The sequence below is a fragment of the Micromonospora sp. LOL_023 genome (genome assembly GCF_048060115.1).
Classification (GTDB): domain Bacteria; phylum Actinomycetota; class Actinomycetes; order Mycobacteriales; family Micromonosporaceae; genus Micromonospora_E.
Map to the genome: position 1 here is coordinate 1 of NZ_JBHMIM010000032.1, position 57671 is coordinate 57671.

Below are 57671 nucleotides of genomic sequence, written 5' to 3' on the forward strand. Positions count from 1 at the left end.
CCCGACTCGGTGTTGATCTCGGTGATCCGGTACTTGTTCGTCACCGGCACCGCCGCCGACACGTTGTGATCAGTGCGGTTCGCATACCGGTTACCACCGAACGTCACCTGCGGCAACGCCGCCTGGCCACCGGCGAGACCCGTCCGCTGGATCCCCGACAGCCACAACGACGGCGGGTTCAACGCGGTCGACTCGTTCGTCGACGGGAAACTGTGGCTCAGGTTCCACCGGTCCACGTCCTGATACACCCCGCCGACCCGCACCTGCGTCGTCACCGACGTCAACCGCTTCCCGGTGAAGTACGACGGCCCGATGTTGTTGTTGCACGGCGCCGCGTCACACTGCATGTCCCACGGCGTGTCCGGCCAACTCGCCGTGTTCGGCGAACTCCCACTCCAACACGACGACAGACACCGGTCGCCCACCGCGAACAACACCCGCATCGGCGGGTTCACCGCGTCGGCCTCACCACCGGCCACCGTGCCGTACTCCACCCGCCGCAACACACTGCCCCGGTCGTACTGCACCTGATACGTGCCCGTCCCGGTGATCCCCGCCCGGCTCAACTCCCGGTCGTACCAGTACGACATCGAGTTCCCGTGAACATCCACGACATAATCCAGATTCCACCGGTACGCCATGAAACACCGCGAAGACAAGAAACCGGTCGACTGGTAGCACGGCTCCCAGGTGTGGTTGGAGAACACCGCCTGCCCCATCACCGAATCCGTCTCACGGTCCCCCGTGTTCCACCCCGGCAACCGCTGCCGGCCGAAGTAGAACTGCGTACCGTCGGTTGTGGTCAGCCGCCACGCCTCCCCACCCTCGGTGTAGCCGTGCCGATTCGGCAGCAGCTCGATCCGCGACCCGTCATCGTTGGCCAGCCGCCACTTGCCGTCCCCGTCACCCAGGACGATCTCCGTCGACTGGCCCTGCCACACCAGCTTCGCGTTCGGCTCCCGCCAACACGGATCCGGCGTCGCGTTCGGGTAGTGCGCCGGGAAACCCTCCAGGTCGTCGCGGCACGTCCGGTAGGCCCGCTCGATGAACCCCGGATGGAAGTCCCAGCCCTCACCGATCCACGACGGCTGCGAATTCTCCCCGTTGGTCCGACCATCCACCGCCGCCGACGAATACCCGAACGACACCTCCGGCGCCAACCCACCCGGCGACGGCGGCACCTCCAACGGATACGACCACGAGAACCCACCCCCCGACTGCCCCGCCTGCCACGACGCCGACTGCGCCAACGATGTCCGGTTGAACGACCCCGTCTCACTCCCCCCGGCCGCCATCAACGCCACCATCACCCCACCACCGCCGCTGCTCGCGGCCCGACCAGCCTCCGCCTGCACCGACGGCAACTCCACCTCAGCCGCGATCCGACCCGCCACCGGATCGTTACGCGACCCCAACGGCACCGGGCCCGGACACGCCGGATCCTGGACGTCGACCAACGCGCAGTCCACCACCCGCACCAACCGCAACCGCGACGCCCACCCCGCACCGAACGCACCAGCGAACCCCGAATAATCCAACTCCAACCGCACCCCGGCGTCACCCGGCGCAGCCGCCTCCTCCTCCGCCGCCACCCGCACCACCAACGCCAAACCGGCCGCCGCCGCCTCACCCGGATCCACCACCTCCACCCGCACCCGACCCGGAACCCGCGACGTGTCCGCCAACGCCGCCCGCACCCGACCCGACAACACATCACCCACCGGCACCGGCGCCGACAACACCACCGGCAGACCACCCACCTCCACCGCCGCCGACCCACCCGACAGATCCGCCACCACCGAACCCGCACGTGGCCACACCGGAGGCTCCGGCGCGAAATCCGCCAGCGACGCCTCATCGACCTCCATCGGCGTGTGCTCCGCCACCGGCACCGACCGCTGGGCCACCTCCGGCTCCACCGCCGACCCCACCGGCGCCGCCACCGCCTGCGGAGCCACCAACGCCGACGCCACCACCACGACCGCCGTCACCCCAGCGACCCGGCACCGCACACCCGACAACCACACCCGCCCAGCCCGACGACCCGACACAGCCACCCCCCGAAGATCAACACAGGTAGCCAGCACCCTACGGCGACCCCACCGTCACCGAAAGACGTCAGAGCGTAAATCTGGGAGGATTCTGAGTACGAACTGGATCAAGCACCAACGGCAGCGGCGAACCCTGCCAATCGCCATCCAAAGGGGACCTGGTGGACACCGACGAGCAGGGCGGCGCGTACCCGGGTCAGATGCCGCGACCCCGGCGGTGCAGGGTGCGCAGCACGATGTCCGGACGGACCGCCCGGCTGGCCACGGCGATCGCCAGGTATGCGCGGGGCTCCTTCGGGTTGCGGGCCAAGGTGTGCCGGGCCCAGCGCAGCGCGCCGCGCCGGTGCCCGGCGGCGGCCTGGGCGAACGCGATCTGCCCGGCCACCCGGGCCTCGCCAGCGGGTTCGGTGGCGAACTCGGGGTAGCGATCCAGCAGCCACTGCAACGCGGTGGAGATGGTGTCCCAGCGTTGCGCGAAGTAGGACCGCTTGTGCCAGCGGACCAGCACGTACGGGGTCCGCAGGTTGCGTAGCGGGGCGCTGCGCGCGGCCCGCAGCAGGAACTCGTAGTCCTCGGCGTAGCTGCCGGGGATTTCCTCGTCGACGAGGCCGAAGCCGTCGACCAGCGCGGCCCGGCGGATCAGGAACGTCGACGGGTGCAGCTCGGTCATCCGGTCGCGCAGCAGCGCGGCGAGCGGGACGGTGTCCCGGTCGAGCACCCGGTCGGTGGTGGTGCCGTCGTAGCTGACCTGGATGCCGCAGCTGACGAACTCCGCCTCCGGGTGCGCGGCCAGCTCGGCGACCTGGGCGGCGAGCTTGCCGGGCAGCCACCGGTCGTCGTCGTCGCAGAACGCGACCAGCTCACCGGTGGTGGCCAGGATGCCACAGTTGCGGGCCCCGGACAGGCCGGCGGAGCGATCGTTGGCCAGCACCCGGACCGGCCGGCGCGGATCCTCGTCGGCCAGCGTGGGGTCAGGTGTGGACTGGTCGTACACCACGACGACCTCGATGACGCCCGGATAGTCCTGGGCCCGGATCGCGGTGACCGCTTCGCGGAGCAGCTCCGGGCGGTCCCGGGTGGGGACCACCACGCTGACCGTCGGCACGGCGCCCGCGGTCACCGGGCCCGCCGAGCGAGCGTCCGACGTGGGTTCGCGGCCGAGATCAGCCCTTCGATGATCTCGCCGACCCGGGCGACCGCAGCCTGCCGGGCGGTGTCGGTGCCGTTGTCCGCACCGATGCCGAACGTCGCGGGCTCGCGCAGGCCGGCTTCCAGTGCGTCCACCAGGGATGCCTGCGACTCGCAGAGCCGGACCAGGCCGGCGCCGGCCAGCCGGCGGGCGAACAGCAGCTGGTGATCGTCGACGTGCTCGCCGAGCGCCGGGTCACGCGGGACGACGATGGGCAGGTGCCGGTGCCGACGGGCCTCCAGAATGGTGGCCGGACCGCCGTGGCACACGACCAGGCCGACCCGGGACATGGCACGTTGCAGCGCGTCGTGGTCGAGGAAGGCGGTGGCGCCGGCGATGTCGGGTGCCCGGCTGTGTCCGTACTGGACGACGAGGTCGACCCGGTCGGCGGCGGGCGGGTACCAGTCCTCCAGCCAGCCGATCAGCCGGTCGAACCGGTGCCGGTCGGTGCCGACCGCCACCAGGATCGTGCCGGTGAGCGGCGTACTCCGCTGTCGGGGAATCCGGGCGGCGTAATTCGAAAGCTCGGGTCTTGACAGCGCGGATTCCACCACGACCAACTCCTCGAACTGGTCACCATTTCGGTTGTTTCATCAAGATGTCATTGTTGTTCGTAAATTGACTTCTAGAGCAGATTTCCGACAACGGTTGCCTCCGGGTACTGGCGCCGCTGCTCCTCCCACTGCACGAGCATGGCCGACAGAAACGGCCGGCACAGCCGCGCGGTGAGCGTCGGGGTGTCGATGCGGTCGTAGACCTCGATGTAGACCGCCGGCACGCGGCGCAGCCAGGACAGCACTACGAAGGGCACCGCCACCGCCGCCCCCGTGGTGACCACGGCGGCGACCTGCCGACGCCGGAAGATCCGCACCGCGAGCCAGGTGTTGCGGATCAGGTTGCGGGCGTTCCTCGTGGTGGGATGGTGCGCCCAGACGACATCTTCGCCGCGCAGCAACGAAGTGGCGTCGGGAGTGTCGAAGGTGACCCAGCACCGATCGCGGCCCGCGTACCACGGCTCCAGTGCCATCAACTGGGCAAGATGCCCGCCGCTTGAGCCAACGAGCAGGACAACTGGGGCGCCGTCACCGCCGTCCATGTTGTTGGCCATAGATGCCCCCAGAGTTCACTAGCCGGCCAACCGCTGTTTGACCAAAGAATATATAGGACGGTACCCGGGAAAAAAGTTGGCGACGATCGCTGTCCGGGGTCCGCCGATGCACCCGACCCTCGCCTCATCTCGACACCCCTACCGGGCGCTACCGTCTCGACACACCCACACCCCAGCCACCCGCTCACTTTCCGCACTCGCAAACACGAGAGATCTTCTATCCAGCCAGTCGGATTTGTGGGACAACCGTCACCGTAGCCAATCCCTGTGGCCAGGCAGTCTCATCGGTGACCTTCTTCCGGTCGGGCACCCGACAGGGCCTCTCCTAGCAAGTAGGACACGACCATGTTGCACCTCAGTCGACGCTGCGTCGCTCGATGACGTCGAGCAACGCGGGATGCAGCGCCCGGTTCCAACCGGCACCCCCAGCAGCCAACCGCCACGTCCGCAACCACATCTCAATCAGATAACTCTGGACGATCATACGACGTTGGTCGGAGTCGATGCACAGCTCGGCGGCGAGCCCGCCAAGCGCAGTGTCCACTGCCGCAGCTGCCACCTCAGCCGGCTCGCCACGTAGGACCAGCGAGCACTGGAAGGCCTCATGAGCAAGATCGAACCCCACGGGCACGTCCGGACCACTGTGCTCCCAGTCCCAGGTGACGAGCGTACCGGCGTGCCGACCCAGGTTCCATGGCACCCAGTCACCGTGCCAGTGGCCGAACTCGACCCGCACCGACCCGTACCGGTCCGCCAGCCGGTTCACCGCCGCCAACGCCCGCCTACCGGCCGGCGCGTCCACTGTCGCGTCCGCCTGGGTAGCGGCGGCGATGCCGCGCAGCCGGTCGAGGAAGGCCGAGCCGGCCAACGGCTGCGGCGGCACCGGGCCACCACCCCGGCGGGCGAGCGCCAACACCGCCGCGACCTGCGGCGGGCCGCCCGATCCGACCGCCCGGATCCGGGCCGGCAACGGCTCCACGACTGTCACCGCCTGCCCCGACCAGTCACCGGCGGTCAACAGCTTCGGCACCACCGGATGCCCACCCACTCCGGAGACCTCCGCGACCTGCGACAACGCGGCGGCTTCGGCCCGGACCAGCGACCGGGTCGCGCCGTTCCAGCCGAGCTTGGCGTACCCGCGCGGCCGACCGTCCTGATCGAACAGCTGCACCGTCGGCTTGTGGTTCGGATCCGGCGGCCGGACCCCGATCGCCGCGTACCAACGCTGGCCACCCAGTCGGGCGGCCAGGTGGTCGACCAGCATCAACTCGTCGACCGGCCCGGCGTCGGCCGGCGCCGACACCGTCAACACCACCGGGCGGGTCGCCGCCAACGCCCCGGTCCGGGCCGCCAGACCGAGCACCGCACGGGGCAGCCGGACCCGGGGCGGTCGCAGCGCGTTGTACGCCCACACCGACGCGGCGGTGACCCGCCGGCTGCCCAGCGGCAGCAGGAACCGGGCCCCGGCGACCGACGGGACGACCGCGTACCGCGCCAGGGGCCGGTCGCCGGCCGACCGGGCCGACGCCACCGGGCCCGCCGCGTCGGCCGGCCGGTCCCCCGCGTCGGCCGGCGACAGGGTCAACCGCAGCCGCTCGTCCGGGAACACCGCCCGGGTGACCCAGCCCAGTCCGTCGTCGCGCAGCCGGGGATCCGCGCCGGTCACCGCGACGACCCGGCCCAGTCCAGACGCAGATCGAGCCGGCGGGCCAGAGCGTCGTTGTACGGCTGGAAGTAGTCGGTCAGCTCGGCCCGCAACTGCTCGTCCATCGGCGCCGACCGGCGGTCGTTGTAAACCTTGAACGCCGCCGGCTCGTGACCGGGCAGTTCGAGGAACTCCAACGTACGCCGGTACGCGTCCCGGGTGTCGCCGTAGAACTCCTCGCTGGTCAGGAAGAGGAACTGGGACCGGTCGAACCGCGCCAACCATGGTTCGAGATGCTCCAGGTAGCGCCCCCGCGCCCGGTAGGTGTACCAGTCGTACGGTTCGGAGAAGTACCCCGGATCGGCGATCAGCCGTTCCCGTTCACCGGCAGAGCGCTCCGGCTCGGCGGCCAGCGCCTGGGCGAAGTCCAACGGCTCCTTGCCCTCGGTCCGTCGCTCCTTCCAATGCGAGTACGCCCGTTCCACCGGGTCGCGCAGCAACGCGATCAGCCGGACCTGTGGCATCAGCGCCTGCACCCGCTCGGCCGCCGTCGGGTGGAACATGTACAGCGGGGCGGCCTCGCCGACCCGCACCAGGCCGCCGTGTCGGGCGCTCAGCGCGTCCCGCTGCCGCTGGGTCGGGAAATGCGACCGGTACCACGCCTCACCCCGCGACCAGTGCTCCTCGAAGTAGTGGCTGGCCTTGGTGTTCCAGGCCGGGAAGAGCCGGGGCACCAGCGGATGCTGGATCAGGTAGTTCCACAGCGACGTGGTGCCGCCGCGCTTCGTACCGATGATCAGGAAGTCCGGCAACGGACGCCGGTCGCTGGTCCGCACCCCGTAGTGCACCATCGACTCACGCACCCGGTCGGTCACCTGACCTGGCACCAACTGCTTGATGCGGTCCCTCATCGAGGCCATCACCGACTCACCCACCTCTCTGTCTGACGCTGCGCCACACCTGACGCCGCACCCGGGGCAGCGCCAGCAGTCCCATCACCACCACCGCGCACAGGGCCACCGCGCTCACCAGGCCAGGCACGCCCCGGCCGGCCAGCGCAACCGCCGCACCGGCGGCCACGCCGACCCCGGTCAGCACCGCCGCCGCCGCGACCAGCATCGACCGGTCCACCAGTGGCTGCCCGATCACGATCGCGGCCGCGGTCGCCGCGATCAGGTTCTCCAGCACGATGCCGCAGGACCAGGCGATCGCCACGCCGAGCACCCCGTGCCGGGGTGCCAGCAGGAACGACAGCGACACCGTCACCGTCAGGTTCACCAGTACGGCCAGCAGGTGCAGCCCGCTGCGGCCGCTCATCAGCAGCAGGGTCTGCACGTTGCCGACCGCGATGTTCACCAGCATCGCCACCGCGAGCAGGGTCATCGCGGTGGCACCGGCGGCGAACTCCGGGCCGAAGACGGCCAGGAAGCCGGGCGCGAACAGCGCCAACAGCAGGTAGACCGGCCAGGACAGCACCACCGCCCAGGTCGTCGTCTGTCGGTGCACCGCGGCGGCCTCGGCCGGCCGGCCCTCGCCGAGCAGCCGGGACAGCTGTGGGGCGACCGCCACCCGCAGCCCCTGCAGCGCGAGCTGCCCGGCCAGGATGTAGCGGCCGACCGCGCCGAAGATCCCGGCCTCGGTCTGGCCGGCCAGCGCCACCGCCAGCAGCACCCCGATCCACATGCTACCGGCGTCGATCGCGGCCGAGCCGGCACGCGGCAACGCGAAGCGCCAGAAGTCCCGCCAGTCCGTCCGCGTCGGACGCAACCGCACGCCGCGCCCGACGCCGAGCGGCCCGACCACCAGCCAGGCGCACGCCGCCACCGCGACCAGGGCCGGAACCAGCCAGCCGACGAGCCCGAACAGCACCGTGGCGCTGGCCGCCGCCGCGAGGCCGACCAGTACCGGTCGGCCGATCGGCAGCAGGAAGAACTGCACCGCGACGTAGGCGCCGATCGGGCGTACCCCGCGCACCGCGGCGAGCAGCAGCCCGGCGGTCACCAGGATCGGCAGCCCGACCGCGCAGAGCTGGACCAGCCGTACGGTGCCCGCCGTCGCCTCGTCGAACAGGACGTCGGCGAGCCGCGGTGCGGCCAGCACGCCGACCACGGCGGTCCCGCCGGCGAGCAGCAGGGGCGGCAGCAACGCGACCGGCAGCATCCGGGCCGCGTCGCCGGTCGGCCCGGTCCGCCGCCGCGGCAACGCCCAGAGCAGTCCGGTCTCGGCACCGAGCGTGCAGATCGCGGTGACGACGGTGAGCAGTCCGACGGCGGCGAAGAAGGCACCCGCGCCGGCCGGCCCGTAGCCCCGGGTGATGACCACGGCCAGCACGAAGCCGAACAGTCCGCTGACGGCGGCACCGGCCAGGCCGATGACGCCGCTGCGGGCGCTGCGCCGGGTTTCCCGTTGGTCGGTGCTCGTGGTCATCGGCCGGCTCCGAGAAGTGCCTGGGCCGCCGGTGATCGGGCCGCCAGCGGGATGGTCGGTGCGGACCCGCGGCGTTCCCGTTCGACCAGCGCCAACGCGACCGCTGCCACGTAGAAGGCGGCAGTGAGATTCTGGTTGACCAGTCCATAGAACGGCAGCTGCACCAGGCCGATCAGTGGCACGACCGACAACCACTGGGCGGCCGCCGACCGGGCCGGCCAGCAGGCGGCCCCCACCAGCAGGAACCAACCGATGAAGCAGACCAGGGCCGGGATGCCGTGGCTGAACAGCACCGTCCACAGCTGCCCCTGGGTGCCGATGGGCGCATTCGCCGAGACGGTGTCGACCTGGACCGGGGTGCCGTACCCGAGCAGCGGGGAACGCTGGACCCAGCGCAGTACCTCCAGATACAGCGACAGCCGGTCGGTGTTGGTGTCACTGGCACTGACCCGTTGGTCGATCAGCTCACCGATCGGGATGACCAGGGCGGCCAACCCGCCGACCGCTAGTACGCCGAACATGGAGGCCAGCACTCGCAGGTTGCCCCGGATGGCGGCCCGTGCCCCGAGGATGGCCAGCCCGATCCCGAGGCTGAGGAACATGCCACGGTTGAGGGTGAGGAAGGCCGGCGGCAGCGACAGCGGCAACGCGACCAGCAGTACGGTACGGGCCGGGCCGCGCACTCCGAGCAGCAGGCAGGCCACCACCGCTGGCAACGTCAGGGCGTACGTGCTGCCAAACGTGTTCGTGTAGGCGAACGGCGCCGCCGGCCGGAAGATCGGGTTGAGTGACCGGACGCTGTACTCGGTGGCTTCGGCGTGCACCATGTCGCGGATGAACGGGTTGCCGGACAACTCACCGGGCAGCAGCACCTCGAACGGTGTGGTCAGCTCGAATCGGGGGATCAGCACCCCCAGCCAGCCGAGGATGACCAGCCCGACGAAGAAGGCGCACAGCGGTCCGAGCAGTACGGTCAGCGCGGTCCGCTCCCGGGCCAGGGTGTAGACGTAGCAGCAGACGATCAACGCGGTGAGGTAGAAGACCAGCCGCAGGCCGAAGGTGAGCAGCGCGGTGAAGGCGGTGAGCTGGGTGCCGCTGACGACGACCAGCGCCAGGAAACCCAACCAGATTCCGCTGCCTACCGGCAGCGGGATCCGGCCCCGGACGGTCATGATGAGCAGCAGCAGGGCCCCGAAGATCGGCCAGCCGAAGTAGAACAGGCCGGTGATCCACCAGAGCGGCACCAGGCCGAACATCAGCCAGAGCGGCCAGAGCGGCAGCGCCGGTGGGTGTCGGCCCAGCTCAGCCACGGCCGCTGCCGGTCAGCACGAAGCCGAGCGGCTCGGCGCCCGAGCTGCGCAGCCGGTCGGTGAGCCGACGCAGGTCGGCCAGCCGGGTACGGTCCCGTTCGACCACCACGATCGCGGTGCCGGCCCGCGCCTCCCGTACGCCGCGCTCGTCGGACTCCGCCGGTGGGGCGTTGAACAGCACGATGCTGCCGTCGCGTGGCGCCTGCGCGTACAGCCCGATGCGGACCATCCCGTCGCCGACGGTGAGCGCATCCGCAGGCAGGGTACGGACCGGGATAGTGGCCATCACCGAACCACTGGTCGACGGGCGTCCGGCTGACCCGCGCTCGGCCCCGGGCGGCCCGCCACCGGCCGGACGGGCCACGGTGGGATCGGACTGGCCTGCGGACGGCGTCGGCGATGGCCGGGGCGACGGGCGGCGCTGCGCACCGACCGCCGGCTCGACCGATTCCGTCATCCGGGGCAGGATGACGGTCCGGTCGTTGTCCGCGCCGGGCAGCGAGAAGACGATGGTGCTGTCGGAATCCGTACTGTCGCCGGGTCTGCGCTCCGGCGGCGCGACGGCACCGACCGGCTGGGTGAGGTCACCGGCCGCCGTCTGCGGCTGGGGTTCGGCCTCGGCCTGCGCAGCCACGAACGGGCCCGACGGCACCCGTCGCCGGTCCGACAGCAGCGCCTCGCGCAGCGCGGCGACCCGATGACTGTCGTCGGCGACGTAGACGTCTTGGCCGTCCGCAGCGAGAGCGACGGCGAGGCTGGCCGTCATCGGGGTGGTGTCCTCCCGGTTACGCGACGAGATCACCACGACCGGGGTACGCACCTCCTTGCGGAGCTGCTCGGCGATGGCCATGCCGACGTACCGGACGTCCGCGTCGACGGTACGGCCGTCGATGCGCAGCCCACGCCGACGGACCGTGCCGAGCAACGGCAGCCCGCTGGCGTCGACGGCGTCCGACTCGCTGCGTACCCGACGGTCCGCCGACTCACGCAGATAGCACAGCATCATCCCCAGGACCAGCCCGGCAAGCAGGCCGGCAGCCAGGTACACGGCACGGGGTTGCCCGGCGTCGGTGAGTTGCTGCTGCGCGGTCTGGGTGATCCAGCCGGGGGTGACGTCGATCGCCGCGATCTCGGTACGCGCGGCGTTGAGCTGGGTCAGCTGGTTGCTCAGCGACCCGAACTCGGCCAACGCCGCGTCGGCCGCCGTGTCGCTGGACGCGTTCGCGGCCCGCCGTTGCGCCGCCGACTGCTGCTCGGCGACCGTCGCGATGCTCTCGTCGTAGGAGGCGAGCATGTCGGCTCGCTGCTGCTCGTACATCTCCTCGCGGACCTGCAGATAGGTGGCGGCGGCGAGGTTGACCGACTCGACGGCGGTGTCGACGGTGCCAGCGGCGTAGGTGAACCGCAGGATCTGGCCGCCCGCGGGCACCTCGATCTGCAGCGCCTGGCGGACGGCCACCACCTCTTCGGTGCGCGCGTCGGCGATCCGGGCCAGCACCTCGGTGCTGGTGGCGATTCCACTCTCCACGTTCATGTTGATCGAACGGTCCGAGCCGGCGCCCGGGTAGGTGAACGCATCGGTGACCACCGGTCGGACCGCGACGACCGCCGCCGCCGAGGCGGACGGCGGCGCCACCACCAGGTACCCGATCGCGAGCAGTAGCCCGACGACCGCGCCGCCGGTGACGATCGGCCACCGAAGCAGCGGCACCCGGAGCAGGTCGCTGAGGGTCACGGTGCGCTGCGGCTGCTCACTCATCGAATGTCTTCACAATCTGTTGCGGGTTTCCGACCACCACGACGCCGTCTGGCACATCGGTCCGGACGATGGTCCCGGCACCGACGACACTGTCGCGTCCGATCCGGACGCCCTTCATGACCAGGGCATGGGCGCCGATCCAGACGTTTGCGCCGACGGAGATGGGCGCTCGGGTGAGCGCGGTCGCTGGCTCGTGCCGCAGCTGCGGCGGGAGGTTGTGGAAGTCGTTGTCCATCAGCTCACAGTCCGACAGCAGACAGCGATCGCCGACCTCGACCGTGGTCCAGCTCCCGATCCAGGTGGCGTTCAGCAGGCAATCCGCACCAATCTTGACCTCGCCGGGCCCGGCGAACCGGACGAGCTTGTTGAGCCTGGTACGGTCGCCGATCGTCACCCGTACCCCACGTCGGAGGCGGACCCGGCCCCGGATCTCGACGTCGTCGCCGAGTTGGAGGCGGGGGTAGCGCAGCCGGTAGTAGCCACGCTTGACCGCGAATACGGTCCGCAGCAGCAGCCCGTGACGGCGTGTGGTCGACCCCACCGACCCGCCCTCTCTATCGATAGATGTAACACCCTACAAATGCCCGGTGGGCCGGCAGCATGGAAGCTGATGCCGACCCACCGGGATTACCGGTCAGTTGTTTCCGATCGACTACTCCGCTGCGAAGAACATCGATCGATTGTTCCAGCCGGCCGACGGGCCAGGCGCCGTGATCACCACACTCGCCGTGCCGGCCACCGCGACGTCGGCCGTCGGGTCGAACGGCACACTACGCAGTCCACCGTCAGTGGATCCGTACACGATGTTGCCACCGACCCAGGCCATGCCCCGCACTGACGTCCACGGCACACCACTCGTCGCGACGGTGAACTCGGTGGCCCCGAGATAGTTCCCGTCCAGCTCGAAGTACCGGTAGAACAGCTGATTGTTGCCGCTGCCGGTACGGGTGTAGTACAGGCGCCCATCGAGGTAGAAGGCTGCGTTCAGGGAGAGTGCGTCGAACCAGGCGTTGTACCCCGAGGACTCCCAGGGCCCGCCGACCGTGTTGCCGTTGAACATTGAGATGTCCAGCCGGCTGCCGGTGGTCGTACCGGCGACCGGACGGGCCCAGAAGATCCGGTCGTGCACCCGCCACACCGCCCCCGCGTTGGCCAGATTGGGCTGGCTGGTGACCGACGTGACGCCGAGCGAGGTACCGTCGAAAGGCACCTTGGCCAAGTCACCTGTCACCGAGGGCAGGTACAGGTAGCCGGTGGTGGCCGTCGGTGGGTTCCGGGGGGTAATCGTACGCCCGCCCGCATTCGGGAACATGCCGAGCCGACCGTGGTATTCGTTGCCCATCCCATCCGAGTTGTGACCGAAGTAGAGCCCGTCGGAGCCGAACCAGAGCACCGGCACGGCCGAACCCCAGCTGGTCGCGCCGGCCGGCAGCGCCGACCCGCCGCTGCGCCGAGGATTCCAGTTGACCGGCATCCCGGTGGCGACGGTGACCGCACCGATGCCGAGCCGGTCGACGGCGCCGTTGCCGGCGTTGTCGCTGCGGTTCGGGTTGTTCAGCCAACGAAAGTGGCCGCCGAGGTAGGCGACCCCGTCGCGGACCACCACCGAGGTGATGGTGTCGTTGCCGGTGAAGTTGAGCCAGGTGCCGTTGATGTTGCCGCCCCGGGTGGCGGTCTCGTAGCGCACCAACGCGTCGCAGTACGCCGTCGGCCATCCGGCCCCGCCGTTGGTGCCGACGACGAAGTAGCTGCTGTCCTCGCCGAAGCTCAGATCCTGCACGTAGTGGGTGAAGGTCTGCCAGGAGCAGTTGGGCGCGAAGCGGTGGTTGCTGTTCCAGTCGGTCAGGGTCGGGGTACCGACCAGGTCGACCATCGCGAGCTGCTCGCGCGCCAGGCCGTCGACCTCCCGGAAGTTGCCGCCGAAGACCAGGGTGTCCCCGTCGGGCGAGACGTCCAACGTCCACACGTACGGCGAGACCTCGTGCCGGCCAACCGCGATGTCGATGTCGAACGTCGGGTCGATCGCACCGGTGGTGACGTCGAGTCGGGCGACCCCGGCGTGTGCCGTGCCGTTGACCCAGTTGAAGGCCCCGCCGATGTAGAGCCAGCCGTCGCTGACGTCCATGTCGCGAACCACGCCGCCGTCGGAGCGGCCCTCCCAGGTCGACACCGTGGCCCCGGTGGCCGGATCGAGGGCGACCAGGTTGCGGCGCTCCTCGCCGTTGACGTTGCGAAAGACTCCACCGACGATGAGCTCACCAGCGGGGGTGACCGCCAGGGTGTTCACCGCACCATCGAGGTCCGGTTGGAACCCGGCGACAAGCGCCCCGGTCGACCGTTGGTAGGCGAAGAGATACCGGCGGTCCTCCCAGTCCGCTGTGCCGGCCGGCCGGACTTCGGTGAACGTGCCGCCGACGAAGATCACCCCGCCGATCTCGGCGAAGCCTCGGGCCTCGCCGTTGCGGGCATGTGGGGTGTGGTCGGCCGGATTGGTGGAGACCAGGGTGGCCGAGCCCGGAACGGGCACGACCGCGGCCGATGCGGCGGTGGCACCGAGCACCAGGGCCGCCGAAGAAGCGGCGGCGACCATGGACGTGGTCCACAGTCGACGCCGGCTGGGCAAACGCCAGCCAGGCTGGGATTGGTTCACGCTTCCCTCCAGATGGGAAATTATCTCAGACAGCGTGCGCCAACCCCAGCCGGGTCGGACATCCACCGATCGGACGGCTGGGTATCAGGTTCCCAGCAGGCATCCGTCGGATGTGCTCAGTGTCGGGTCAGCGGTTGACCACCAGCGGCTGGTTGAAGTAGGGGTCCTTCCCTGCCTTGGTGAAGCCGGCCAGTGCGGACGGTGTGTGATTCATCGTCATGTTGCAGGTCGCCGAGGTGGTGGTGGACCCAGCCGAGTTGAAGTAGATCACCGCCTTGATCTTCGGATGCGCCTTGATCGCGGCGGGGAACTGCTCGAACCAGCGCTGTTTGGCCGCCGGGTCGTCCGGATTGAAGTTCGTGCCGAACTCGGCCAGCATCCGCGGCTTGCCGACCCCGATCCGGTTGTCGTCCAGCCACCGGTAGAAGCCGTTCACCGTGGTGTATGGGTCCTTCCAGGTCTTGCCACCGTTGCAGGCGTAGAAGTTGTACGGGTCGTAGGCGACCCAGTCGACGTAGGCATCCCCCGGATAGAGTCCGGCGTACCGGTCGTAGTGGCCGGACCAGCCCATCATCGTCCACACCCAGACGGCGTTGTCCGCGCCGATCTTGGCGAACCGCTCGTACACGTAGCGCCACGCGCGCACGAACTCGGCGTCGCTGCCCTTGGCCGGCTCGTCCTCCGGCTCGTGGTCGAAGCCCATGAACACCGGAACCCCGGTCGCCTTGATCCGGCCGGCGACATCGTCGATCACCGAGTCGTACCGACCACCATAGACGTCGCGCCAGCTCAGCGTGGTTCCGGTGGAGAAGACCCGCGACTCCCAGGCGAAGAAGATCAACCGCCCGGCCCGCATCTGCTCCTGCTCGAACTTGTCGGGAAACGCCCCGTTGCTGCCGGAGTTCGAGAAGTCGTGGTAGCGGTGCACGATGTCGAACTTGCGCCCGACCTGCGCTTCCACCTCGTTGACCGCCGCGCCGTGGTCCCAGCCCTTCGCCGCGCTGGTCGGCGAGTACATGCCCCACCAGGCACCGCAGGAGGGCACCAGCTGGTCGGATACCGACCCGCAGCCGACGCCGGGTGCCGGCGGGCTGGCCGGCGGGCTGGGCGCGGCGGTCGGCCCGGCGGTCGGCCCGACGGTCGGTGTCGCCGAAGGGGGCGGTGCCGTCGGCACCGGCGCGCTCGGCGGGGCGGACGGGCTGGCCGGCGGGGCGGTCGGCGACACCGGCGGGCTGCTCGGCGCGCCCGCCGCCGGCTCGAAGCTGATCAGCAACTGGGGTCGGATGGACGGATCGCGGTACTCCACCGACGGCCAGTAGACCCGCTGGCCCAGCTCCTGCTGACGAAGCGCGAGGGTGTAGGTCCCGTTGCCGGTCACCAGGTTGGACACGTCCCACTCGTTGTGCCCCTTGCGGACCTGCGGCACCACGGCCAGCGGCTCGACGCCTGGCCGGGCCGGGTCCGACTCGGCGAGCGGCGGCCGCGGCTGGCGCGCGTCCAACGAGGTCGGATGGACGGAGACGCGGGCGTCGAAGTCCTGCCACGAATACATCTGCAGGCGTACCCGCAGGTTGCGTACGGCAACCGGGATGTTCTCGACCGTGAACTCGACGATGGCGTCCCGGGCCCCCCTCGGGTTGCGCTCACACAGCGCGGGGCAGGTGGCCAGAGTGGTCTTGACCGCGTTGTCACCGTCCTGTGGCACGTCGGTGGCGGTGGTGTCGGCGATCGCCGACACGGTGATCTGATCGTCGGCGAGCAACGGCAGCGCGGTGACCACCATGCCGGCCAGCAGCGCGGCACTGACGCCGCCGACGACGAGCCGACGCCGGCCCGAACCGGTCCGCGCGATGGCCTGGCTCAATCTGTGTCTACTCAAGAAAACTACCCCCCTGTGGCACGAGCTTGCGGCGCGAGCGTATCGGGGGTGAACTCGGATGTACGGCGAGTAACCGGATTTCTAAGCACTAATTAAATTTACCGACGTCATCCCAGAGTCTTCACGATCACCTTGGCCATCAGTCGGAACGCCTTGCCACGATGACTGATCGCGTCCTTGTCAGCCGGGCTGAGCTCGGCGTTCGTCCGCTCCTGTCCGTCGCCGAGGAAGATCGGATCGTAGCCGAAGCCGCCGTCGCCCCGCCCGGCGCGCAGTAGCCGACCAGACTGGCGGCCTTCGACCAGATGCTCCTTGCCGCCGGGCAGCACCAGGGCCGCGGCGCAGACGAACGACGCCGAGCGGTGCTCGTCCGGCACGTCGGTGAGCTGGGCCAACACCAGATCGAGGTTCGCCTGATCGGCTCCGTGCCGGCCGGACCAGCGAGCGCTGAACACCCCTGGCATGCCACCGAGCGCGTCGACCGCCAGCCCGGAATCGTCGGCCACCGTGGGCAGCCCGGTGTAGCGGCAGCCCTCCCGTGCTTTGAGCAACGCGTTCTCACCGAACGTGAGGCCCGTCTCGGGCACCTCGTGGTAGGGCTCCAGGTCGGCCATGCCCACCAGCTCGATCCGCCTGGTGCCCAGCGCCCCGTCCAGAATCCGCTGCAGCTCGGCCAACTTCTTCGCGTTGCGGGTGGCGAGCAGCAGCCGGGTCTGCCCGGCGGGCGCGGCGCTCACCGGTCGAGCACCTTGCGCTGCGCGGCGGTCAACTCGGCGCAGCCGACGACCGCGAGGTCGAGCAGTGCGTCGAGCTGGTCCCGGCCGAAGACGGCGGCCTCACCCGTGCCCTGCACCTCGACGAAGTCACCGTCACCGGTACAAACCACGTTCATGTCGACGTCGGCCGCCACATCCTCCAGGTAGCACAGGTCCAGTCGGGGCTCGCCCCCGATCACGCCCACGCTGACCGCCGCCACCGAGCGCCGCATCACCTGCTCCAGCTTGCCGTGCAGCGCCTTGCGGTCGGCGAGCCAGCCGACCGCGTCGTGCAGCGCCACGAACGCTCCGGTGATCGCGGCCGTACGGGTACCGCCGTCGGCCTGCAGCACGTCGCAGTCCAGCACGATCGAGTTCTCACCCAACGCCTTCAGGTCCACGGCCGCCCGCAGACTCCGCCCGATCAGCCGGGAGATCTCATGGGTCCGCCCGCCGAGCCGGCCCTTGACGCTTTCCCGGTCCGAACGGGTGGTCGTCGCCCGGGGCAGCATCGCGTACTCGGCGGTCACCCAGCCCAGGCCGGAGCCTTTACGCCAGCGGGGCACCCCCTCGGTGACGCTCGCGGTGCAGAGCACCTTGGTCTGCCCGAACTCGACCAGCACCGATCCTTCCGGGTGCGTGCTCCAGTTGCGGGTCAGGGTCACCGGCCGTAGCTGCGCGTGAGTGCGTCCATCGGGTCGTGCCATGGGCAGAGCCTATGTGTCGTACCGGGCGCGGCCGTTGTCGGGTTGGCCTTCGTCGCCCGGCCCACACCAGTGGCGGCTTCGGGCCAGGCCGCCGAGGGCGGTCCGGCTCAGGCCGCCACCGGCAGCCGCGCCAGCACACCGGGCGAGTCCAGCACGGCGCGGTAGTGCTCGACCAGTTCGTCACCGATCGCCGACCAGGTCCGACCGGCCACCGCGGCCCGGGCCGATCCGGCGAGGCGGGCCCGCCTCGCCGGATCGCCGGCCAGTCCGGCCACCGCCGTGGCCAGTGCGGCCCCGTCACCCGGGGGCACCAGCAGCCCGGTGACGCCGTGTGCGACCAGATCGACCGGGCCGCCGGCCGCCGGGGCGATCACCGGCACGCCACTGGCCTGAGCCTCCTGCACCGTCTGACCGAACGTCTCGTGTGGTCCCGTGTGCGCGAAGATGTCGAAGCTGGCGTACAGCTGGGCCAGTGCGGCCCCGTGCCGGGCACCGAGGAACCGCACCGCCGGTAACGCGCGCTCCAACTCCCGGCGGGCCGGCCCGTCGCCGACCACCACCACCCGTACCCCGGGCAGCCGGCTCGTCTCGGCGAGCAGGTCGACCCGCTTCTCGGCGGCGAGCCGCCCGACGTAGCCGACCAGCACCGCACCGTCGGGGGCGAACTCCCGGCGGAGCCCTTCGCAGCGGCGGTCCGGGGCGAACCGGACCGGATCGATGCCGCGGCCCCAGATGCGTACCCGTTCGATGCCGTTGTCGACCAGGTCGGCCGCCGCGGCGGTGGACGGGGCCAGCGTCCGGTCGGCGGCGTTGTGTATCTCGCGCAGCCATCGCCAGACCGTCGCCACGCTCCACCCCAGGTGGTACGCGCGGGCGTAGGCCGCCACGTCGGTCTGGTAGACCGCCAGGGTGGGCAGCCGCAGCCGGCGGGCCACCGTCAGGCCCCGGGCCCCGAGCACGAACGGGCTGGCCAGATGCACCACGTCCGGGGCATGCCCGGTCAGCACCTCGGTCAACCGTCGGCTCGGCAGCCCGAGCCGGAAGCTGCGGTACAGCGGCACCGGCAGGCTCGGCACCCGCACCACCGGGTACGGGAAGCGGTCGGGCACCGCCCGGTGGGCGGCGGCCGGTGCCGGTGCGATCACCATCGGCTCGTGACCCCGGGCGACCAGGTGTTCGGCGACCCGCACGACGGAGTGCGCCACTCCGTTGAGGTCCGGTGGGAATGACTCGGTGACGATCGCGACGCGCATGGTGTCACGGTCGCGCCTACGCGGGAGACCGAGGCTACGTCGCGTTGACCAGCGGGCGAACAGTACGGCAAGACAACGCGCGCACCTCAGATGTCGTACCGGGCTCCGGCCCGGACGATCTCCACCGGGCCGTCGAACGTCGAGGCTGCCGCCTCGAACGTCGAGGCCTCGCTGCCCCACGCCGTGACCAGGTGGGTCAGCAGCAGGCGGCCGACCCCCGCCTTGGTCGCGGCCTCGCCCGCCTCGCGACCGGTGAGGTGCAGGTCCGGCGGGTTGTCCACCCCGTCGAGGTAGCTCGCTTCGCAGAGGAAGACGTGCGCGTCCTGAGCCAGCCGCAGCAGCGCCTCGCAGGGCGCGGTGTCCGACGAGTAGGTCAGTACCCGGTCGCCGTGCTCCACGCGTACGCCGTAGGTTTCCACCGGATGGTTGACCCGGTCGACGGTCACCTGCAGCGGCCCGATCGGAAAGCTGCCCGGCTGCAGCCCGTAGAAGGTGTAGACGTCGTCGACCGGTGCGGCGTCGGCGCTGTACGCGCTGGCGATCCGGTCGGGGGCACCGGCCGGCGCGTACACCGGCAGTGGCGGACGGGGGCCGTCCGGGCCGTAGCGGCGGACGACCACGTAGGTGCAGGCGTCGAGCATGTGATCGCAGTGCAGATGGGTCAGCATGATCGCGTCCACGGCGTGCAGCCCGGCGTACCGTTGGAGCGCGGACAGCGATCCGGAGCCGAAGTCGATCAGCAGCCGGAAGTCGTCAGCTTCGATCAGGTAGGCCGAACAGGCGGATTCGGGACCCGGGAAACTGCCGGCGCAACCAAGCACGGTCAAACGCATCAAGCGATCCACGGCTCTCGGTGGGACACCGGCGACGCGCCGTGCATGCCATCGAAGATCCCCATCAGCGGCTCTGCCACGCTGGGCAGCCTACGCTGCGGCCAGCGACGGAATGCAAGATCCGCTGCAACTTGTCGCGAACGTGACAGAGAAGCGCGAACAACTGGAGCGACTTCGACAACACCGATCAGGATCGCCCATAGCGCAACCAATCATTTGCACCGCTGGCGCGTACGAATGCCGCCGACCGGGTCCGGTCAGGCCCAGAGCTGACCATCGAGGGCTTCCTCGGCGTCGGCCAGGGTCCCGCCGTACGCACCGGTGGACAGGTACTTCCAGCCGCCGTCGGCGACCAGAAAGGCGACATCCGCCCGCCGGCCGGCCTTGACCGCCTCGTGGGCTACGGCGAGCGCGGCGTGCAGCACGGCACCGGTCGAGAAGCCCACGAAGAGTCCTTCCACCTCGACCAGTTGGCGGGTCCGCAACACCGCGTCCCGGGTGCCGACCGAGAACCGGCGGGTGAGCACGCTGGCGTCGTAGAGCTCCGGCACGTAGCCCTCGTCGATGTTGCGCAGCCCGTACACGAGCTCGCCGTACCGGGGCTCGGCCGCGACGATCTCGATGGCCTCGACCTTCTCCCGTAGGTAGCGTCCGGTGCCCATCAGGGTGCCGGTGGTGCCCAGCCCGGCGACGAAGTGGGTGATCGTCGGCAGGTCGTGCAGCAGCTCCGGACCGGTGGTCTCGTAGTGTGCCTGGGCGTTGCCACTGTTGCCGTACTGGAAGAGCATCACCCAGTCGGGGTGTTCGGTGGCGATCTGCTTCGCGGTGGCGACGGCCTGGTTCGATCCACCTGCCGCCGGCGAGAAGATGATCTCCGCGCCGTACATCCGGAGCAGTTGCACCCGCTCCGACGAGACGTTCTCCGGCATCACGCAGACCAACCGGTAGCCGCGCAGCTTGGCAACCATGGCGAGCGAGATGCCGGTGTTTCCGCTGGTGGGTTCGAGGATGGTGTCCCCCGGCCGCAACCGGCCCGCCCGCTCCGCCGCCCGGACCATGTACATGGCGGCCCGGTCCTTCACGCTGCCGGTCGGGTTGCGGTCCTCCAACTTGGCCCACAGACGCACCGGTGGTGCCCCCTCGGGCACCACCGGGGAGAGCCTGGGCAGGCCGACCAGTGGGGTACCGCCGCACGCGTCGAGCAGGCTGTCGTAGCGCGCCATGGCGGCCCCCTCAGCCGGCGACGGACGCGACGGCGGCCGGCGGGAAGCCGACCAGGGCTGCCGCAGCGGCGAACCCGAGCGCCCCGCCGGCCACGGCGGGCAGGATCGTCACGGTGTCCCCGTCGGAGAGCTTGGCGTCCAGCGCGCCGAGGAACCGGACGTCCTCGTCGTTGACGTAGATGTTGACGAACCGGTGCAGCGCCCCCTCGGCGGTGACCAGCCGCCCACGTAGACCGTTGTGCTGGGTGTCGAGGTTTTCCAGCAGTGCCGCGAGGGTGTCCCCGCTGCTCTCGACGACCTTCGCCCCGCCGGTGTAGCTGCGCAGGATGGTGGGTACGCGAACTTCGATAGCCATTGACGTGCTCCTATAGCGACGGTGGATCGGATCAGACTGCGGTACGGGTGCTGCGGCCGGGTCAGTGGCCGGACGAACACTCGTAGTCGACCGTCGTCGGGGTCTGCCCGAACAGGTACGACTGCACCGCGTGCGGATCGACGTCGGCGTCAATGACGTTGACCGGTTCCTCGGTCACCACGCCGTCCACGATGCGGAACGACCGGATCTCGGTGACGTGCGGGTCACGGGTGGAGACCAACAGGTAGTGGGCCTCGGGCCAGCCGGCGATCGCGGCATCGGTCCGGGACGGGTACGCCTCGGTCGCGGTGTGCGAGTGGTAGATGACCACGGGCTCTTCGTCCCGGTCGTCCATCTCCCGCCACAGCCGCAACTGCTCCATCGAGTCGAACTCGTAGAAGGTCATCGAGCGGGCCGCGTTCTCCATGGGGATGTGCCGGGCCGGGGTGTCCGAGCCAGCAGCGCCGGCGACCACGCCGCACGCCTCGTCGGGGTGATCCCGGCGGGCGTGGGCGACGATCGCGTCGATGATCGACCGGTCGATGCTCAGCACGCCCCCAGCGTACCGCCTTCTCCGGCCGGGACCGGCCGTGGCGGTCGTCACGCCAGCGACCTCGGCTGACCGGTGATCGCGGCGAGTAGCGACTCCTGCAAATAGCCCAGATAGGCATAAACCGACAGCTGGAACAGCCGGCTCGACGACGGATCGTCCCGTTCAGCCGCCGCCAGTTCGGCGCCGAGGTCGGTGTCCGCCTTCAGGTCCAGCCGTACCCCCATCGCGAGGCGGGCGTCGTTGAGCGCGCGCAGCCACGCCTCGGCCGCCTCCTCGTCCAGCCGGACCTCGGCGCCGCCATCGGCGTCCGGGTCGGTCGGCAGCACCGCCAGCACCGCCCCCGCCTGATCGATCTTGGCGGTCTTGAGTTCGCTCTCGGTGTAGCGGCGGAACTCCGCCGAACTCGCCGCGTCCTGCGGATACGTGTCCGGAAAGAGCCGGTCGACCACCGGATCGCCATGGTCGAAGCCGTCGGTGAGCAGGGCCACCACCTCACCGGCGACCTTGCGCAGCACCCGGACCTCGTCCGGGGAGAAGATCGCGACGAACCGCCCGGACCGGCGTCGGAACATGCTCATGCCCGATCCACCGTGGCCCAGAGCCCGTAGGCGTGCAACCGGGAGGCGTCGGCCTCCATCCGTTCCCGTGCCCCGGACGAGACCACCGCCCGGCCCTTGTGGTGCACGTCGAGCATCAACTCCTCGGCCTTGGCCTGGCTGTACCCGAACAGCTTCTGAAAAACCCAGGTCACGTAGGTCATGAGGTTGACCGGATCGTCCCAGACGATCGTCACCCACAGCCGTTCGCCACCTGGCATCTCATCTGTGTCCGGCGTCTCGACCGGAGCAACCTGGGGAGCCGCCATGTCCCCCATCGTGCCACCGGTGCCGCCGGGTCCGACAACACCCGCCGCCGTCACCGCTGCGGGTCACCGCTGTCGATCGTGTCGGCGAGCAGGCTGGCCAGGCCCCGACGGATCGCGGTGAACCGCACGGCGAGCTCTCGCGCCAGGTCGAGCTCCATCGCCCACAGCATCCGTTGGGTCCAGGATCGTGCCTGGTTGGGTGCCATCCCGGCGGGTCCATCGTGCGGATGCCAGCAGTCAGCGGCGAGGGCGAGACCGATCGGCGGCACCATGGACCGGGACCACTGCACCGGGTACGCGGCGAACATGTCCGGCTGCGTCCCGGGCAGCACCACCCCGTCCAGCGGCTCCCTCGACGGCGTCGGCGCGACCGGCTCGATCCGCCCGCCGGCCGTCGCCAGCAGTCCGGCGACGCTGGCGGTAGGCAGCGGGTCGATCAGCATCCTGCGGCGCAGCAGCTCCCGTAGCGGCTGCCGCAGCGCCACGAGGTTCTCGGCCCCGAGCAGCAGTCCGGTCATCTCGTCGACGACGCCGTCGACCGCGCCCGCGCACTCGGCGGCGGCCCGCACCGACAACGCCAGCAGTTCACGGTCCAGGAAGTCGGGCACGACGGCGGGCCCACCACGGAACAGGATCTCCTGCACCGCGGCCAGATGGATGTGGGCCAGCTCGATCGACACGGTGTGCCGGACCCGCTGTCCGGCCCGCTGGACCGTCCGGTCGAGCAGCGCCGACCAGTCAGCGACCGCGGCACTGCCCGCCGCCGCGCCGATGACCGCCGGACCGGCAGTGGTTACGGTGCCCCGGCCCGACGGCGGATGGCCGCCCGGCGGGTCGATTCCGTCGAACCCGGCCGGCCCGTCGAGACCAGCCAGTGCGGACAGGCCGGCACCCGCCCGGTGCAGCGCCTCCCGATCCGCCCAGTCGATCAACGTACGGTGCAGCTGCGGCTGCCCCGCCGGGTCCAGGACGAACCACGGTGCCGCCTCGACTTCGGGCACGGCGGCCAGCAGCGCCGTCCGGTGCGGCCGGTCGCTCTCGCTCTGCACGCCACCCGGGGTCACGACGAAGAACACCTCGACGGCCGCCGCGACCGCCTGCCGCAACAGGTCGTGCGCCATCGGACCGGGTGGCGGGCCCGCTCCGATGACGAACAGCAACGCACCGGCCCGCGTCATCGTGTCGTGCACCACGGCCAGCCCGGCGGACCGCAGGGTATCGAGATCCGGGGTGTCCACCAGACTGAAGTGCCGCAGCAGCGGATCCGGGCGGCTCATCTCGATCCGGCGGGCCGGCCGGGGTAGCCCCAGACCGACTCGGGGTGCCGCCGCGCCGGCGGGGATCAGCCAGGGATGCGACCAGCCCGGCAGAAAGGCCGCGACGCGGGCGGTCGGACCATAACTGACGATCATGAAGGTCTCGGCCGGCCGGGTCACCGGCAGCCGCTCGCCCAGCAACGCGCCGAGCACGGCGCCACGGCTGTCGCTGCCGGCACCGACCAGCACCACCGACACCGGCTCGTCCGCCGGTGGCGGGACCGACGGGTGAAACGGCCTGACCGGCAGGTGGATCGGTCGGACGGCGCCGTCCGACGACTCGACGGGACTGGGCGGTGGACGGACCGGGCCGGGCTGCGGTCTGTCGGCGGTGCCCAGCGGATCGTCCACTTGGCCGCTTGATCGCCACAACGGACCTCGCTGGTGCGGGATGAGCCCGGAGAGGCCGACAACCTGCGGGATCAAAGGTGCTGTCACCGGCTCCATGGCTGTGCTCCTTTGGACGCTGGTCGCGACAAGGACCAGCAATCCGACGCTACGTGCACGATCACCTACGCAACGAGGTCCGGCCCTACTCAACTGATCGGACACTTCATACTCAAATGCGATCTGTGACCGGGCGCACTCCCTGGGCAATGGTCCTATATGCTGCCCTGCCATGGGCCTGTGGAGCTTTGTCGGGCGGGCCGAAGAGTTCGACCGGCTCTCCGCCGCGGCGACCGGCGGCGGCCGCGGTCTGATCCTCAGCGGCTCCGCCGGCATCGGCAAGAGCCGGCTGTTGCGTGAGGTTGTCGACCGGCTGCCGACCGAGACGTACGCCGTATGGTCGGCCTCCGGCAGTGTCAGCGCGGCCGGCCTGCCCTTCGCCGGGCTGGCGCAGGTGCTGCCGGCGGAGCAGCCACCAGGGCTGTCGCCGTCCGCGCTGCTTCGGTGGGCCGTCGAGTCGCTGCGCCAGCGCGCCGCCGGCCGGCCCATCGTGCTGGCCATCGACGACGCGCACCTGCTCGACCCCACCTCGGCCGCAGTGACCAACCTGATCGCCCGATCCGGACAGGCCACTGTGCTGGGAACGCTGCGCAGCGGCGAACCGGTACCGCTACCGATCCGTGCCCTGTGGGCCGACGACCTGGTCGAACACGACGAACTCGCCCCGCTGAGCTTCCAGGACACCACCGGGCTGCTGGCCGAACTGCTCGGCGGGCCACTCGACCCGGCCTCCGCCGAACGACTGTGGCGACTGTCCGGAGGCAACCCGCTGCTGCTCCGCGAGCTGATCATCGCCGCCCAGTCCGGCCATGAACTGACCCAGACGTACGGGGTCTGGCGGTGGACCGGGCGGCTGGAGCTGGCACCGAGTCTCACCGGCCTGATCGACACCAGGATCGGCCAGCTCAGCCCGCAGGTCCGCGCGATCGTCGAACTCGTCGCGTTCGGCCAGCCGATCGGGTTGCGGTTGCTGCTGAAGGCGAGCCAACAGCACGATGTGGAAGCCGCCGAGGAGCGCGGCCTCATCCGGGTCGACGTCGACGACCGCCGGCACGACGTCAGCATGGCTCATCCGCTGTACAGCGAGGTGGTTCGTCGCCGCTGCCCGGTATCCCGGGCACAGCGGCTGCAGGCTCAACTCGCCACCCTGGTCGAGACAACCGGCTCGCGCCGCCGGGAAGACCTGCTGCGGGTCGCCGTCTGGCGGCTGGAGTCGGACACCGCCAACGACCCGACTGTGCTGCTCACCGCCGCCGCGCAGGCATTCGCCGGATACGACATCCCGCTGGCCGACCGGCTGGCCGACCGGGCGCTGACCGCCGGCGGCGGATTCGACGCCGCCGAGTTGATGGCGACCATCCTGATGTTCCGCGATGAGCCGGAGCAGGCTTTGACCACTCTGGAGTCAGCCCGCACCGAGGTGACCAGCCAGGACCGGCGAAGCCGCTGGTTGATGGTGCTCGGCCTGGTCGCCTACTGGGGACTCGGCCAGGAGTCCACCATCGACGAGATGGCCGACGGAGCCGGCGAGTTGTCCGACCCGGCCGACCGGGCCCGGGTCAACTCGTTCGAGGCGATCATGCGGCTGCACCGGCTGGAGTGCGACGCCGCGCTCCGGCTCGCCCGCGCGGTGCTCGACCGACCGGCCGCCAGTCATGCGGCGCACGGGCTGGCCCAGTGCACGATCGCGCATCTGCAGGCCGCGCAGGGCGACCTGACCGGCAGCGGGCGGGCGATCGCCCGGGTAGAGGCCGACGCGCCCCGCTGGCGGACCGAGCTGCCCTACCTGCAACTGGCCATGGAGCTGGCCCGCGGTACCAGACTGGTGCTCGCCGGTGACCTGGCCGGGATCGACGCGATCGTCGCCGAGGAGTTCGCCGATCTGGCCGACGCGGGCGACTTCCGGCTCGGCTCGGGCTACCTGTCGGTGGTCCGGGCACAGGCGGCCCGGCTCCGTGGTCGGCTCGACGACGCGATGCGGCACAGCCTGCAGGCCTGCGCCATGCTCGCCACCGGGCGGGTGTTCGCCGGGCTGGCCCACGCCGAACGCGCGCACGCCGCCGCGCTGCGCGGCGAGCCGGCCGCAGCCGCGGCGGCGATGACCGACTCCGACCGCGCGCAGGCGCCCGGCATGTCGATCCTGTATCCGTGGCGGGAACAGGCCCGCTGCTGGGTGACCGTCGCCGAGGGCGACCTGCCCGGTGCCGTCGACATGTTGCGCCAGCTGGCCGCCCGGCTGCGCACCGACGGCTTCGCCGGGCACGAGCTCGTGGTGCTGCACGACCTGGTCCGGTTGGGCCGGGCCGACCTGGCCGTGGACCGGCTGGCCGAGCTCAGCGACCTCGTCGAGGGTTCGCTGCCGGCGCTGATCCTGCGCCAGGCCCGGGGCACGACCAATGGCCCGCACGGTGAACTGCTGCGCGCCGCGAACGGATTCGCCGCACTCGGGCTGCACCTGTTCGCCGCGGAAGCGGCGGCGATGGCGGTCCACCGGCTGCGGGTGGCCCGCTCGTCGCTGGTCGGGCAGACCAACCTCCTGCTCGGCGAACTGCTGGCGCGCTGCGCCGACGTGCAGACCCCGGCGCTGCTGGCCGGACAGCCCAACCTCACCGACCGGGAGCACCAGGTGGCGAAGCTGGCGGCAGCCGGCGTGGCCAGCCGGGACATTGCCGATCAGCTGTTCCTGTCGATCCGGACGGTGGAGAACCACCTGCAACGGGCGTACGGCAAGCTCGGGGTGACCGGGCGGACGGAGCTGGCCGGCGCGCTGCGCGCCCTACCGGACGCAGTGGGCGGCACAGTGCCGGGCCAGCCCGGACCGGGCCGTCCCGGCGACCGTACAGTTGCCGGGTGACCAGCTCCAGTCCCGCGCTGCTGACCGACCACTACGAGCTGACCATGCTCGCCGCCGCGCTGGCCGACGGCAGCGCGCACCGGCACTGCGTGTTCGAGGTGTTCGCTCGGCGGCTGCCGACCGGCCGCCGCTACGGGGTGGTCGCCGGCACCGGCCGGCTGATCGACCTGATCCGGGACTTCCGCTTCGACGCGGACACCATCGGCCACCTACGGGACCGGGGTGTGGTGGCCGACGACACGGCGCGGTGGCTGGCCGACTACCGCTTCACCGGCGACATCGACGGGTACGCCGAGGGCGAACTGTTCTTCCCCAACTCACCGATCCTCACCGTCTCCGGCACCTTCGCCGAATGCGTGCTGCTGGAGACGCTGGTGCTGTCGGTGCTCAACCACGACTGCGCGATCGCCGCAGCGGCGGCGCGGGCGGTGACCGCCGCGCGGGGCCGTGCCGTGATCGAAATGGGTTCCCGGCGCACCCACGAGGAGGCCGCCGTGGCCGCTGCCCGGGCGGCGTACCTGGCCGGCTTCACCGCGACGTCAAACCTGGCGGCGGGCGCGCGGCACGCCATCCCGACGGCCGGCACCTCCGCGCACGCCTTCACCCTGCTGCACGACGACGAGCGGGCCGCCTTCGCCTCCCAGGTGGCGACCCTCGGTCACGACACCACGTTGCTGGTCGACACGTACAGCATCAGCCAGGGCATCCGCAACGCGATCGAGGTCGCCGGACCCGAGCTGCGGGCGATCCGGATCGATTCCGGCGATCTCTCGGTGTTGGCGCAGCAGTCGCGGGAACTGCTCGATTCACTCGGCGCCACCGAAACCAAGATCGTCGTTTCGGGTGATCTCGACGAGTACGCGATCGCGGCGCTCGCCGCCGAGCCCGTCGACATGTACGGCGCCGGCACCGCCGTGGTAACCGGTTCCGGCGCACCGACCGCCGGCCTGGTCTACAAACTGGTCGAGGTCGAGGGCCGACCGGTGGTCAAGCGCTCCGAGAACAAGGCCACCGTCGGAGGCCGGAAGGTGGCGATACGCCGGCACAAGCCGACCGGCACCGCCACCGAGGAGATCGTCGTCTCCCAGGGCGTACCGGACCGGGTCAACGGTGACCGGGCGCTGCAGCGGTCGTTCGTCGCCGCCGGCGAGCCTCTGGACCGGCCGCCGCTGGCGCAGTCCCGGGAACATCTGCGCCGTTGCCTGATCTCGATACCGTGGGAAGGGCTCAAGCTCTCCGCCGGGGATCCGGCCATCCCGGTCACCATCGTGCCCGCCGACCAGTAGCGCCACCAGCCGATCAGCAGAGCCACCGGAAGGACCGACCATGCATCGCGCACTGATCATCGTCGACGTACAGAACGACTTCTGTACGGGCGGTTCACTGGCGGTCGGCGGCGGGTCGGAGGTGGCCGCTGCGATCTCACGGACCGTCGCCGAGGCGCCACCGCTGCGCTGGCGGCACGTGGTGGCGACCAAGGACTTCCACATCGACCCGGGCGCGCACTTCGGTGACCCGCCGGACTTCGTCGACTCCTGGCCGGCGCACTGCGTGGTCGGCACCGGTGGCGAGGACTTCCATCCCGGGCTGGACACCACGTCGATCGAGGCGGTCTTCCACAAGGGTCGGCACGCGGCCGCGTACTCCGGTTTCGAAGGCCGCACCGACGACGGTGCCGAGCTGGCCGGCTGGCTGCGCGAGCGCGGCGTCACCGGGGTGGACGTCGTCGGCATCGCCACCGACCACTGCGTCCGGGCCACCGCGCTGGACGCCGCCCGCGCCGGGTTCGACACCACGGTGCTGCTGGACCTGACCGCCGGGGTGGCCCGCGACACCACCGAGGTGGCACTGGACACGATGCGTACCGCCGGGGTTCTGCTGACCGGCACGCCGGTGCTGCGCCCGAGCTGACCTCGGTCCGACCCGGCGCGAAACTGGCTGGCGGTTGTCGCACCCGGCGGGCATCATGCCGCCGGAGGTAACACACCCGATGACTCTGACTCCTTACCGGGAGGCGCTCGCGCTGCCCGGCGTCGCCCGGTTGCTCGCCCTGTCGGTACTGGCCCGGCTGCCGAGCACCGCCGCCGGCGTGTCACTCACCCTCCACGTGGTGCTGGAGCTGGATCGCGGCTACGCGGCGGCCGGTCTGGTCGGCACCGCGCTGACCGTCGGGTCGGCGATCGGCGCACCGCTGCTGGGCCGGCTGGTCGACCGGCACGGCCTACGCCCGGTGATTCTCGGCTCGATCTGCGCCCAGGGCGCATTCTGGGCCGTGGCACCGGCGTTGCCGTACCACTGGCTGCTGGTTGCCGCGGCCGTCGCCGGGCTGGCCGGCCTGCCGGTCTTCTCGGTGATCCGGCAGTCGCTGGCCGCGCTGGTCCCACCGGCGCAGCGACGCCCCGCGTACGCGTTGGACTCCATGTCCGTCGAGCTGTCGTTCATGATGGGGCCGGCGTTGGCGGTCCTGCTGGCGACGGCGGTTTCGCCACCGGCCGCGATGCTCGGGGTCGGTGGCGGCCTGATCGCCGCCGGGGCGCTGCTGATCGCCATGAACCCGCCGATCCGAGCCCGGCACGAGCAGCCGCCGCAGGCGGGGGTCCGCCTCCCTCGCCGCGAGTGGCTCACCCCACGGTTGGCCGGGATCCTCGCGGTCGGTGCGGCCTCGACCCTGGTGCTCGGGGGCACCGACGTGGCGCTGATCGCCGCCCTGCAGGAAAGCGACCAACTGGTCTGGACCAGCATCGTGCTCGCCGCTTGGGGCGGGTACTCGCTGGTCGGCGGGTTCGCCTACGGGGCCGCCCGCCGGTCGGTGCCGCCGGTCGGGTTGATGGTGATGCTGGCGGTGGCCACCATCCCGGTCGGGCTCGGCACCGGCAGCTGGTGGCTGCTGGGCGTGGCTCTGCTGCCGGCCGGCCTGCTCTGCGCGCCGACGATCGCCGCGACGTCCGACGCGGTCAGCCGGCTCGCGCCGGCGGCGGTACGCGGCGAGGCGATGGGACTGCACGGCTCAGCGATGACCGTCGGGATGGCGGTCGGCGCCCCGCTCACCGGTGCGGTGATCGACGCGAGCACCCCGGCGTGGGGCTTTGTCGTGATCGGCTGCGCTGGCCTGGCTTTCGCACTGCCGATGCTGGTCGTCCAGCTCCGCCGGCCCGGTCAGCTCTTGTCGAGGTTGCTGGCGGTGTCCTCCTGGTAGCTGGCGCCACCGTCGGACTCGCTGCTCAACGGCTTGGCACCACCCTCCGGCGGGCCGGCGACCGACTGATGACCGGCGGCCAGCTCCGGGAACTTCAGGTCGAACGCCGGCCGCTCGGAGCGGATCCGGGGCATCCGGTCGAAGTTGCGCAGCGGCGGCGGGCAGCTGGTCGCCCACTCCAGGGAGTTGCCGTGGCCCCACGGGTCGTCGACGTCGACCAGCGGGCCGGCCTTGTACGACTTCCACACGTTGTAGAGGAACGGCAGCGTCGAGATTCCGGTGATGAACGAGCCGATCGTGGAGATCATGTTGAGCGTGGTGAAGCCGTCCGTGGCCAGGTAGTCGGCGTACCGGCGGGGGAAGCCCTCGTTGCCGAGCCAGTGCTGCACCAGGAAGGTGGTGTGGAATCCGAGGAAGGTGAGCCAGAAGTGCACCCGGCCGAGCCGCTCGTCGAGCATCCGGCCGGTGAACTTCGGGAACCAGAAGTAGATGCCGGCGAAGACCGCGAACACGATCGTGCCGAAGAGCACGTAATGGAAGTGCGCCACCACGAAGTACGAGTCCGAGACGTGGAAGTCGATCGGCGGGCTGGCCAGCAGTACGCCCGAGAGGCCACCGAAGAGGAAGGTGACCAGGAAGCCGATCGCCCAAAGCATCGGTGTCTCAAAACTGATCTGGCCCCGCCACATGGTGCCGATCCAGTTGAAGAACTTCATGCCGGTCGGCACGGCGATCAGGAAACTCAGGAAGCTGAAGAAGGGCAGCAGCACCGCGCCGGTGGCGAACATGTGGTGCGCCCAGACGCTCATCGACAGCGCCGCGATCGCGATGGTCGCGCCGACCAGGCCCTTGTATCCGAAAATCGGCTTGCGGGAGAAGACCGGGATGACCTCGCTGATGATGCCGAAGAACGGCAGCGCGACGATGTACACCTCGGGATGGCCGAAGAACCAGAACAGGTGCTGCCAGAGCAGGGGGCCACCGGTCTCCGGGGCGTACACGTGCGCGCCGAGCATCCGGTCGGCGGCCAGCGCGAACAGCGCGGCGGCCAACAGCGGGAAGACCATGATCACCAAGAGGCTGGTGACCAGGATGTTCCAGGTGAAGATCGGCATCCGGAACATCGTCATGCCGGGCGCGCGCAGCGTCAGGATCGTGGTGATCATGTTGACCGCGCCGAGGATGGTTCCCAGACCAGAGATCGCCAGGCCGACGATCCACATGTTCGCGCCGACGCCGGGCGAGTGCTCGACGCTGCTCAACGGCGCGTACGCGAACCAGCCGAAGTCGGCGGCACCGCCGGGGGTGAGGAAGCCGCCCATCGCGAGCGTGCCACCGAACAGGTACAGCCAGTACGCGAAGCTGTTCAGCCGGGGAAAGGAGACGTCCGGCGCGCCGATCTGGATCGGGGTGACGTAGTTCGCGAAGGCGAACACGATCGGCGTCGCGAAGAACAGCAGCATGATCGTGCCGTGCATCGTGAACAGCTGGTTGTACTGCTCCGCGGAGAGGAACTGCATCCCCGGCTGGGCCAGCTCCGCACGCATGATCAGCGCCATCAGGCCACCGATCATGAAGAACGCGAAGGCGGTGATCATGTACATGATCCCGATCTGCTTCGCGTCGGTCGTGCGCAGCAGCCGCGCCATGGCCGAGCCCCGTACCGGCTCCCGGACCGGGAAGGGCCGGGTGGCGATCGGCTTCGGTGCGACGGTGGTCACGAATGGCCTCCGGTTCTCGTCAATCCCACGGCACCCGCTGATGATCCGCTGGCCGTGCCTCGCAGGCAGGATAGTCCCCGATCACCGGCGCTCCACACACCGGGTGCCCGGCGCGGGCCGGAAGCTCACACCGGGTCGACGAGCAACCGGTAGTGCTCCTGGAAGATCCGGCCGCCCTTGGCCCGCAGCAGCGGGTCGCGCAGGCCCGGCGCCACGTCGCGGGTCCGGTCCCGGTCCCGGGTCCGGTCCAGCACCCACTGGGTACGCGGCCGACGGCGGCTCTCGTACCCGGCCAGCCCTTCGGTGACCGTGGCATGGGTACGCAGCGTCTCGGCGAGGACCAGCGCGTCCTCGAAGGCCATCGCCGCCCCCTGGGACAGCGTCGGCGCGGTGGCGTGGGCGGCGTCCCCGACGAGGACCACGTTGCCTCGTGACCAGCTGCCGAGCTCCACCTCGTCGGTGACCGCCACCTGAACCTTCTCCACCGCGTCGAGCAGCGCCGGCACCGGTCCGCCGTAGCCGCCGAACAGTTCCCGCAGCCGGACCAGCGGGTCGCCCGGCGGCGCGGCTCCCGCCGGCAGCGGCTCGTCGGCGTAGAGGTAGATCCGTCCGTACCCCATCGGGCTGAGCACGATCCCGGATCGCTGGCCGAGCAGCGCGGTCCAATCGGTGATCTTCGGGCCGCCGGTGATCACGCTGCGGTAGGCGATCTGGCCGACCGGACGCGGGGCACCACCGAGGCCGGCGAGCCGGCGGATCGCCGACCGCCGGCCGTCGGCGCCGACGACCAGGTCGTACTCGGCGTGGGATCCGTCACCGAAGGCCACCTTGGTGGTCTCGTCGCCGACCTCCAGGTCCCGCACCTCGGTGTTGAACCGCACCTCGCCACCGGCGCCGGTGAGCAGCACCTGATGCAGGTCGGCGCGGGGCAGGGCCCGCGATTCACCGACGCCCTGCCAGAGCCGTTCGAGGTCGACCGCGCAGAGTTCGTCACCGGTCGAGTCGAGGAACCGCTGATGCCGGATGACCGCACCGAGTGGACGCAACGGATTGTCCAGACCGAGGTCCCGCAGCGACCGGATCGCGTTACCGGGGAGAAAGATGCCAGCGCCGGCGACGACGGACGGCACCAGTTTCTCCACCACTTCGGGCCGTAGACCAGCCAACCGCAACGCGCGGGCGGTCGCCAATCCGGCGACACTGGCGCCGACGACGAGCACGCGCACGGGTGCTTGAGCCATAGTCCGCGCCGCCTCCGGGGGAATAGACACTCATTGAAGCCAAGAGACTACTGCCGGCGACGCTGCCTGCGGTAGGCCCATCCCGCCCTGTCCGTTCCGCGCAGAGCTTGCTGTTGTGGCACCCCCGGAAACCCGGACACAGCCTCTGAAGGTAGGGCACCAACCCCAGGAACCTCAGCTCAGGCCCGAACCGCCAATTCGACGCCATAGCTGACACCCCGGGCAATGCTGGCAACATCCACCCGTGAAAATCTTAACCGGTCAACGGTCTTCGCGGGACCCTCAGCGACGCACCCGTGCGCCGCCGCCGCCGACCAACGCGGCCACCTCGTCGAGACTGGCCATCGACGTGTCACCCGCAGTGGTCATCGCAAACGCCCCGTGCGCCGCGCCGTACTCCACGGCCACCGCCAGATCCCCCTTCTCCAGCAGGCCGTAGACCAGCCCGGAGGCGAAGCTGTCGCCACCGCCGACCCGGTCCATGATTTCCAGCCCGGCCCGGTGGGTGGCCTCGACGAAGCCGGTCGGCGCCGACCAGGCGATCGCACCCCAGTCGTTGCGCGTCGCCGATCGCACCGTACGCAGCGTCGTCGCCACCACCTTGAAGTTCGGGTACGCCCGGGTCGTCTCGGTGATCATCCGCCGGAAGTTCGCCACCTCCAGCTCGGCGAGGCTGGCGTCGGTGTCCGGCACCTCGAAGCCGAGACTGGCGGTGAAGTCCTCCTCGTTGCCGATCATCACGTCGACGTAGCGGGCCAGCCGCCGGTTGACCTCCTGCGCCCGGGACTGGCCGCCGATGGCTTTCCACAGGCTCGGCCGGTAGTTCAGGTCGTACGAGATGATCGTGCCGTGCCGGCGCGCGGCGGACATCGCCGCCTCGATGGTGTCCGGGGTGGTCTGCGACAGCGCCGCGTAGATACCGCCGGTGTGCAACCAGCGGACGCCGAGGGTGCCGAACAGGTGCTCCCAGTCGACGTCGTCGGGTCGCAGCTGGCTGGCGGCGGTGTGGCCGCGATCGGAGGTGCCGACCGCGCCGCGCACCCCGAACCCGCGCTCGGTGAAGTTCAGTCCGTTGCGGACACTGCGCCCGAGTCCGTCGTAGGGGACCCACCGCACGTACGAGGTGTCGACCCCGCCCTGCAGGACCAGGTCCTCCAGCAACCGCCCGACCTCGTTGTCGGCGAACGCGGTGACCACGGCGGTCCGCAGGCCGAAGCAGCGCCGCAGGCCGCGCGCGACGTTGTACTCGCCACCGCCCTCCCAGACCCGGAAGCTACGGGCGGTGCGAACGCGCCCCTCCCCCGGGTCCAGCCGCAACATGATCTCGCCGAGCGACACCAGGTCGTAGCGGCATTCCTCGGCGGGGCGGGGGTGCAGCGGGCTCCCGCCGGCGGCGGACTGTCCGGACATGTCGTGACTCCTCATCGGGGGCAGGGCGAATCGGTCACGGCTGGGCGGCGGACCGGGCGGCGTCGACGGCGGCCGCGGTCAGCCGGGTCACCTCGGCCCAGTCACCCGCATCGAGCAGCCGGGGAGCGACCATCCAGGTGCCGCCGACGGCGAGGACCGCCGGGTGGGCGAGATAGCCGGCCAGGTTCGCGGTGGTGACGCCGCCGGTGGGGATGAACCGGACCGACCGGAACGGCGCGGCGAGCGCGGCGACCATGCCGATCCCGCCGAGTTGCTCGGCGGGGAAGAACTTCACCGTGTCGAGTCCCGCGTCGAGGGCCAACTGGATCTCGGTCGCGCTGGACACCCCGGGGAAGACCGGCACGCCCAACTGCTGGCAACGACGCACCACGGCGGGTCCGAAGCCGGGGCTGACCACGAACCGGGCCCCGGCCTCGACCGCCCGGTCGACCTGCTCGACGGTCAGCACCGTGCCGGCTCCGACCAGCAGTTGCGGGCGGGTCGCCATCGCCGCGATGGCGTCGGCCGCCGCCGCGGTCCGGAAGGTCACTTCAGCGGTACGCAGCCCACCGGCGAGCAGGGCGTCAGCCAGCGGCTCCGCGCCGGCCGGGTCGGCCAGCACGACGACCGGGAGGATCCGGGCGGCACCGATCACGGAAGCGACGTCCGCGTCGGCCACCGGCGCAACGACAGAAGTGCGTTCACTGTCTTGAACATCGGTCACGTATGTGACCATACTCGGGGCATCGATACTGTCAACCCGACCGACGGCGTGGCTAGAGTGACGCCCATGGCGGTGCACGACGGGTTCCAGCCGGTGAAGTCCGCCGGCCGGACGTTGGCGGTGCTGGAAGCCCTGGCCGCCGCACCCGACCGGCAGTCCCTGGGCAATCTGGCGCGGCTGCTGGGGATCCCGAAGAGCAGCCTGCACGGAATCCTGCGCACCATGACGCAGCGCGGCTGGGTGGAGGCCGATCCCACCGGCACCCGGTTCGGACTCGGGGTACGCGCGCTGCAGGTTGGTGCCGCCTACCTGACCGCCGACAACACCGTCAGCCTGCTCGACGCCGTACTCGACGGGTTGGCCGGACAGTTCGGCGAGACCGTCCACCTCGGCCGGCTGGACGGGCCGCACGTCGTCTACTTGGCGAAACGCGAGTCGGTGCACCCACTGCGGCTGTACAGCGCGATCGGCCGACAGTTGCCGGCCCACGCGACCGCGTTGGGCAAGGCCCTGCTCGCCGAGCACCCCGACGACACCGTCGAGCGGGTGCTGGCCTGGCCGCTGCACCGGATGACCCGGCAGACGATCGACGATCCGGCCACCCTGCGGACCGCGCTGGCCGAGATACGCGAGCGCGGCTACGCGGTCGACCGCGAGGAGAACACCGAGGGCATCGTCTGCGTCGCGATGGCGATGCCGCTGCGTCGCCCGGCGACCGACGCGATCAGCCTGTCCATCCCCACGGCCAGGGTCGACGCGACCATCGAGGCCCGAATCGTCGAGGCGTTGCGGAGCGCGGCCGGGCAGATCAGGTCCGCCGGCGCGCTGATCACCTCCTGATTCAGCCGTGCGACTCGGCCTCCGATCCACCGGCAGGCCCCCGATCCGCGGTCAGTTCCCGCTCTCCCGTCGCCGACTCTTCTCAGGCACACAATCATCGACTAGCGTCTATGGGAGCGCTCCCGTGGCGTTGTTTTCGCACCCACCGTCTCTCTCCCCCCGGACATCGAAGGAGCACCATGAGACGTCCGATCCGCGCCGGAGCAGCAGCGGCGCTGCTGCTCGCTGGCGGCGTCCTCGCCGTCGTCACCGCCGCGCCCGCCCAGGCCGACACGGTGATCTGCGAGCAGTACGGCACCACCACGATCCAAGGTCGCTACGTGGTGCAGAACAACCGCTGGGGCACGACCGCCCAGCAGTGCATCAACGTGACCAGCACCGGCTTCGCGGTGACCTCCCAGCAGGGCAGTTCGCCGACCAACGGCGCACCGGTGTCGTACCCGTCGGTCTACCTGGGCTGCCACTACACCAACTGCTCCCCCGGCACGAACCTGCCGATGCAGGTCAGCCGGATCGGCAGCGCACCGACGAGCATCAACTACACCTATGTCAGCTCCGGCACCTACAACGCCTCGTTCGACATCTGGTTGGACCCCACGCCGCGCACGAACGGGGTCAGCCAGATGGAGATCATGATCTGGTTCCACCGGCAGGGTTCCATCCAGCCGATCGGCTCGCCGGTCGGCAACGCCACCGTCGCCGGCCGCAACTGGCAGGTCTGGACCGGCAGCAACGGCGCCAACAACGTGGTCTCCTACCTCGCCCCGTCGTCGATCACCAGTTGGAATTTCAACGTCATGGACTTCGTCGCCGACGTCCGCAACCGGGGACAGATCAGCAACTCCTGGTATCTGACCAGCGTCCAGGCCGGGTTCGAGCCGTGGAACGGCGGCGCCGGCCTCAGGGTCAACTCGTTCTCGGCGGCGGTCAACACCGGAGGGACGCCGCCGACCACCGCACCGCCCACGACGGCGCCGCCGATCAGCCCGCCCCCGCCGGGCACCGGCGCGTGCCGGGTCAGCTACACCCCCAACACCTGGAACAACGGCTACACCACGGACGTACGCATCACCAACACCGGTAGCAGCACGCTGAACGGCTGGACCCTGGCGTACCAACTGCCGGCCGGGCAGACGATCAGCAACTCGTGGAACGCCACCGTCTCGCAGAGTGGCACCTCGGTGACCGCGCGCAACTTCAGCTGGAACGGCACCCTGGCACCGAACGCCACCGTGTCCTTCGGCTACCAGGCCACGTACAGCGGGTCGTACTCGTCGCCGACGAGCTTCACGCTCAACGGCACCCGTTGCGCCACCGGCTGACCGCCCGACGCCGTCTCCCCCCTGGGCGCGACTCAGGTGGGAGACGGCGGCGGTCGGGCCGGTCAGTCCCGCAGGTCGTCGATGGCGGACATCTCGTCCGCGGTGAGGGTGAACCCGAAGACGTCCAGGTTGCTGGCGATCCGCTCGGGCGTCACCGACTTGGGAATCACCACGATGCCGTGTTGCAGATGCCACCGCAGCACCACCTGGGCGGCGCTGACCCGGTGCCGGCGGGCGACCCGGGTCAACACCGGATCGTCGAGGTCGGTGTTCTTGAACGGACTGTAGCCCTCGACCACGACGCCCCGTCGCTGATGCTCGGCCAGCATGCGCTCGTCGTGCATCGCCGGTGCCCACGGCACCTGGTTGACCGCCGGGGCGACTCCGGTCCGCTCGGTCAACTCGTCGATCTGTTCCAGGCTGTAGTTGCTGACCCCGATCGCCCGCGCCGCACCCGCGTCCCGCAGGGCGATGAACTCCCGCCAGGTGGACACCCCGGCACCGGCCCGCGGCGGCCAGTGGATCAGCCACAGGTCCACGTGATCGGTACCGAGCGCCGCCAGGCTCTCGGCCAGTGTCCGCGTCTCCTGACCGACCCGATCGGGCGGGAGCTTGGTGGTGACGAAGACGTCCTGACGAGCAAGCCCGCTGTCCTTGATCGCCGCACCGACCTGCGCTTCGTTGCCGTACATCGTGGCGGTGTCCAGGTGCCGGTAGCCGGCATCCAGGGCGGCCCGCACCGCCCGATAGCCCGCGTCGCCGGTCGCCTGCCAGGTACCGAAGCCGAGCATCGGCATGTCCACGCCGGGTACGAGAGTCACCGCGGACCGCTCACCATCTGCTGCCATGGTCGTCACCTACCCGCACCGACCTGCCCATATGCATTGACCGGACGACTCATCGTCCGCTAGCCGACCAGACCCTACCGCCGCTGGCGGCGACAGCCCATGATGTTCACCGCACGTACATTCGTCGTTACCGTCACCTCGGCGGTAGTCCGGCTACCAGCGCGTACGGGCCGGACATGGGACAGGACGGAATCATGGGCAACATCGGCACCACCCCGACGTCGGCACCTACCACCCCGGGGACCACGACGACCACGGCCGCACCAGTCGATCCGGTCGATTCGGCGGAGTTCTCCGAACGGACGTCACACGACATCTGGCACCTCGCCCGGGCGGTGCTCGACGCCAACTGGTCGCGCACCTACACCGTGCCGTCACGTTCGCTCTATCCGCACCAGTGGAGCTGGGACGCCGCCTTCATCAGCGTCGGGCTGGCCAGGGTCGATCCCGACCGGGCATGGCAGGATCTGCGTAGCCTCTTCCGGGCGCAGTGGCCGGACGGTCGCGTACCGCACATCGTCTTCGACCCTGACGTGGCCGATCGGGCCTACTTCCCCGGCCCGGACTTCTGGCAGGTGCCGCTGCGCCGCCCCGGCCACCCGGACGGTACGGGGATCGTGCAGCCGCCCGCGCACGCCCTCGCGGTCCGGGAGATCTACCGGCGGGCACCGAACGAACGTGCGCAGGCCGAACTCCGCTGGTTCTATCCGCGACTGGTCGCGGCCCAGGACTATCTGCTCGGCAGCCGCGACGCCGGCGGCGGCGGGCTGGCGGCCATCGTGCACCCGTGGGAGTCAGGGCTGGACAACAGCCCGGCCTGGGACGAGGCACTGGCGGCGGTCCCCACCGATCTGCGGGTGCTCGCCGGGCGCCAGCGGCACGACAACCGGGTGGCGGCCGCGGCCCACCGACCGACCGACGAGGACTACGCCCGGTTCGTCGCACTGGCACTGGCGTACCGCGACGGTGGCTACCGCGACGACGCGCTCACCGAACGGCACGACTTCGTCGTGGAGTGTCCGGGGTTCAACGCGTTGCTGGGCGCCGCCGAGCACGCCCTCGCCGACATAGCCACCGTCGTCGGCGCCGACCCGGCGGTCCATCTGGCGCGGGCCCGGCGGATCACTCGGGCGATCGGCGCCCGGCTGTGGAACCCGGACACCGGGATGTACCACACACGTGACGTCCGTACCGGCCGACTCAGCCCGGCCCGGTGCGTGAACGGGCTGCTGCCGCTGATCCTGCCGGACCTTCCCGGGCAGCGGGTGGCGGCACTCGTCGAATCGGCCTCCTCGGCCCGGTTCGGGATGTCGGCGACCATGCCGGTGGCCAGCTACGACCGGACCGCCGCCGACTTCGATCCGGTCCGGTACTGGCGGGGACCGGTCTGGATCAACATCAACTGGCTGCTCTGGCGAGGGCTGCGAGAGCACGGCCGCACCGCCCAGGCAGACACTCTGCGTACTGCGATGCTCGAACTTGTCCGCAAATCCGGCTACTACGAGTATTTCCATCCGGTCAGCGGCGACGGAGTAGGTTCGGCGGCATTCAGTTGGACCGCAGCGCTGGTTCTGGATCTGCTCGCCACCGAGGACGACGACTCGGTGCCCGGCGACACCTCGACGACGTGACCATTACCCGATAGTAGCCAAGGATGTGTCGACAAGCGCCGATCCGACACTCCGGCCGATACCAATAACCATTTGGCCGACTAACCGCAGATGCCGTTGGTTCCGATATAGCAGGCAATTCACCCGGAAACCACCCGCAGCATCGAACAATTTCACTCAATGTAGTGGTTTAATTGCATTGCGTTGAACCTAGCCGTACGGTGCGCTACCAGAAGCCTCACGGACGGTTCCCACCCGGCGATACGCCATCTATCTTTCCCTGCCGGTGGGCACAGCGGCGCGATAGCCACGACGCGCCGGTCAGACTGCTCACCGCAATTCGATGCGACCGCCAGGGGGGTGGGCGATGCAACCCACAGACGATGCCGTACGCCGCAGGCGACGGCTCGATGGACCACTACTACGCTCGGCGATCGCCGTTCTGGTGCTCGTGCCGGTCTGCGTGCTGTTCGTGCAGCTGTGGCGCGGGACCGCCGCCGACATCGCCTTCGCCGAGCGTGAACGCGAAGGTGTGTCGTATCTCGCTGCGCTCAACGGTCTGACCGTTGCCCTGGTCGACGCCCAGTCTGCGGCCGTCGCCAGGCAGCCCGTCGACGACGAGGCACTCGACCGTGCCCTGGCTGCGGTGATCGAGGTCGACGAGCAGATCGGCGCCTCGCTCCGCGCCCAGCAGCGGTGGGCCGCCCTGCGAGCCGCCGTCGAGGCGCTCTCCGGTCGACAGTTCGACGAGCCTGTCGAGGCCTTCGCCGCCTACCGGGAGGCGACCGACCTGCTCCTCGCCCAGTACGACCGGGTCCGGCAAGGCTCCAACCTGGTCCGCGACCCGGAAGGCGACGCGTACCACCTGCAGGACGGAGCAGCCGAGGAGCTGCCTGAGGCGATCGTGGCGACCGGACGCTTCGCCGACCTCGCCGTACTGCTACCGACCCGCCCGGCTCAGGAGCGCCCACTGGCCCTGGTCGAACTGATCGGCTCGATCACCGACGTGCTCTCGCCCGCCGACGACCTGGCGAGCAACGTGCAGGCTGCGGTCGAGAGCACCGACAGCAGGACCATGAGCAGCAATCTGCTGACCCAGGTCGACCGGTTCCGGCGCGGCATGGACGCCATCGCCGCCGCCGGCACCGTGCTGAACACCGCCGCCAGCGAGTTGACCAGTGGTCAGTCCGACGACGACTCCGGGGCCGGCGGCCGGCAGTCGGCAGTCCCCGACCTGAGCCAGTTGGTCCAGCTACGCGGGGAGGTGCAGGTTTCGGCCGCCGAACTCGCTGGCACGATGCTCGACGAGCTGGACGACCTGATCGGCGACCGGCTCGACGGACTGCGGCGTGCCCAGTGGTCGGCAGTCGGCGCCCTTGTGCTGGCCATCGCGCTGGCCTGCGCACCGCCGGTGATCACCTACCTCGGACGGTCGGGCCCGTCCGGCACCGGCTCCGCCAACCGCAGGCCGAGAACCGGTGGCGGCGGCCGGCATCAGGATCGGGAGGCCGACCAACGCACTGATGCGGTGGATCAGCCGTCCCGCTGGCCGGAGCTGGACTCCGTGCCGCCCCATCCCGGCGGCACTGCCGGCCGGGCAGCTCCCGACGCGGGACGATGGGGGCCGACAGTTGCTGCTCGATAAGCTACGCATCCGCGGGAAGCTGGCGCTGCTGGTCATGATCCCGCTGATCGCCGTTGCGGCGTTGACGGTGCCGATCGTCGTCGACCGGACCGCGCTGGCCGGGCGGGCCGCCGACACCGTACGCGCGGTGCAGATCGGCGGGCGGATCGGATCACTGGCCCAGGACCTCCAACAGGAACGGCTGCTCGCGATCGGGTATCTGCTCGGCGCGGTGGACCGGTCCCGACTCGTGCTGCAGGAGGCCATCGTCACCGACCGGGTCGCCGACATCCAGACCGATCTCGGCGACCAGCTCGACCCGGATCTGGCCGCAGCCGTCACGGCGGTGGCCGACCTCGCAGCGGTACGGGCCACGGTCCGGAGCCGCACGGCGGACAGCGACGCGGTGATGAACACGTACTCCGCCCTCATCCTCCGGCTCATCGACGGACTGCGGCTGGTGGATCAGGCAGACGTCGCCACCCCGCAAGGGCGACAGATCGTGGCGCTGGACGCCGTGCTGCGCCTCGACCACGCGATCAGTTCGGGTGCCACCCAGATGCTGCTGGTCGTCGGCTCGCCTAGTCCACAGGCCGCCACCCGGTACACGATGAGCCTCGTCACGGCGCAGGACAACGCGGCCCGGCTCAACCGGTTCGCCACCGCCGACCAGTCCGCGCTCTACACACTGGTCGGGCAGGCCCTGGACCAACGGCTCGGCAGCGGCTTCACCGCCGACTCGCAGAGCGGCGCGCAGGAGGGGTTCTCCGCCGACCCGGCCGAGGCGCTGGCCGGGCTGACCGTCGAGGTCCTGTTCCCGTCGCTCGAGTCGCTGATCGCGCTCGGCCGGTTCGTGGAACGCAAGATCGTCATCGACGTGACCGCCGAGGTCACCCAGCGGCAGGAACAGATCCTGCTCACCGCGTACGGCGTGGTCGCCGCGGTGCTGCTGGTGCTGTTCGCCGTCGTCGCGTTGAGCCTGATCGTGGCGCGATCGGTCGCCCAGCCGTTGGCCCGGTTGACCACGTCGGCGAACCGCGTGGCCCGTATCGCCGAGGCGGAGCTGGTCCGGGTCGTCGACGACGAATCGGAACGACACGGCCCGGTCCGGGTGGATCCGGTACGTCTCGACCCGATCGAGGTGAGTGCCAACGACGAGATCGGTGATCTCGCCCGGGCCTTCGTACGCGTCCAGAGCACCGCCGCGCGACTCGTCGAGCGGCAGGTGTCGAGCCGACGCAACGTGGCGCAGATGTTCGGCCACGTCGGACGGCGCACCTACAACCTGGTGAGCCGCCAGCTGGTCATCATCGACCGGCTCGAGCGGGAGGAGACCGACCCGAACCGGCTGCAGCACCTCTACCGGCTGGACCACGTCTCCAGCCGGTTGCGACGCAACGCCGGCAGCCTCGTGGTGCTCTCCGGGGCGACCGGGGCCGAGGAACACATGTCCCCGTTACCCGTCTCCGACGTCGTCCGGCTCGCTCTCGGCGAGATCGAGGACTACACCCGGGTGGACGTCCAGACACCGGCCGGGCACTCCCTGCAGCCGTCGATCATCGCGGACCTGGTGCTGCTGCTCGCCGAGTTGATGGAGAACGGCACAGTCTTCTCCCCGCCGCACACCCGGGTCACGGTGACCGCCGAGCCGATCGGGGACGGACTGCGGATCAGCGTGATCGACCGGGGTCTCGGGCTGTCGCCCGAACGGCTGGTCGAGGAGAATGCCCGGCTGACCCGACGGGAACGGCTCGACCTGGTACCCACCGAGGTCCTCGGCCTGTTCGTGGTGGGCCGGCTGGCGCGGCGGCACGGCATCCTGGTCACGCTCGATGCCACTCCGGGCGGGGGTCTCACCGCAGCCGTCGACATCGGATCCGAACTCATTGTGGCCAGCCGCGACGTGGCAGCACCCGCCGCTACCCGGCCCGCATCGGGACGACCCACGACCGCGCCGGCCGCGCCGGTGCCGGCAGTACCTGGACCGACCCCACCGGTACCGCTGCGGACCGCGGGGGCACCGGCCGATACTCGGGCACTGCCGACCCGGTCCAGCGGCCGCGTCGCGGTCCCGACGACGGACCCGGACGACCTCGCTTCGTCGGCGCTGCAGCGGGCCACCCGGTCGATGGACACTGGCAGCCCGTGGAACGCCTTCTCGAAGCAGTCGACCGAGCCGGCCGAACCGGAACCGACACCGGTCGGACCGGCGACACCCGCCGAACCCGGCGGCCGGGGTCCGCTGCGGCAACGCGTGCCCGGTGCCCAGCACCCGGTCGCCATCGGACCGGCGGCGGTCAGCAACTCGCCGGCGGACCCGGCGGCGGCCCAGGCGATGTTGGAGGAGTTCGAGGCCGGCGTACGGCGGGCGCAGCAGCAGGTCGCGCAGGAGCCGACGGCCGCCGAATCATCGCAGCTCATCCAACGGGTACCGGGTGCCAGCCTGCCCGAAACGCCGCCAGCGGCGCCCGTTCGATCCCGGCGGACAGGGCCGCCGGACCCACAGGCCGCGAAGGACTCCCTGGACGAGTTCGAAACCGGTGTCCAGCGTGCCCTCACCGAGATCACCGCACATCCTCAGCAGCAGGACAAAGGAATCTGATGACCAGTCCATTCACCCCGGACACCGCGGAACGCCCGGTGCCCGCCGCCGCCGGAAACGGCTCACTCAGCGCCGAGGCCCAGACCTTCAACTGGTTGCTGGACTCGTTCACCTCCAGCACCGCGGGCGTACGGGAAGCGATCGCGGTCTCCTCCGACGGGCTGCTGATGGCCATGTCGGCGATCCAGGACCGGGCCAACGCCGAACGACTCGCCGCAGTCGTGTCCGGGATGACCAGCCTTGCCGGCGGAGCAGCCAATTGGTACTCGCTCGGCACCTTGAACCGGGTGGTGGTGGACATGGCGGACGGCTATCTGCTGGTCAGCTCGATCAGCAGCGGATCGGTCCTCGGTGTGATCGCCGACAGGTCCGCGAGCCTCGGTACCATCGCATACGAGATGACATTGTTCGCCGGACGCGCGGGTGGCGCGCTGACTCCCCGGCTGATCGCCGAGTTGAAGAACTCCGTCCAGTCGTGACCCGACCGCCGTTCAGGGCGGACGAACCGGTCGACCGACCACCCCGGATCCGCCCCTACCTGCGTACCTCACCGTTGGACCGGACCTCGGAGACGGCCGGGGTCTCCGGTGGCTTCGATCCCGGCTCGGCGGCCGATGTGCCCGACGGCTCGGCCGGCACCCCGGGACTACGACCATTCGTCCTCACCTCGGGTCGGGTCACCGGAGCAGACCCGGACATCGGGCTGGAGACGCAGGTCACCTCACGGGAACCCGACCTGTTCCGCCCCGGCCCGTCAGTGCACAGCCTGGCACCCGAGCTGCGGGCGATCATCGCGCTCGCCGCTGAGCCGATCTCCGTGGCGGAGATCTCCGCCCGGCTGGGGCTGCACCTTGGCGTGACCCGGGTGCTGGTCGGTGACCTGCGGGCCACCGAGCACCTCGACGTCCACGTGAGTGACCTCGAAGCCTCTGCCGATGCCGACACCATCCTGCGAGTGATCCGTGGACTACGTGCAATCTCCTGAGCCGCTCGTCGCCGGAGCGCCCTCGGCCGCCCGACGCCGAACCGCGACCCGTACCGCGCCCATCCCGGTGAAGATCGTGATCGCCGGTGGTTTCGGCGTGGGCAAGACCACCACGGTCGGAGCCATCTCCGAGATCGCCCCGCTGACCACCGAGGCGGAGATGACCGCCGTCTCGGTGGGCGTGGACGATCCCGGACCCGAGTCGGGCAAGACCACCACGACGGTGGCGATGGACTTCGGCTGCGTGACGATCGACCATAGCCTCAAGCTCTACCTGTTCGGTACGCCGGGGCAGGCCCGCTTCGGCTTCATGTGGGACGATCTGGCCCGCGGTGCGCTCGGTGCACTGGTCGTGGTGGACAGCTCACGCCTCGACGACTGTTACCCCGCGGTCGACTACTTCGAGCGGGCCGGGCTGCCGTTCGTTGTGGGAGTCAATACCTTCAACGGCCGTCTTAGTCATAGCATTGACGAGGTCAGGTGGGCGTTGGCGACCGACCGGGCGGTCCCGGTCGTGGCCTTCGACGCTCGCAACCGGCTGTCGGTGCGCGACGCCCTGCTGGTGGTCCTTGATCGGGCACTGGACCGAGCGGTAAGGAGTCAGCCATCCTGAGGTGGTGACAGAGGAGGGGACCGATGCGTGGTGACCTGGACGACGCGCTCGCCCGGCTGGCCCGTCGGGATCAGCTGAACAAGCGGGTGAGCCAGGGCAACGATCGGACGGCGTCAGCGGCGCAGGAGATCGCTGCGGCGGTTCGTCAGGTGGTGGAGCGGCACGTGGGGCTGACCGCGAAGGTCCGGCTCGTCGACGGTGGTCAGGCGGTCGACTTCACCGTGGGCCACCATGGCGGGCGGGTCCAGGTGACCGTCGACGGCCCGACCGCGACTGGGCAACCACCGGCGGCCGGCCGCCCACCGAACGGCACCGGCGACGTCCACGGGCACCCCGGCAACGGTGCGTCTGCGAGCACCGGGGGATTCGGTGAGTCGCCGACGGTCGGCGTACCCACCGCTGGCGGCCCGCCGGACTGGCCGCCCCGGTCCGAGTTCACGCCCGGCAGTCCGGCCGCCCGGCTCGCCGAGATGATCCGGCAGGATCCGTCCCTGCTCAACGGAACCGCTGAGGGCTGACCCGCGACGATTCCGTCTGCCGGCTCGCCCCGATCCGCCTACCGGCGCAGCCGGGCCCCGATGTGCATATCGGGGCCCGGCCGAGCTGGTGCCCGGGAGGCCGGTCAGGAGTTGGGTGGCTCGTCCTGGCCGGACTCCTCGGCCGCGTCCGCTTCTTCCTTGGTCCGGTGCACGGCACCGTCGGCGTGCTCGGGCGGACCGTACACGGTGTAGAGGACCAGCGGGTTGGGCCCGGTGTTACGGAAGTTGTGCTTCCGGCCGGCTGGGACCACCACCAGGTCGCCCTGCGCGACGGTACGGCGCTGGCCGGACACCACAGCCTCGCCGACACCGCTGACGAAGGTGAGGATCTGGTCGATGTCCTCGTGGACCTCCTCGCCGATCTCGCCGTCCGGCGGGATTGTCATGATCACAAGCTGGGTGTGTCCACCGGTCCAGAGCACCCGACGGAAGTCCGGACTCTGCTCAGCGACGGTGGCGATGGTGAAGTGCTCCATACCGCCCACGGTACCCACGACGACCCCTTGTCACTCCTGTTGTCACGCGCAATGGACAGCCGGTTTCAGCGGGTCAGTTCCAGGATCGCCTCGACCAGCAGCCAGCAGCCGAACAGCACGAACAGCACCGCCGCCCCGTAGGCGATCACCCGCTCGGGCAGCCGTTTGCCGAGCATCCGGCCCACCACGATCGCCAACGCGTCGGCTGCCACCATGCCGAGCGTCGAACCGAGCCAGGTGCCGAACCAGCCATGCCGGGTGGCCAGCGTGATGGTGGCGAGCATCGTCTTGTCCCCCAGCTCGGCCAGGAAGAACGCGACGAACACGGCAATGATCGCCGAGCGGGTGGTGCGTTGCGCCTGCCGGGACTCGTCCTCGCTCAACGAGTCGCCGCGCACCGTCCAGATGGCGAAGCCGAAGAAGGCCAGGGCCGCGACGAGGGAGATCCAGCCGGTAGGCAGCGCCACGCCCAGTCCGTACCCGATGCCGACCGACACCAGATGGACCACGGCGGTCGCCGCCGTGATACCGATCAGCACCGGCCACATCTTGAAGCGGGTGGCGAAGGTCATCGCCATCAACTGCGACTTGTCGCCCAACTCGGCGACGAAGATGACGCCGAAACTGATCGCGGTGGCGGCCAGAAAACCGTCCATGGTGCCTCACATCCGGTCGGGCCGGATCGTGGGCAGGTTGGCCTCGACCCGGCTGTTACAGCCTGAGTCGAAGGTCTCGCCCACCTGACGGATGCCGTCAGGTCTCCGCGGCCGGGTGCGCGGCACCAGTGTGTCGACCACGATGTTGGGAGCTACTCCCCCTCGCTGGGACGCAGCTTAGCGACTCGGGCAGTGACTTTGCGCCGATAGTGACCCAACGCACGGGGGCGGTGGCTGACCCACCGGCAGTTTCCGTTACGTTCACCATCATCCGTGGCGAACGGCGCCCATCGCCCAGGTGGACGCGGCGGCGGCGCTCGCGGAGACTATGCCGGAGCTTCCAGGACCATCAATCGCCGACATAGGGTGAGGGCGTGACCATGACCGAGCCGATCCTGGCGGTCGATGTCGGAACATCGGGCACCCGGGTGGCGCTGGTCGTCGCAGACCAGACAACCCTGGTCAAGGAGCCGGCCAGCGGAGCCGCGAGCTGGCCGTCGTCGGTGTGCCTGGCCGACGAGGGGTTCCTGGTCGGCACGCCGGCCGAAGTCCGCAAGCGCTCCATGCCCCGGCGCTTCATCGACGGACCACGACGGGCCGTGGACGCACAGGCCTCGATGTGGCTGGAGCATCGCGAGGTGACCGGCGCCGAGGCGCTCACGGCGTACCTCACCGTCGTCGGCAACGAGACCCGTCAACTGCACGGTCTCGGCCCGATCGACCGGCTGACGTTGACCGTACCGGCCGACTACCTGCCCGGAGATCCCCGCCGGGACATGATGATCGCCATCGGCGAGGCGGCCGGGTTCCGCGACGTGGAGATCATCAGCAGCGCGGTCGCCGCGGCGCTCGACCCACGGACCGACGACAACCTGCCGGCCGGAGCGTTGGTGCTGGTCTGCGACCTCGGCTCGACCTGGACCACGGCGGTCGTCCAGGTGTACGGCAGCCACACCGTCCAGCTGGCCCACGTGAGCAGCCCGGCCGGCCGGGAGCTGGACGCGCTGCTGATCAACGACCTGCGTGCCGAAGGGCGGCTCTGGCTCGAGCCGATGCTCGCCGCCCCCGGCGACACCGGGCTGCGTGCCTACTACGAGGCGATCGACTTCGCCCGCCGGCTGAAGCATCAGCTCGTCGACACCGACGAGGTCGTCGACCATCTCACCCCGCTCACCCCGCCGTACCGGCTGACCCGGGCCTGGCTGGACGCCTTCGCCGAACCCGCGCTGCGCTGGCTCGTCGACAGTGCCAGCAACGTGCTGGGCACCGTCGGTGCCAGCGGGGCGGAACTCGCGGCGGTGGTCGTCGCCGGCGGCGGCGCCTACCTGCCGTCGGTCCACGCCGCGCTACGGTCCAGCCTCGGCTACGGCCAGACCGGGGCCGGAACGCCCGAGGCGCTGCGGGTCGCCGCCGAGCCCGAGTTGGCGGTGCTGCGTGGCGCGGCCCGGTTCGCGGCGGGCGCGACCGGGCGTACCGTCGCCGCCGAACCGTCCCGGTGGCGGGTGGAGCCGACGTCATGGGAGATCCCGGGCGGCCGGGCCAGGCTGGTGCGCTGGTGCCTGCCGCCGGGTGAGCCGTACCAGGCCGGTTCGGTGCTGGCGCACATTCGTACCCCCGACGAGCGGGTCTTCGAGTTGACCGCCGCTCAGCAAGGTCGCCAGCTGGGACAACAGGCATCAGCGGGCGACCTGGTCGGCCCGGTGCTGGTGGCGGCCACCGCGAAGGACCCGATGGCGCTGCAACGCCAGCCACCACCCCGGCGCCGGCATCTGGAGTCGACCGGCAGTTGGCTGCTCACCCCGGACCGCGAGAGCCTGGCGGAGTGTGACCGGGCCGCGCAGCTGGTCCGGCTGCGGGCGATCGCCGACGACACGGTCCGGGCGGAGTTCCGCCCGGACCACGACGCCGGACCGAATTCGCAGGGCCGGCTGTTCGTCGACCCGGACGGGCGACTGACCGTGGTGGCCTGGAACACCGACGGATTCATCTCCGTGTGGGACGTCGAGACCGGCAAGCTCAACGCCCGGTTCCGGGACCCCGGTGAGCCGCAACGGGTCCTGGTGGACGAGACGGGTTGGCGGGCGGCCGCCGAAGGACAGACGAAAGGGGTCAGTCGGTATCGCCGGATCAGCATGACGTTGTGGGATCTGCGTACCGGCCAGCGGATCGACCGCATCACCGACGACCGGTGGCAGCAGCAATTCCCGGAGTTCGCCGAACAGAGCCGGGCGGCGGGCTTCGGCACGGCCATGGTGAGTCCGGACGGACAACTACGGGCCTCGGTGGCCGAAGGCCTCGACGGCATCGCGGCGGTGCTGCTGCAGGACGCCACGACCGGGCAGGATCTGTTCCGCGTCCTGGGTGGCACCGGGCAACAGGTACGGGTCGGATTCAGCGCGGACAGCCGGCACCTCCTGGCCAACTGGGAGTCCAACGAGCGGAGCCTGATCGATGTCTGGGATGTCTGACCAGCCGGTCCTGGTGGTCGATGTCGGCACCTCGTCATCAGCCGCGGTGGTGGTGGCCGGCGACGAGAACCAGCTGGTGCCGGACCCGGTGACCGGAGCCGCGGCCTGGCCGTCGGCGGTGCACTGGGACGGACAGAGCATGCTCGTCGGGGCGCTGGCGGAGCGGCGTAAACGCTCCGAGCCGACCTCGTACGCCGCCGAGTTCAAACGCGGCATGGCCGCCGACGTCCCGATGGTGCTCGGCGACCGACGGTTCCGGCCGATCGAGCAGGTCGCGGCGGTGCTGACCGCCCTGCGAGCCGAGGCGGAGCGCCGGTACGGTGGTCCGATCCGTCGGACCGTGGTGACGATCCCGGCGTCGTACGCCCCCGACGACCCGCGCCGCGCCCAGATGATCGCCGCGGCCGAAGCCGCCGGGCTCGGCCCGGTCGAGTTGCTGCCGGAGCCGGTCGCCGCCGCCTTCGCCCCGGTGGCCGGGCCGGCGCCGGTCCCCGGTGAGCTGGTGCTGGTCTACGACCTCGGTGGCGGCACCTTCGACACGGCGTTGGTCCGCATCGACGAGCGGTGGCACGAGGTCCTCGGGCACGCCGCGATCGACGACTGCGGCGGCCGGGACATCGACTCCCTGCTGGCCGAGCAGATCTACGCCTCCGGCCAGCAGTGGCTGGCCCCACTGCTGGCCGCCGCCGCCACCGCCACCGCCAGCCAGTCCGAGCCGGCCACCTTACGGCTACAGATGGCGGTCGCCGACTTCGCCAACCGGATCAAGCATCAGCTCAGTGACACACCCGCAGTCGAGGACTTCCTGTTGCCGGACACCCCGGCGTACCGGATGACCCGGGCCGAGCTGGCCCAGTTGGCGGCACCGCTGCTGGACCGGACCATCGCCTGCTGCCGGCAGTTGCTGGCGGATCTGGCGGTGCCGGCGGCCAGCCTCGGCTCGGTCATGCTGGTCGGCGGCGGGGCCCGGATGCCGGCGGTTGCCGAGGCGGTGCTCCGGGCGTTCGACCGGCCGCTGCGGCAGGTCGAGAATCCGGAACTGGCCACGGTGCAGGGTGCCGCCCGGTGGCTGCCCCGCAGCGGCCCCCGGACGATCCGAGCGTCGACCGAGACCAGCCGGATGACCCCACTGTCGTTTGTCATCCCCGGCGGTTCGGCCCGGTTGCTGCGCTGGTTGATCGTGCCGGGGCAGCCGTATCCGGCCGGGACACCGCTGGCCCGGGTACGGCTGCCCGGCGGGGCGTTGTGGGACCTGGTCGCCGCGTCACCCGGCACGCTGGACCGGCTGCTGGTGCCACCGAGCGCCGAGGTGACCAGTCAGCAGTGGCTCGCCCTGACTCAGCACTGACTCCTCGCGGCGCGGCGGCGACCGACCTGGGCCCGGCCGGCAACGGCCGTGACCCGACGCACCGCGTCGCCGTTGTCAACGCGTGCGAGCCGAGGAACCAACGTCGTCGACCGAACCAGCGACATCGATCGAGCAGCCGTCCGGCAGTGAGTCGGAGCCGGCCGGTCGGGGCGGCCGGGTCCGGCTGGGCACCGGGTCGGACCAGTACTACGACCGGCTGGTCCGGGTGGCGTATCTGGTGATGGCCGATGCGACCGAGCCGTCCGGCGGTGCGGCCCGGCGGGCCGGCGACGACCGGATCGCCCAGGCGCACCGGACGGTCCGCCGGTCGCTGCCCTGGCGGCGACCGGACGAGGCGGCCTACCTGTGGCTGCTGGCCAGGGTGGTACGCCGGGCGGCGAATCCGCCCCGGTTCGTCCTCTCGCTCCCGGGGCGGTGGGGTCGGCCGGTGCCGGACGGTGCCGCCCCACAGCGGGACCGGCTGCTGGCCACGCTGGCTACCCTGCCCGCCCCGGTACGCATCGGCTACGTCCTGGTGGTGGTGGAGCGGCTGCCACCACGCGAGGCCATCCAGGTACTGCATGAGGCCGGCTGGCCCGACCCCGTCCTGCAGGTGGCGGCCGGCGTGGCCGAGCAGCACCGGCTGGCCGACGCCGAGTCGATCTCCCCGGCCCGGCAGCGGGAGCTGCTCACCGGACCGATCACCGATCCGATGACGGTCCGGCTGCGGCCACCCGACTATCGGACGCTACGCCTGGTCAAGCTGGGCCGGGTCGCCGCGGTGGCGGCGTGCGTCGCGGCGACGGTCGCGGTCACCGCTGTCCTGGCTCCGCGGATGACCGGTGTCCCACCCGAGCCGTCCGACCCGGCCGGCGTGCCGGACACCGTCGGGATACGCCGGATCGGTGACCGGGCCTGGCTCGGGGCGGCCCGCCCGACGTTGGCCTCGTGGCCGACCCGAGGCAACCGGGTCGACGACACCGGGCTGGTCGACGCGGCGTTGGGCAGCTGGCTGGCGGTGGCCGAGCTGACCGGGCGGGATCCCGCCGCCCGGGCGGCCGCGTACGGGCAACCGCGCACGGGCAACCCGGACAGCACCCCTGGCGGCGGTGTCGCCGTGCCGACCCGGGCGGGGCTGGTCACCGCGTACGCCGGGCGGGGGATCGCGTTGGCGGCACCGGTCGGCGCGGCCCAGCTGCTGTACGCCGGGGAGCTGACCGGGGCTGGTTCGGATCCGCCGGCGGAGGTGGCGGTACTGGCCGACGCCACCCGGGTAGCGGTGTACGCGTCGTCCGGCGGCACCCGGTCGCTGCGGATCGAGGCGGCGCCGGCGGCGAACCCGTACGCGGCGAGCGCGATCCGGGTCACCTGGTCGGCCGGACCGGCGCGATACCTGATGGCACCGTGGATACGGCGGGTCGACCAGCGCGCACTCGCCGGCGGCCAGTGGCGGGAGCTGGTCGTCCGGGACGGACTGACCGACCCGGTCTCGCAAGCCGACACCGATCCCACGCCCGGTTGCTGGTCGGGCCCGCTGCTGCGGGCGCATCCGACGGACGTACCGGCTGGTGTGCCGTTCACCCTCGCCGACCTCGGTCCGGCCGTGTTGAGCCGGCTGACCTATCTGCCACCGGTCGCCGATCCGGGGGACGTCCCGGCCGACGCGGACGACGCCGGGGCCGCCCGGGTCTGGTCCGGCCTCGGTTGCCTCACCGGCGAGTTGGCCGGACACGCGCCGGAATCGATACTGGCCTGGGAGGTCTGGTCGGGGACGTTGCCGGGAGGCGACGGCGAGGTCCGGGTGACCTGTCTGCGGGCCGAGTTGGCCCGCGACGCGAGCCTGGTCGCGGTGGCACTGCTGGTGCCGGGGCACCCGGCTCGGGCGGTGGCAACCGCAGCGGACACCCGGCTGTGCAGTCCACTCGCCCCCGCGGTGGCGCTCGGCTGGTGGTGGGAGTCGCCGACCGGCGACTGGTACCACGTGGCGGTGGGCGGCGGGCCGGTGGCGGAGCTGGAGGTCACCATCGAGGGGCGGCGTACCCGGGGCACCGGCATGCTCGTCTCGCCGGGGTATCCGGACGGGCCGAGGGGACCGGTACAGCTGCGGGCCACCGACGGTGCCGGGCGTTCCGTGCCGGTGCTGGACTGAGCGTGGGCCGGTGCCGCACCTGCACGGTCAGTGCCGCGCCTGCACGGTCAGTGCCGCACCTGCACGGTCCGCTGTTCGGCGCGGGCGGTGGCGGCGGCGGCCAGGACGGCGACCACCTCGCGGCCGAACACCACGTCGCAGGGGTGCCCGGGGCGGCCGGAGTCGACCTGTTCCACGAGGGCGTCGATGGCGGTGTGGAACGCCTGACCGGTGGTCACGTCCCGGTGCGGCACCGGCACGATCCCGGGTTCACCGAAGAACGCGACGTCGAAGGTCTTCGCCGCCGGCGGCCCGTCGAGGTTCAGTGACAGGGTGCTGGTCGCCCCGCCGGTGTGCCGCAGCAGCAGGTGGACGCCGCCGGCCGGGCCGTCCATGGCGGCGACCCGGGCGACCGGCCCGAGCACCGGCAGGACGATCGACAGGACGTGTGGGCCGATGTCCCACAGGCCGCCGTGGGTGTGCCGCCACGGCGAGGCCCCGTACGGGTTGCCGGGCTCGGAGATCGCAGCGAACAGGGTGCCCCGGGCACCGTGCCAGGCTCCGTCGACCGGCCGGGCCAGGAATTCGACCATCGCCGGGTTGAACCGGCTGGTGAAGAAGACCACCGAGGCGACGGCGTGCCGCCCGGCGGCGGTCACGATCCGGTCGGCGTCCGGCAGGTTCAGCGCGAGTGGCTTGTCCAACAGCAGGTGCCGGCCCGCGGTGGCGGCCCGGACCGCGATCTCGGCCTGTACGTCCGGCGGCAGCGCCACCGCGACCGCGTCGACGTCGGCGAGCAGTGCGTCGACGTCGGCGTATGGTGCGACGCCGTATGCGGCGGCGAGGGTCGCCGCCTTGGCCGGATTCCGACCCCAGACCCCGACGAGCCGGGCGTACGGGTGGGTGGCGAGCGCGGCCGCGTGGGTCTGCGCCGCCCAGTGGCCGGTGCCGAACAATCCGAATCGCAACATCTTCGCTCGCCGCCCTTCTCGTCGATCGCCGACCAGTGTGCCGCAGCCGCCCGGTGACAGTGGGCACCGGCCCGGCCCGGCACCGGCACCGGCACCGGCACCGGCACCGGCACCGGCACGGATGATCACCGACGGCGCTGGTACCGGTCTGCGGCGTACCGTGCCTCGGCCGCGTCGACGCCGGCGGCTGCCGCCTCCTGTGCCAGGGCCTCGGCGGCGGTCTCCGCGATCCGGGCGGTCTCGCCGGCCCGACGGGCGACGGCGGCGAACGCGTCGTACTCCCGGCGGGCGGCCCGGTCGCGCATCCGGTGCTGGTCGACGGCGCGGTCCACCTCGTCGTGCTTCGGGTTCGGGTCGCCGGCCCGCCGCCACACCTCACGCAGCTGCTGCACCGTCAGGTCCCCCCGGCGGTACGCGGTGAGGGCGGCCCGGCTGACGTCGCGTTCGTGTTGAGCGGGGAGCACCGGGGCCGGGGCGGGTGCCGGGCGCGACCGTCGCGCGACGCGTACCGCCCGGTGGTAGGCGCGGCCGGCGGTCTCCTGCCGTTGCCAGGCGGCGTCCCGGGCCTGGTCGGCGGCGGCGGCCCGGTCTCGGGCCAGGTCCGCGGCGGTGCGGGCGTCGGCAGCGGCTGCGGCGATCGCTTCGGCTTCGGCTTCGAGTTCGTCGGCGTCGGCGCCTGGCACCCCCGAGTCGAGGTGGTCCTGCGACGACCGGACCGACAGTGCGGCGAGAGCGAGCAGGGCGAGCAGCACGAAGCAGCTGGCGAGCAGGAGTCCCCAAATGCCGGCGCCGGTCACCGTGCGCTCCCCGAGTGGATCGGACGTCCCGGTGCCGACTATAGACTCCGATTGATACCGAGAGCCACCACCCGGACACTGTTGTTCATCGTTCGCGGGTCGGGTGATGACCGGGGCCACAGCCTCGGTATGTCCGCCACGGCGGACCGGGCCCGGTGAGTAGGGTGGCTGCCGTGACTGTGGCAGATGAGGCGACACGGCGGTGAACGGACCGCTGGCCATCGTGGCCATCGTCGGCGCGCTGGTGGTGGCTGGCTGGGCCCTGCTGTGCGCGGCGCTGGACCGGGCACCGGGCTGGACCCAGGTCGGCGGGCTGGCCGCCGTCGAGGTCGCGCTGCTGGCGCTGACCGTCGCCGCCGCGGTGGCCCTGATCGGCGGGGACCGGCCCGGTGACCCGGCGGTCTTCGCCGGCTATCTGATCACCACGCTGAGTCTGCCGCCGATGGCGGGGGTGCTGGGGCGAATGGAGCCGACCCGGTGGGGTTCGTTGACCATCGGCATCTTCTGTCTGGTGATTCCGGTGCTGGTGGTCCGGTTGCAGCAGACCTGGGCGGCGGTGGCCGGTGGCTGAGCAGCCGTCGCGGCCGACCTCGCGACGGGCGCGCGGCGCCGCCACGACCGCGCGGACCCGCAGCGGCCCGGGACGGGCGTTGATCGGCGTCTACATCCTGTTCGCCATCGCCGCGTCGTCGCGGGCCGGCGTGCAGATCGTCACCCGCTTCGCCGAGGCCCCGGTCGCGTACCTGCTGTCGGCGCTGGCCGCGCTGGTCTACCTGGTGGCCGCCGTTGGTCTGATCGTCGACGGGCCGACCGGGCGGCGGATCGCGTACGCCTGCTGCACCGTGGAGTTCGTCGGGGTGCTGGCGATCGGGACGGCGAGCGTAGCCGTGCCGACGGCATTCCCGGACGAGACCGTCTGGTCCGGCTTCGGCAGCGGGTACGGCTACATCCCGCTGGTGCTGCCGGTACTCGGGCTGCTGTGGTTGCGACGTACCCGGGTGAAGCCCACCGGCACCGACGGTCAGCTGGCGCCGACGTCGTAGCCGGCGGCGAGACGCAGCCGGATCCAGCGGTAGCCGTATCCGTCGAGGTCGAGCGAGTCGAGCTTGCCGACCGCCGGGTAGTCCTGGTCGGCGAGCACCTCGGTGGGCAGCTCCGCCTCGTCGTACAGCTCACCGAGGTCCACTGTGACTTTCCCGGTGCCGAGGTTGTGCAGGAAGAGCAGCGCGCCGCTGTGGTCGTCCGCGCGGTGCACCAGCACACCGGGCGGGGTGGGCACGTCCACGTGGGTGCAGGAGCCGGCGCCGACCTCCGGGGCCTCCCGCAGGGTACGGATCATCCGTTCGAACCAGGCGAGCAGCGAACCGCCGTCCCGGCGCTGGGTGGTGACGTTGACCGTCCGGTAGCCGTACTCGTCGGTGTCGACGACCGGTCGGACCAGGTCGCCCGGGTCGGCGGTGGAGAAGCCGGCGTTGGGCAGCAGCGACCACTGCATCGGGGTGCGGATCGCCTCCCGGCCGTCCAGTGACAGGTCCTCCCCCATGCCGATCTCTTCGCCGTAGCGCAGCACCGGAGTGCCGCGCAGCGAGAACTGCAGCGAGTACGCCATCTCGATGCGCCGCCGGTCGTTGCCGAGCATCGGGGCGAGCCGGCGTCGGATGCCGCGACCGTACAGCCGCATGTTCTTCTCCGGGCCGAACTGGGCGTACACCTCCTCGCGCTGGCCGGTGGTCAACCGGGACAGGTCGATCTCGTCATGGTTCCGCAGGAAGGTGGCCCAGGACGCGCCGGCGGGCAGGGCCGGGGTGTCGCGCAGCGCCTCGATGACCGGCTCCGGGTCCTGACGGGCCAGGGCGAGCAGCAGCCGGCCGTTGAGCATGAAGTCGAAGAGCATGTGCAGCCGGTTCGACGAGCCGCCCTGGTCGGCGAAGTAGTCGATCAGTTGATCCGGCTCGACGTTGGCCTCCGCGAGCAGCACCGCATCGCCGCGGCGCCACTGGACGTGCTGACGTAGCTCGGTCAGGAAGTCGAAATCCTTCGGCGAGGACGGCCGCCCCGGTTCGGTGTGTTCGATGATGAACGGCACCGCGTCCATCCGGAACCCGGAGACACCGAGCTGCAGCCAGAACGAGATGATCTTCTTGATCTCGTCGCGTACCAGGGGGTTCTGGACGTTGAGGTCCGGCTGGAAGCGGTAGAACCGGTGGTAGAACCAGGCCTTGGCGGTCCGGTCGTAGCTCCAGGTCTCGTGTTGCTCACCGGGGAAGACCATGCCCTGGCGGCGGTCGCTGGGCTCGCTGTCGGACCAGACATACCAGTCGCGGTACGGCGAGTCCGGTGCCGACCGGGCCGACTGGAACCACGGATGCTGGT

The 57671-nt window shown here is 70.8% G+C and carries 49 protein-coding genes and 1 pseudogene (1 of these 50 running past the window's edge); 18 read left to right on the plus strand and 32 right to left on the minus strand.

From position 1 onward, the window contains the following. The 22 genes and pseudogenes from ACFHVL_RS17985 to ACFHVL_RS18090 form a co-directional block, all read right to left on the minus strand. Nucleotides 1–1991: pseudogene (locus tag ACFHVL_RS17985) on the minus strand (hypothetical protein); the annotation flags it as partial. A 256-nt stretch (nt 1992–2247) separates the two neighbouring features. Further along, complete coding sequence (locus tag ACFHVL_RS17990) at nt 2248–3171, minus strand: glycosyltransferase family 2 protein (protein ID WP_416629223.1); 924 nt, start codon at nt 3169–3171, stop codon at nt 2248–2250. Then, nucleotides 3168–3791, minus strand: coding sequence for a glycosyltransferase (locus tag ACFHVL_RS17995; protein ID WP_416629305.1), 624 nt, complete (start codon nt 3789–3791; stop codon nt 3168–3170). The genes ACFHVL_RS17990 and ACFHVL_RS17995 overlap by 4 nt, the downstream gene beginning before the upstream one ends. 74 nt (nt 3792–3865) lie before the next feature. After that, complete coding sequence (locus tag ACFHVL_RS18000) at nt 3866–4348, minus strand: UDP-N-acetylglucosamine--LPS N-acetylglucosamine transferase (RefSeq protein ID WP_416629224.1); 483 nt, start codon at nt 4346–4348, stop codon at nt 3866–3868. Nucleotides 4349–4703: 355 nt separating this feature from the next. Next, nucleotides 4704–6014, minus strand: coding sequence for a hypothetical protein (locus ACFHVL_RS18005; RefSeq protein ID WP_416629226.1), 1311 nt, complete (start codon nt 6012–6014; stop codon nt 4704–4706). Then, the gene (locus tag ACFHVL_RS18010) at nt 6011–6913 is read right to left on the minus strand and encodes a sulfotransferase domain-containing protein (RefSeq protein WP_416629227.1); all 903 of its coding nucleotides are present in this window, start codon (nt 6911–6913) and stop codon (nt 6011–6013) included. The genes ACFHVL_RS18005 and ACFHVL_RS18010 overlap by 4 nt, the downstream gene beginning before the upstream one ends. Nucleotides 6914–6920: 7 nt before the next feature. Continuing rightward, nucleotides 6921–8420 carry a lipopolysaccharide biosynthesis protein gene (locus ACFHVL_RS18015; RefSeq protein WP_416629228.1) on the minus strand — a complete coding sequence of 500 codons (1500 nt, stop codon included), beginning with the start codon at nt 8418–8420 and terminating at the stop codon, nt 6921–6923. Then, complete coding sequence (locus ACFHVL_RS18020) at nt 8417–9676, minus strand: O-antigen ligase family protein (RefSeq protein WP_416629307.1); 1260 nt, start codon at nt 9674–9676, stop codon at nt 8417–8419. The genes ACFHVL_RS18015 and ACFHVL_RS18020 overlap by 4 nt, the downstream gene beginning before the upstream one ends. 46 nt (nt 9677–9722) lie before the next feature. Beyond that, the gene (locus tag ACFHVL_RS18025) at nt 9723–11489 is read right to left on the minus strand and encodes a lipopolysaccharide biosynthesis protein (protein WP_416629230.1); all 1767 of its coding nucleotides are present in this window, start codon (nt 11487–11489) and stop codon (nt 9723–9725) included. Further along, entirely contained in the window at nt 11482–12030 is a 549-nt protein-coding gene (locus ACFHVL_RS18030) for an acyltransferase (protein WP_416629231.1), read from the minus strand. The genes ACFHVL_RS18025 and ACFHVL_RS18030 overlap by 8 nt, the downstream gene beginning before the upstream one ends. 111 nt (nt 12031–12141) lie before the next feature. Continuing rightward, nucleotides 12142–14079, minus strand: coding sequence for a delta-60 repeat domain-containing protein (locus tag ACFHVL_RS18035; protein WP_416629309.1), 1938 nt, complete (start codon nt 14077–14079; stop codon nt 12142–12144). A 187-nt stretch (nt 14080–14266) separates the two neighbouring features. Then, the gene (locus tag ACFHVL_RS18040) at nt 14267–16003 is read right to left on the minus strand and encodes a glycoside hydrolase family 26 protein (protein WP_416629232.1); all 1737 of its coding nucleotides are present in this window, start codon (nt 16001–16003) and stop codon (nt 14267–14269) included. A gap of 122 nt (nt 16004–16125) precedes the next feature. Next, nucleotides 16126–16755: an RdgB/HAM1 family non-canonical purine NTP pyrophosphatase gene (gene rdgB, locus ACFHVL_RS18045; RefSeq protein ID WP_416629233.1), complete on the minus strand. Its 630-nt coding sequence runs from the start codon at nt 16753–16755 to the stop codon at nt 16126–16128. Beyond that, on the minus strand, nt 16752–17480 hold the full coding sequence (gene rph, locus ACFHVL_RS18050; protein ID WP_416629234.1) for a ribonuclease PH: 729 nt from the start codon (nt 17478–17480) through the stop codon (nt 16752–16754). Before rph ends, rdgB begins: the two co-directional genes overlap by 4 nt. Before the next feature lie 107 nt (nt 17481–17587). Beyond that, entirely contained in the window at nt 17588–18733 is a 1146-nt protein-coding gene (locus ACFHVL_RS18055) for a glycosyltransferase family 4 protein (protein WP_416629235.1), read from the minus strand. Nucleotides 18734–18819: 86 nt separating this feature from the next. Beyond that, nucleotides 18820–19566 carry an MBL fold metallo-hydrolase gene (locus tag ACFHVL_RS18060; RefSeq protein WP_416629236.1) on the minus strand — a complete coding sequence of 249 codons (747 nt, stop codon included), beginning with the start codon at nt 19564–19566 and terminating at the stop codon, nt 18820–18822. 257 nt (nt 19567–19823) lie between these two features. Continuing rightward, the gene (locus ACFHVL_RS18065) at nt 19824–20789 is read right to left on the minus strand and encodes a PLP-dependent cysteine synthase family protein (protein WP_416629237.1); all 966 of its coding nucleotides are present in this window, start codon (nt 20787–20789) and stop codon (nt 19824–19826) included. A gap of 10 nt (nt 20790–20799) precedes the next feature. After that, entirely contained in the window at nt 20800–21144 is a 345-nt protein-coding gene (locus ACFHVL_RS18070) for a MoaD/ThiS family protein (protein WP_416629239.1), read from the minus strand. A 61-nt stretch (nt 21145–21205) separates the two neighbouring features. Then, nucleotides 21206–21697 (minus strand): Mov34/MPN/PAD-1 family protein, encoded by a 492-nt coding sequence (locus tag ACFHVL_RS18075; RefSeq protein WP_416629241.1) that lies wholly within the window; start codon nt 21695–21697, stop codon nt 21206–21208. A 47-nt stretch (nt 21698–21744) separates the two neighbouring features. After that, nucleotides 21745–22275, minus strand: a complete 531-nt coding sequence (locus tag ACFHVL_RS18080) for a DUF2017 domain-containing protein (RefSeq protein WP_416629242.1) — start codon at nt 22273–22275, stop codon at nt 21745–21747. Further along, nucleotides 22272–22562, minus strand: coding sequence for an ATP-dependent Clp protease adapter ClpS (gene clpS / locus ACFHVL_RS18085; protein WP_326555248.1), 291 nt, complete (start codon nt 22560–22562; stop codon nt 22272–22274). Before clpS ends, ACFHVL_RS18080 begins: the two co-directional genes overlap by 4 nt. A gap of 50 nt (nt 22563–22612) precedes the next feature. Beyond that, nucleotides 22613–24229 (minus strand): hypothetical protein, encoded by a 1617-nt coding sequence (locus ACFHVL_RS18090; RefSeq protein ID WP_416629243.1) that lies wholly within the window; start codon nt 24227–24229, stop codon nt 22613–22615. Nucleotides 24230–24497: 268 nt separating this feature from the next. Here ACFHVL_RS18090 and ACFHVL_RS18095 point away from each other — a divergent pair, with 268 nt between their 5' ends. From ACFHVL_RS18095 to ACFHVL_RS18110, 4 genes are read left to right on the plus strand one after another with little or no spacing between them, the layout of a single operon-like run. Then, nucleotides 24498–27179, plus strand: coding sequence for a LuxR C-terminal-related transcriptional regulator (locus tag ACFHVL_RS18095; protein ID WP_416629245.1), 2682 nt, complete (start codon nt 24498–24500; stop codon nt 27177–27179). Then, the gene (locus ACFHVL_RS18100; RefSeq protein WP_416629246.1) at nt 27176–28465 is read left to right on the plus strand and encodes a nicotinate phosphoribosyltransferase; all 1290 of its coding nucleotides are present in this window, start codon (nt 27176–27178) and stop codon (nt 28463–28465) included. Before ACFHVL_RS18095 ends, ACFHVL_RS18100 begins: the two co-directional genes overlap by 4 nt. A 40-nt stretch (nt 28466–28505) precedes the next feature. Next, nucleotides 28506–29090, plus strand: a complete 585-nt coding sequence (locus tag ACFHVL_RS18105; RefSeq protein WP_416629248.1) for an isochorismatase family protein — start codon at nt 28506–28508, stop codon at nt 29088–29090. Nucleotides 29091–29145: 55 nt separating this feature from the next. Further along, the gene (locus ACFHVL_RS18110) at nt 29146–30375 is read left to right on the plus strand and encodes an MFS transporter (RefSeq protein WP_416629249.1); all 1230 of its coding nucleotides are present in this window, start codon (nt 29146–29148) and stop codon (nt 30373–30375) included. On the opposite strand, the gene ctaD is transcribed toward ACFHVL_RS18110, so the two are convergent. The 4 genes from ctaD to eda form a co-directional block, all read right to left on the minus strand. After that, nucleotides 30336–32096, minus strand: coding sequence for a cytochrome c oxidase subunit I (gene ctaD, locus ACFHVL_RS18115; RefSeq protein ID WP_416629251.1), 1761 nt, complete (start codon nt 32094–32096; stop codon nt 30336–30338). The genes ACFHVL_RS18110 and ctaD overlap by 40 nt on opposite strands. Before the next feature lie 125 nt (nt 32097–32221). Beyond that, complete coding sequence (locus ACFHVL_RS18120; RefSeq protein WP_416629253.1) at nt 32222–33337, minus strand: FAD-dependent monooxygenase; 1116 nt, start codon at nt 33335–33337, stop codon at nt 32222–32224. A gap of 282 nt (nt 33338–33619) precedes the next feature. Next, nucleotides 33620–34747, minus strand: a complete 1128-nt coding sequence (locus ACFHVL_RS18125) for a sugar kinase (RefSeq protein ID WP_416629254.1) — start codon at nt 34745–34747, stop codon at nt 33620–33622. 34 nt (nt 34748–34781) lie between these two features. Beyond that, nucleotides 34782–35471, minus strand: coding sequence for a bifunctional 4-hydroxy-2-oxoglutarate aldolase/2-dehydro-3-deoxy-phosphogluconate aldolase (eda, locus tag ACFHVL_RS18130; RefSeq protein ID WP_416629256.1), 690 nt, complete (start codon nt 35469–35471; stop codon nt 34782–34784). A 66-nt stretch (nt 35472–35537) separates the two neighbouring features. On the opposite strand from eda, the gene ACFHVL_RS18135 reads away from it, so the two are divergent. Next, nucleotides 35538–36311 carry an IclR family transcriptional regulator gene (locus ACFHVL_RS18135; protein WP_416629257.1) on the plus strand — a complete coding sequence of 258 codons (774 nt, stop codon included), beginning with the start codon at nt 35538–35540 and terminating at the stop codon, nt 36309–36311. Between the two features lie 179 nt (nt 36312–36490). Then, nucleotides 36491–37633, plus strand: coding sequence for a GH12 family glycosyl hydrolase domain-containing protein (locus ACFHVL_RS18140; RefSeq protein WP_416629259.1), 1143 nt, complete (start codon nt 36491–36493; stop codon nt 37631–37633). 62 nt (nt 37634–37695) lie between these two features. On the opposite strand, the gene ACFHVL_RS18145 is transcribed toward ACFHVL_RS18140, so the two are convergent. Further along, nucleotides 37696–38481 carry an aldo/keto reductase gene (locus tag ACFHVL_RS18145; protein ID WP_416629260.1) on the minus strand — a complete coding sequence of 262 codons (786 nt, stop codon included), beginning with the start codon at nt 38479–38481 and terminating at the stop codon, nt 37696–37698. A 176-nt stretch (nt 38482–38657) separates the two neighbouring features. On the opposite strand from ACFHVL_RS18145, the gene ACFHVL_RS18150 reads away from it, so the two are divergent. The 7 genes from ACFHVL_RS18150 to ACFHVL_RS18180 all read left to right on the plus strand — a co-directional run bounded on the left by ACFHVL_RS18150 (nt 38658) and on the right by ACFHVL_RS18180 (nt 46433). After that, nucleotides 38658–40112: an MGH1-like glycoside hydrolase domain-containing protein gene (locus ACFHVL_RS18150; protein WP_416629262.1), complete on the plus strand. Its 1455-nt coding sequence runs from the start codon at nt 38658–38660 to the stop codon at nt 40110–40112. 346 nt (nt 40113–40458) lie between these two features. Further along, nucleotides 40459–41736, plus strand: a complete 1278-nt coding sequence (locus ACFHVL_RS18155) for a hypothetical protein (protein WP_416629264.1) — start codon at nt 40459–40461, stop codon at nt 41734–41736. Beyond that, nucleotides 41723–44317, plus strand: coding sequence for a nitrate- and nitrite sensing domain-containing protein (locus tag ACFHVL_RS18160; protein WP_416629265.1), 2595 nt, complete (start codon nt 41723–41725; stop codon nt 44315–44317). The genes ACFHVL_RS18155 and ACFHVL_RS18160 overlap by 14 nt, the downstream gene beginning before the upstream one ends. Beyond that, entirely contained in the window at nt 44317–44796 is a 480-nt protein-coding gene (locus ACFHVL_RS18165) for a roadblock/LC7 domain-containing protein (protein WP_416629266.1), read from the plus strand. Before ACFHVL_RS18160 ends, ACFHVL_RS18165 begins: the two co-directional genes overlap by 1 nt. Next, complete coding sequence (locus tag ACFHVL_RS18170; RefSeq protein ID WP_416629267.1) at nt 44793–45302, plus strand: DUF742 domain-containing protein; 510 nt, start codon at nt 44793–44795, stop codon at nt 45300–45302. The genes ACFHVL_RS18165 and ACFHVL_RS18170 overlap by 4 nt, the downstream gene beginning before the upstream one ends. Continuing rightward, nucleotides 45280–45915 carry a GTP-binding protein gene (locus ACFHVL_RS18175; protein ID WP_416629269.1) on the plus strand — a complete coding sequence of 212 codons (636 nt, stop codon included), beginning with the start codon at nt 45280–45282 and terminating at the stop codon, nt 45913–45915. The genes ACFHVL_RS18170 and ACFHVL_RS18175 overlap by 23 nt, the downstream gene beginning before the upstream one ends. Before the next feature lie 23 nt (nt 45916–45938). Next, nucleotides 45939–46433: a hypothetical protein gene (locus tag ACFHVL_RS18180; RefSeq protein WP_416629270.1), complete on the plus strand. Its 495-nt coding sequence runs from the start codon at nt 45939–45941 to the stop codon at nt 46431–46433. A 104-nt stretch (nt 46434–46537) separates the two neighbouring features. On the opposite strand, the gene ACFHVL_RS18185 is transcribed toward ACFHVL_RS18180, so the two are convergent. Next, nucleotides 46538–46930 carry a cupin domain-containing protein gene (locus ACFHVL_RS18185; protein ID WP_416629272.1) on the minus strand — a complete coding sequence of 131 codons (393 nt, stop codon included), beginning with the start codon at nt 46928–46930 and terminating at the stop codon, nt 46538–46540. Between the two features lie 65 nt (nt 46931–46995). Continuing rightward, nucleotides 46996–47586, minus strand: a complete 591-nt coding sequence (locus ACFHVL_RS18190) for a TMEM165/GDT1 family protein (RefSeq protein ID WP_416629273.1) — start codon at nt 47584–47586, stop codon at nt 46996–46998. Between the two features lie 374 nt (nt 47587–47960). Here ACFHVL_RS18190 and ACFHVL_RS18195 point away from each other — a divergent pair, with 374 nt between their 5' ends. The 3 genes from ACFHVL_RS18195 to ACFHVL_RS18205 all read left to right on the plus strand — a co-directional run bounded on the left by ACFHVL_RS18195 (nt 47961) and on the right by ACFHVL_RS18205 (nt 53551). After that, nucleotides 47961–50054: a hypothetical protein gene (locus ACFHVL_RS18195; RefSeq protein WP_416629274.1), complete on the plus strand. Its 2094-nt coding sequence runs from the start codon at nt 47961–47963 to the stop codon at nt 50052–50054. After that, the gene (locus ACFHVL_RS18200; RefSeq protein ID WP_416629275.1) at nt 50038–51402 is read left to right on the plus strand and encodes an Hsp70 family protein; all 1365 of its coding nucleotides are present in this window, start codon (nt 50038–50040) and stop codon (nt 51400–51402) included. The genes ACFHVL_RS18195 and ACFHVL_RS18200 overlap by 17 nt, the downstream gene beginning before the upstream one ends. A gap of 82 nt (nt 51403–51484) precedes the next feature. Next, nucleotides 51485–53551 (plus strand): hypothetical protein, encoded by a 2067-nt coding sequence (locus ACFHVL_RS18205; protein ID WP_416629276.1) that lies wholly within the window; start codon nt 51485–51487, stop codon nt 53549–53551. Nucleotides 53552–53598: 47 nt separating this feature from the next. On the opposite strand, the gene ACFHVL_RS18210 is transcribed toward ACFHVL_RS18205, so the two are convergent. Both ACFHVL_RS18210 and ACFHVL_RS18215 read right to left on the minus strand, forming a co-directional pair. Next, nucleotides 53599–54501 carry a Gfo/Idh/MocA family protein gene (locus ACFHVL_RS18210; RefSeq protein WP_416629310.1) on the minus strand — a complete coding sequence of 301 codons (903 nt, stop codon included), beginning with the start codon at nt 54499–54501 and terminating at the stop codon, nt 53599–53601. 125 nt (nt 54502–54626) lie between these two features. Continuing rightward, nucleotides 54627–55298 (minus strand): hypothetical protein, encoded by a 672-nt coding sequence (locus ACFHVL_RS18215; protein ID WP_416629278.1) that lies wholly within the window; start codon nt 55296–55298, stop codon nt 54627–54629. A gap of 202 nt (nt 55299–55500) precedes the next feature. Here ACFHVL_RS18215 and ACFHVL_RS18220 point away from each other — a divergent pair, with 202 nt between their 5' ends. Both ACFHVL_RS18220 and ACFHVL_RS18225 read left to right on the plus strand, forming a co-directional pair. Next, nucleotides 55501–55869, plus strand: coding sequence for a hypothetical protein (locus ACFHVL_RS18220; RefSeq protein ID WP_416629279.1), 369 nt, complete (start codon nt 55501–55503; stop codon nt 55867–55869). Next, a complete protein-coding gene (locus ACFHVL_RS18225; protein WP_416629280.1) occupies nt 55862–56341 on the plus strand; it encodes a hypothetical protein in 480 nt (159 codons plus the stop codon). The genes ACFHVL_RS18220 and ACFHVL_RS18225 overlap by 8 nt, the downstream gene beginning before the upstream one ends. On the opposite strand, the gene ACFHVL_RS18230 is transcribed toward ACFHVL_RS18225, so the two are convergent. Continuing rightward, nucleotides 56320–57671, minus strand: partial view of an alpha-amylase family protein gene (locus ACFHVL_RS18230; protein ID WP_416629281.1) — the 3' portion only. 316 nt of this gene lie beyond the right edge of the window; 1352 of the gene's 1668 nt are visible here — the last part of the coding sequence; the start codon falls outside the window, past its right edge — the gene reads right to left on this strand; the stop codon is at nt 56320–56322. The two genes, ACFHVL_RS18225 and ACFHVL_RS18230, sit on opposite strands and share 22 nt — an antisense overlap.

Coding starts and splice junctions, on each gene's coding strand:
- ACFHVL_RS18180 (WP_416629270.1), top strand. CDS start 45,939: ATGCGTGGTGACCTGGACGACGCGCTCGCCCGGCTGGCCCGTCGGGAT.
- ACFHVL_RS18125 (WP_416629254.1), bottom strand. CDS start 34,747: ATGTCCGGACAGTCCGCCGCCGGCGGGAGCCCGCTGCACCCCCGCCCC.
- ACFHVL_RS18015 (WP_416629228.1), bottom strand. CDS start 8,420: ATGACCACGAGCACCGACCAACGGGAAACCCGGCGCAGCGCCCGCAGC.
- clpS (WP_326555248.1), bottom strand. CDS start 22,562: ATGGCGGCTCCCCAGGTTGCTCCGGTCGAGACGCCGGACACAGATGAG.
- ACFHVL_RS18140 (WP_416629259.1), top strand. CDS start 36,491: ATGAGACGTCCGATCCGCGCCGGAGCAGCAGCGGCGCTGCTGCTCGCT.
- ACFHVL_RS18000 (WP_416629224.1), bottom strand. CDS start 4,348: ATGGCCAACAACATGGACGGCGGTGACGGCGCCCCAGTTGTCCTGCTC.
- ACFHVL_RS18155 (WP_416629264.1), top strand. CDS start 40,459: ATGCAACCCACAGACGATGCCGTACGCCGCAGGCGACGGCTCGATGGA.
- ACFHVL_RS18095 (WP_416629245.1), top strand. CDS start 24,498: ATGGGCCTGTGGAGCTTTGTCGGGCGGGCCGAAGAGTTCGACCGGCTC.
- ACFHVL_RS18105 (WP_416629248.1), top strand. CDS start 28,506: ATGCATCGCGCACTGATCATCGTCGACGTACAGAACGACTTCTGTACG.
- ACFHVL_RS18185 (WP_416629272.1), bottom strand. CDS start 46,930: ATGGAGCACTTCACCATCGCCACCGTCGCTGAGCAGAGTCCGGACTTC.
- ACFHVL_RS18135 (WP_416629257.1), top strand. CDS start 35,538: ATGGCGGTGCACGACGGGTTCCAGCCGGTGAAGTCCGCCGGCCGGACG.
- ACFHVL_RS18210 (WP_416629310.1), bottom strand. CDS start 54,501: ATGTTGCGATTCGGATTGTTCGGCACCGGCCACTGGGCGGCGCAGACC.
- ACFHVL_RS18035 (WP_416629309.1), bottom strand. CDS start 14,079: ATGGTCGCCGCCGCTTCTTCGGCGGCCCTGGTGCTCGGTGCCACCGCC.
- ACFHVL_RS18150 (WP_416629262.1), top strand. CDS start 38,658: ATGGGACAGGACGGAATCATGGGCAACATCGGCACCACCCCGACGTCG.
- ACFHVL_RS18165 (WP_416629266.1), top strand. CDS start 44,317: ATGACCAGTCCATTCACCCCGGACACCGCGGAACGCCCGGTGCCCGCC.
- ACFHVL_RS18025 (WP_416629230.1), bottom strand. CDS start 11,489: ATGAGTGAGCAGCCGCAGCGCACCGTGACCCTCAGCGACCTGCTCCGG.
- ACFHVL_RS18080 (WP_416629242.1), bottom strand. CDS start 22,275: ATGAGCATGTTCCGACGCCGGTCCGGGCGGTTCGTCGCGATCTTCTCC.
- ACFHVL_RS18060 (WP_416629236.1), bottom strand. CDS start 19,566: ATGCGTTTGACCGTGCTTGGTTGCGCCGGCAGTTTCCCGGGTCCCGAA.
- ACFHVL_RS18055 (WP_416629235.1), bottom strand. CDS start 18,733: ATGCGCGTCGCGATCGTCACCGAGTCATTCCCACCGGACCTCAACGGA.
- rph (WP_416629234.1), bottom strand. CDS start 17,480: ATGGCACGACCCGATGGACGCACTCACGCGCAGCTACGGCCGGTGACC.
- ACFHVL_RS18065 (WP_416629237.1), bottom strand. CDS start 20,789: ATGGCGCGCTACGACAGCCTGCTCGACGCGTGCGGCGGTACCCCACTG.
- ACFHVL_RS18070 (WP_416629239.1), bottom strand. CDS start 21,144: ATGGCTATCGAAGTTCGCGTACCCACCATCCTGCGCAGCTACACCGGC.
- ACFHVL_RS18120 (WP_416629253.1), bottom strand. CDS start 33,337: ATGGCTCAAGCACCCGTGCGCGTGCTCGTCGTCGGCGCCAGTGTCGCC.
- ACFHVL_RS18200 (WP_416629275.1), top strand. CDS start 50,038: ATGTCTGGGATGTCTGACCAGCCGGTCCTGGTGGTCGATGTCGGCACC.
- ACFHVL_RS18145 (WP_416629260.1), bottom strand. CDS start 38,481: ATGGCAGCAGATGGTGAGCGGTCCGCGGTGACTCTCGTACCCGGCGTG.
- ACFHVL_RS18020 (WP_416629307.1), bottom strand. CDS start 9,676: ATGTTCGGCCTGGTGCCGCTCTGGTGGATCACCGGCCTGTTCTACTTC.
- ACFHVL_RS18010 (WP_416629227.1), bottom strand. CDS start 6,913: ATGGCCTCGATGAGGGACCGCATCAAGCAGTTGGTGCCAGGTCAGGTG.
- ACFHVL_RS18110 (WP_416629249.1), top strand. CDS start 29,146: ATGCCGCCGGAGGTAACACACCCGATGACTCTGACTCCTTACCGGGAG.
- ACFHVL_RS18190 (WP_416629273.1), bottom strand. CDS start 47,586: ATGGACGGTTTTCTGGCCGCCACCGCGATCAGTTTCGGCGTCATCTTC.